Annotated in this window: 46 protein-coding genes, 1 tRNA gene and 1 pseudogene; 28 read left to right on the forward strand and 20 right to left on the reverse strand. The window is 67.1% G+C overall.

Annotated features, from left to right (window positions below; all coding sequences use genetic code 11):
• A partial coding sequence (locus tag JHD63_RS05695) for a transposase (protein WP_198969777.1) occupies positions 1 to 280 on the forward strand: 280 nt, incomplete at its 5' end.
• A gap of 54 nt (positions 281 to 334) precedes the next feature.
• Here JHD63_RS05695 and JHD63_RS05700 read toward each other — a convergent pair.
• From JHD63_RS05700 to serA, 4 genes are all read right to left on the reverse strand, one after another.
• Complete coding sequence (locus JHD63_RS05700) at positions 335 to 751, reverse strand: gamma-butyrobetaine hydroxylase-like domain-containing protein (protein ID WP_198969778.1); 417 nt, start codon at positions 749 to 751, stop codon at positions 335 to 337.
• Between the two features lie 31 nt (positions 752 to 782).
• On the reverse strand, positions 783 to 1217 hold the full coding sequence (locus JHD63_RS05705) for an HIT family protein (RefSeq protein WP_198969779.1): 435 nt from the start codon (positions 1215 to 1217) through the stop codon (positions 783 to 785).
• A complete protein-coding gene (locus JHD63_RS05710; RefSeq protein WP_198969780.1) occupies positions 1214 to 5080 on the reverse strand; it encodes a DUF3683 domain-containing protein in 3867 nt (1288 codons plus the stop codon). The genes JHD63_RS05705 and JHD63_RS05710 overlap by 4 nt, the downstream gene beginning before the upstream one ends.
• Positions 5081 to 5250: 170 nt before the next feature.
• Positions 5251 to 6480 (reverse strand): phosphoglycerate dehydrogenase, encoded by a 1230-nt coding sequence (serA, locus tag JHD63_RS05715; protein WP_198969781.1) that lies wholly within the window; start codon positions 6478 to 6480, stop codon positions 5251 to 5253.
• Positions 6481 to 6740: 260 nt separating this feature from the next.
• Between serA and ugpB the strand changes: the two genes are divergently transcribed.
• The 6 genes from ugpB to ugpQ all read left to right on the forward strand — a co-directional run bounded on the left by ugpB (position 6741) and on the right by ugpQ (position 12092).
• Positions 6741 to 8051: a sn-glycerol-3-phosphate ABC transporter substrate-binding protein UgpB gene (ugpB, locus tag JHD63_RS05720; protein WP_198969782.1), complete on the forward strand. Its 1311-nt coding sequence runs from the start codon at positions 6741 to 6743 to the stop codon at positions 8049 to 8051.
• 107 nt (positions 8052 to 8158) lie between these two features.
• Positions 8159 to 9040 carry a sn-glycerol-3-phosphate ABC transporter permease UgpA gene (gene ugpA, locus JHD63_RS05725; protein ID WP_198969783.1) on the forward strand — a complete coding sequence of 294 codons (882 nt, stop codon included), beginning with the start codon at positions 8159 to 8161 and terminating at the stop codon, positions 9038 to 9040.
• Positions 9040 to 9891 (forward strand): sn-glycerol-3-phosphate ABC transporter permease UgpE, encoded by an 852-nt coding sequence (ugpE, locus tag JHD63_RS05730; RefSeq protein ID WP_198969784.1) that lies wholly within the window; start codon positions 9040 to 9042, stop codon positions 9889 to 9891. Before ugpA ends, ugpE begins: the two co-directional genes overlap by 1 nt.
• Positions 9892 to 9973: 82 nt before the next feature.
• Entirely contained in the window at positions 9974 to 10990 is a 1017-nt protein-coding gene (locus tag JHD63_RS05735) for a sn-glycerol-3-phosphate import ATP-binding protein UgpC (RefSeq protein WP_198969785.1), read from the forward strand.
• Positions 10987 to 11346, forward strand: coding sequence for a bleomycin resistance protein (locus tag JHD63_RS05740; protein WP_198969786.1), 360 nt, complete (start codon positions 10987 to 10989; stop codon positions 11344 to 11346). Before JHD63_RS05735 ends, JHD63_RS05740 begins: the two co-directional genes overlap by 4 nt.
• Complete coding sequence (ugpQ, locus tag JHD63_RS05745; protein ID WP_198969787.1) at positions 11343 to 12092, forward strand: glycerophosphodiester phosphodiesterase; 750 nt, start codon at positions 11343 to 11345, stop codon at positions 12090 to 12092. The genes JHD63_RS05740 and ugpQ overlap by 4 nt, the downstream gene beginning before the upstream one ends.
• Before the next feature lies 1 nt (position 12093).
• Here the strand turns inward: ugpQ and JHD63_RS05750 are convergent, their stop codons facing one another.
• Positions 12094 to 12363 carry a hypothetical protein gene (locus tag JHD63_RS05750; RefSeq protein ID WP_370590403.1) on the reverse strand — a complete coding sequence of 90 codons (270 nt, stop codon included), beginning with the start codon at positions 12361 to 12363 and terminating at the stop codon, positions 12094 to 12096.
• Between the two features lie 90 nt (positions 12364 to 12453).
• Here JHD63_RS05750 and hemA point away from each other — a divergent pair, with 90 nt between their 5' ends.
• The 6 genes from hemA to JHD63_RS05780 all read left to right on the forward strand — a co-directional run bounded on the left by hemA (position 12454) and on the right by JHD63_RS05780 (position 18883).
• A complete protein-coding gene (hemA, locus tag JHD63_RS05755; protein WP_198969789.1) occupies positions 12454 to 13734 on the forward strand; it encodes a glutamyl-tRNA reductase in 1281 nt (426 codons plus the stop codon).
• Positions 13735 to 13938: 204 nt separating this feature from the next.
• Positions 13939 to 15027: a peptide chain release factor 1 gene (gene prfA, locus JHD63_RS05760; RefSeq protein ID WP_198969790.1), complete on the forward strand. Its 1089-nt coding sequence runs from the start codon at positions 13939 to 13941 to the stop codon at positions 15025 to 15027.
• A gap of 54 nt (positions 15028 to 15081) precedes the next feature.
• Positions 15082 to 15939 carry a peptide chain release factor N(5)-glutamine methyltransferase gene (gene prmC / locus JHD63_RS05765; RefSeq protein WP_198969791.1) on the forward strand — a complete coding sequence of 286 codons (858 nt, stop codon included), beginning with the start codon at positions 15082 to 15084 and terminating at the stop codon, positions 15937 to 15939.
• 55 nt (positions 15940 to 15994) lie between these two features.
• Positions 15995 to 16321 (forward strand): Grx4 family monothiol glutaredoxin, encoded by a 327-nt coding sequence (grxD, locus tag JHD63_RS05770; protein ID WP_198969792.1) that lies wholly within the window; start codon positions 15995 to 15997, stop codon positions 16319 to 16321.
• Positions 16322 to 16467: 146 nt separating this feature from the next.
• Positions 16468 to 17478, forward strand: a complete 1011-nt coding sequence (locus tag JHD63_RS05775) for an AAA family ATPase (RefSeq protein WP_198969793.1) — start codon at positions 16468 to 16470, stop codon at positions 17476 to 17478.
• A 73-nt stretch (positions 17479 to 17551) separates the two neighbouring features.
• Positions 17552 to 18883: a hemolysin family protein gene (locus JHD63_RS05780; protein ID WP_198969794.1), complete on the forward strand. Its 1332-nt coding sequence runs from the start codon at positions 17552 to 17554 to the stop codon at positions 18881 to 18883.
• Positions 18884 to 18950: 67 nt separating this feature from the next.
• On the opposite strand, the gene JHD63_RS05785 is transcribed toward JHD63_RS05780, so the two are convergent.
• Together JHD63_RS05785 and JHD63_RS05790 are read right to left on the reverse strand one after the other, a co-directional pair.
• Positions 18951 to 19931 carry an aliphatic sulfonate ABC transporter substrate-binding protein gene (locus JHD63_RS05785; RefSeq protein ID WP_198969795.1) on the reverse strand — a complete coding sequence of 327 codons (981 nt, stop codon included), beginning with the start codon at positions 19929 to 19931 and terminating at the stop codon, positions 18951 to 18953.
• Between the two features lie 82 nt (positions 19932 to 20013).
• Complete coding sequence (locus JHD63_RS05790) at positions 20014 to 21009, reverse strand: tRNA dihydrouridine synthase (RefSeq protein WP_198969796.1); 996 nt, start codon at positions 21007 to 21009, stop codon at positions 20014 to 20016.
• Positions 21010 to 21120: 111 nt separating this feature from the next.
• On the opposite strand from JHD63_RS05790, the gene JHD63_RS05795 reads away from it, so the two are divergent.
• Entirely contained in the window at positions 21121 to 21276 is a 156-nt protein-coding gene (locus tag JHD63_RS05795) for a hypothetical protein (RefSeq protein ID WP_198969797.1), read from the forward strand.
• A 4-nt stretch (positions 21277 to 21280) separates the two neighbouring features.
• Here JHD63_RS05795 and JHD63_RS23895 read toward each other — a convergent pair whose 3' ends face one another.
• The 7 genes from JHD63_RS23895 to JHD63_RS05820 form a co-directional block, all read right to left on the reverse strand.
• Complete coding sequence (locus JHD63_RS23895) at positions 21281 to 22399, reverse strand: sensor histidine kinase (RefSeq protein WP_233167680.1); 1119 nt, start codon at positions 22397 to 22399, stop codon at positions 21281 to 21283.
• Positions 22291 to 22995, reverse strand: coding sequence for a hypothetical protein (locus JHD63_RS23900; RefSeq protein WP_233167682.1), 705 nt, complete (start codon positions 22993 to 22995; stop codon positions 22291 to 22293). Before JHD63_RS23900 ends, JHD63_RS23895 begins: the two co-directional genes overlap by 109 nt.
• Before the next feature lie 108 nt (positions 22996 to 23103).
• Entirely contained in the window at positions 23104 to 23241 is a 138-nt protein-coding gene (locus JHD63_RS23905; RefSeq protein WP_233167684.1) for a hypothetical protein, read from the reverse strand.
• Between the two features lie 244 nt (positions 23242 to 23485).
• On the reverse strand, positions 23486 to 23731 hold the full coding sequence (locus JHD63_RS05805) for a GGDEF domain-containing protein (protein WP_198969799.1): 246 nt from the start codon (positions 23729 to 23731) through the stop codon (positions 23486 to 23488).
• Positions 23637 to 23996: a hypothetical protein gene (locus JHD63_RS05810; RefSeq protein ID WP_198969819.1), complete on the reverse strand. Its 360-nt coding sequence runs from the start codon at positions 23994 to 23996 to the stop codon at positions 23637 to 23639. Before JHD63_RS05810 ends, JHD63_RS05805 begins: the two co-directional genes overlap by 95 nt.
• Before the next feature lie 122 nt (positions 23997 to 24118).
• Positions 24119 to 24721 carry a lytic transglycosylase domain-containing protein gene (locus JHD63_RS05815; protein ID WP_233167686.1) on the reverse strand — a complete coding sequence of 201 codons (603 nt, stop codon included), beginning with the start codon at positions 24719 to 24721 and terminating at the stop codon, positions 24119 to 24121.
• Positions 24722 to 24759: 38 nt separating this feature from the next.
• Positions 24760 to 26505 (reverse strand): proline--tRNA ligase, encoded by a 1746-nt coding sequence (locus tag JHD63_RS05820; RefSeq protein ID WP_198969801.1) that lies wholly within the window; start codon positions 26503 to 26505, stop codon positions 24760 to 24762.
• Positions 26506 to 26651: 146 nt separating this feature from the next.
• Between JHD63_RS05820 and JHD63_RS05825 the strand changes: the two genes are divergently transcribed.
• Positions 26652 to 27302: an RNA pyrophosphohydrolase gene (locus JHD63_RS05825; protein WP_198969802.1), complete on the forward strand. Its 651-nt coding sequence runs from the start codon at positions 26652 to 26654 to the stop codon at positions 27300 to 27302.
• Positions 27289 to 27843, forward strand: coding sequence for a CNP1-like family protein (locus tag JHD63_RS05830; protein WP_198969803.1), 555 nt, complete (start codon positions 27289 to 27291; stop codon positions 27841 to 27843). The genes JHD63_RS05825 and JHD63_RS05830 overlap by 14 nt, the downstream gene beginning before the upstream one ends.
• Positions 27844 to 27855: 12 nt before the next feature.
• On the opposite strand, the gene proB is transcribed toward JHD63_RS05830, so the two are convergent.
• The 4 genes from proB to rplU form a co-directional block, all read right to left on the reverse strand.
• On the reverse strand, positions 27856 to 29007 hold the full coding sequence (proB, locus tag JHD63_RS05835; RefSeq protein WP_198969804.1) for a glutamate 5-kinase: 1152 nt from the start codon (positions 29005 to 29007) through the stop codon (positions 27856 to 27858).
• 67 nt (positions 29008 to 29074) lie between these two features.
• Positions 29075 to 30145, reverse strand: coding sequence for an Obg family GTPase CgtA (gene cgtA / locus JHD63_RS05840; protein ID WP_198969805.1), 1071 nt, complete (start codon positions 30143 to 30145; stop codon positions 29075 to 29077).
• A gap of 131 nt (positions 30146 to 30276) precedes the next feature.
• Complete coding sequence (rpmA, locus tag JHD63_RS05845) at positions 30277 to 30537, reverse strand: 50S ribosomal protein L27 (RefSeq protein ID WP_198969806.1); 261 nt, start codon at positions 30535 to 30537, stop codon at positions 30277 to 30279.
• A 12-nt stretch (positions 30538 to 30549) separates the two neighbouring features.
• Positions 30550 to 30861 carry a 50S ribosomal protein L21 gene (gene rplU, locus JHD63_RS05850; RefSeq protein WP_082448461.1) on the reverse strand — a complete coding sequence of 104 codons (312 nt, stop codon included), beginning with the start codon at positions 30859 to 30861 and terminating at the stop codon, positions 30550 to 30552.
• A 187-nt stretch (positions 30862 to 31048) separates the two neighbouring features.
• Between rplU and JHD63_RS05855 the strand changes: the two genes are divergently transcribed.
• The 12 genes from JHD63_RS05855 (at position 31049) to JHD63_RS05910 (ending at position 52741) form a co-directional block, all read left to right on the forward strand.
• The gene (locus JHD63_RS05855) at positions 31049 to 32047 is read left to right on the forward strand and encodes a polyprenyl synthetase family protein (protein ID WP_233167687.1); all 999 of its coding nucleotides are present in this window, start codon (positions 31049 to 31051) and stop codon (positions 32045 to 32047) included.
• Positions 32048 to 32075: 28 nt separating this feature from the next.
• Positions 32076 to 32152, forward strand: a tRNA-Pro gene (locus tag JHD63_RS05860).
• A 231-nt stretch (positions 32153 to 32383) separates the two neighbouring features.
• Positions 32384 to 32734: a hypothetical protein gene (locus tag JHD63_RS05865; RefSeq protein WP_198969807.1), complete on the forward strand. Its 351-nt coding sequence runs from the start codon at positions 32384 to 32386 to the stop codon at positions 32732 to 32734.
• A gap of 407 nt (positions 32735 to 33141) precedes the next feature.
• Positions 33142 to 34224, forward strand: a complete 1083-nt coding sequence (locus JHD63_RS05870; protein WP_198969808.1) for a replication protein RepA — start codon at positions 33142 to 33144, stop codon at positions 34222 to 34224.
• Positions 34221 to 35276, forward strand: a complete 1056-nt coding sequence (locus JHD63_RS05875) for an integrase (protein WP_198969809.1) — start codon at positions 34221 to 34223, stop codon at positions 35274 to 35276. Before JHD63_RS05870 ends, JHD63_RS05875 begins: the two co-directional genes overlap by 4 nt.
• A gap of 110 nt (positions 35277 to 35386) precedes the next feature.
• On the forward strand, positions 35387 to 36439 hold the full coding sequence (locus tag JHD63_RS05880) for a Fic family protein (protein ID WP_198969810.1): 1053 nt from the start codon (positions 35387 to 35389) through the stop codon (positions 36437 to 36439).
• A gap of 16 nt (positions 36440 to 36455) precedes the next feature.
• Positions 36456 to 41753 (forward strand): DEAD/DEAH box helicase, encoded by a 5298-nt coding sequence (locus JHD63_RS05885; RefSeq protein ID WP_198969811.1) that lies wholly within the window; start codon positions 36456 to 36458, stop codon positions 41751 to 41753.
• Between the two features lie 8 nt (positions 41754 to 41761).
• Positions 41762 to 44554 (forward strand): helicase-related protein, encoded by a 2793-nt coding sequence (locus JHD63_RS05890; protein WP_198969812.1) that lies wholly within the window; start codon positions 41762 to 41764, stop codon positions 44552 to 44554.
• 20 nt (positions 44555 to 44574) lie between these two features.
• The gene (locus JHD63_RS05895) at positions 44575 to 49098 is read left to right on the forward strand and encodes an Eco57I restriction-modification methylase domain-containing protein (RefSeq protein ID WP_198969813.1); all 4524 of its coding nucleotides are present in this window, start codon (positions 44575 to 44577) and stop codon (positions 49096 to 49098) included.
• 16 nt (positions 49099 to 49114) lie between these two features.
• Positions 49115 to 51109 carry a hypothetical protein gene (locus JHD63_RS05900; RefSeq protein WP_198969814.1) on the forward strand — a complete coding sequence of 665 codons (1995 nt, stop codon included), beginning with the start codon at positions 49115 to 49117 and terminating at the stop codon, positions 51107 to 51109.
• Between the two features lie 11 nt (positions 51110 to 51120).
• Positions 51121 to 51816, forward strand: a complete 696-nt coding sequence (locus JHD63_RS05905; RefSeq protein WP_198969815.1) for an HNH endonuclease — start codon at positions 51121 to 51123, stop codon at positions 51814 to 51816.
• A gap of 97 nt (positions 51817 to 51913) precedes the next feature.
• A complete protein-coding gene (locus tag JHD63_RS05910; RefSeq protein WP_198969816.1) occupies positions 51914 to 52741 on the forward strand; it encodes a GNAT family N-acetyltransferase in 828 nt (275 codons plus the stop codon).
• Positions 52742 to 53187: 446 nt separating this feature from the next.
• Here the strand turns inward: JHD63_RS05910 and istB are convergent, their stop codons facing one another.
• Together istB and JHD63_RS05920 are read right to left on the reverse strand one after the other, a co-directional pair.
• A complete protein-coding gene (gene istB, locus JHD63_RS05915) occupies positions 53188 to 53991 on the reverse strand; it encodes an IS21-like element ISThsp10 family helper ATPase IstB (protein WP_198969817.1) in 804 nt (267 codons plus the stop codon).
• Positions 53981 to 54482, reverse strand: a pseudogene (locus tag JHD63_RS05920) (IS21 family transposase); the annotation flags it as partial. The gene istB and the pseudogene JHD63_RS05920, both read right to left, overlap by 11 nt.

Consider the following 54482-nt stretch of genomic DNA (forward strand, 5'->3'; position numbering starts at 1 on the left):
AGATGTGCTGGCCCACAGCATCCGCGCGCACTGGAGCGTGGAGAACCAGTTGCACTGGAGCCTGGACGTGGCCCTGCGCGAGGATGCCGCGCAGTCCTACAAGGATCAGGGCCCGCACAACCAGTCCCTGCTGCGGCGCATGGCCCTGCAGATGCTCACGCGCGACACCTCGGTGAAGCTCGGGCTGCAGGCCAAGCGCAAGCGCGCTGGCTGGAGCCTGCCCTATCTGGAGCACCTCATGGGCATGGGAGCGGCTCTGGGGATGGGGGGCTCTGGTTAGATGCGATTGCCCTGATGTTGCAGCAGGCCCGCGGCACGCACGGCCTTGCGCCTCTCAGCCGTGGCCGCCGCAGCCGGCGCCCCCGCGCGGCGGCATGGGAGCGTCGCGGTCCACGCCGGCGGCGGCCAGGCGCGCCTCGTAGCCGGCCCAGCGCTCGGCCTGCTGCGCACCCAGTTCGTAGAGGTAGGCCCAGGTGTAGATGCCGGTCTCGTGGCCGTCGCTGAAGATCGGCCGCACCGCATAGTTGCCGACCGGCTCGAGCGCGACGATGCCGACCTCGCGCTTGCCGGTCTGCAGGGTTTCCTGCCCCGGGCCGTGGCCCTTCACCTCGGCCGAGGGCGAGAACACGCGCAGCAGCTCGAACGGCAGGCGGAAGTGCGCGCCGTCGGAGAAGCTGATTTCCAGCACCCGCGACGCGCCGTGCACGGTAATGGATTGCGGCGTGGCGCCGCCCGCAGTCAAGCCTGCCATGAAGCTGCTCCCGGGAAAGACAAGGCGCCGATCATGCCCCGGCCTGCATCGTCGCCAGGCGCGCCGCGATGGCGGCGTCGACGGCCGGCAGGCGCCGCGCCAGCGCCGCCTCGTGCGCCGTGTCGCGCGGCCGCACGGCAGCGGCCCACACCGGCGCGGGGAAGTGGCTGTCGTCCTCGAAGCGCGCGACGAGGTGCCAGTGCAAGTGCGGCACCAGGTTGCCGAGCGAGGCCAGGTTGACCTTGGCCGGGCGCAGCTCGCGCCGCAGCACCTGCTCGACCGTGGCCACCGCCTCCATGCACAGGACGCGGTCCTCTGCCGGCAGATCGGAAAATTCTCCCACGTGCGCCTGCCAGACCAGCCGGTAGAACGCCGGGAAGCCGAACTCATCGGCCCGGATCACGCGGAACTTCGGGCCGCTCCAGACCCGCTTGCCGCCATCGCCCTCGCACAGCGGACAGCTCATACCAGCACCCGTTCGATGCCGCCCTGGTTGGCCGCCGCCACGTACTGCGGCATCCATTGCTCGCCCAGGATCTGGCGCGCCATCTCGACCACGATGTAGTCGGCTTCGAGCAGGCCGTTGTTCAGGTCGTTGCCGTAGCGGGTCAGGCCCTGCAGGCAGCTCGGGCAACTGGTGAGGATCTTCACGTTGGATCCGGCCGGCAGCTCGGCCTTGATGCGCAGAGCCGCCTCGCCCTTCTTCAATTCCTCTTCCTTGCGGAAGCGGACCTGGGTGGAGATGTCGGGCCGGGTCACGCCCAGCGTGCCGGATTCGCCGCAGCAGCGCTCGCTCTTGAGCACGTTCTCGCCCACCAGGGCCTTGACCGTCTTCATCGGCTCCTGCAGCTTCATGGGCGTGTGGCAGGGGTCGTGGTAGAGGTAGGCGTCCTTGCCGGCCAGGGTGATGCCCTTCTCCAGCAGGTATTCGTGGATGTCGATGATGCGGCAGCCGGGGAAGATCTTCTCGAACTCGTAGCCCTGGAGCTGGTCGTAGCAGGTGCCGCAGCTCACCACCACGGTCTTGATGTCGAGGTAGTTGAGCGTGTTGGCCACGCGGTGGAACAGCACGCGGTTGTCGGTGATGATCTTGTCGGCCGCGTCGAACTGGCCGCTGCCCTTCTGCGGGTAGCCGCAGCACAGGTAGCCCGGCGGCAGCACGGTCTGCACGCCGGCGTGCCAGAGCATGGCCTGCGTGGCCAGGCCGACCTGGCTGAACAGGCGCTCGGAGCCGCAGCCGGGGAAGTAGAACACCGCCTCGGTTTCGGCCGTGGTGGCCCGCGGGTTGCGGATGATCGGCACGTAGTCGCGGTCCTCGATGTCGAGCAGCGCCCGCGCGGTCTTCTTGGGCAGGCCGCCGGGCATCTTCTTGTTGACGAAGTGGATCACCTGCTCTTTCAGCGGCGCCTTGCCCACGGTGGCCGGCGGGCGCGCGGTCTGCCGGCGCGCCAGGCCGCCCAGCAGCCGGTTGGCCGCGCGCTGGGCCTTGAAGCCCAAGCCCACCATCGCCCCGCGCATGAGCTTGATGGTCTCGGGGTTGGTGGCGTTGAGGAAGAACATGGCCGCGGCGTTGCCGGGGCGGAAGCTCTTCTGCCCCATCTTGCGCAGCAGGTTGCGCATGTTCATCGACACGTCGCCGAAGTCGATCTTCACCGGGCAGGGCGACAGGCACTTGTGGCAGACGGTGCAGTGGTCGGCCACGTCCTCGAACTCCTGCCAGTGCTTGATGCTCACGCCGCGCCGGGTCTGCTCTTCGTACAGGAAGGCCTCCACCAGCAGCGAGGTGGCGAGGATCTTGTTGCGCGGGCTGTAGAGCAGGTTGGCGCGCGGCACGTGGGTGGCGCACACCGGCTTGCACTTGCCGCAGCGCAGGCAGTCCTTGACCGAATCGGCGATGGCGCCGATGTCGCTCTGCCGCATGATCAGCGACTCGTGCCCCATCAGGCCGAAGCTCGGCGTGTAGGCATGGGTCAGGTCGGCATGGCGCGCACCAGGAGCGCCGGCGCGCAGCAGCTTGCCCTTGTTGAAGCGCCCTTGCGGGTCCACGCGCTGCTTGTAGTCGGTGAAGGGCTGCAGCTCCTCGTCGGTCAGGAACTCGAGCTTGGTGATGCCGATGCCGTGCTCGCCCGAGATCACCCCGTCCAGGCTGCGCGCCAGCACCATGATGCGGGCCACCGCCTCGTGCGCGGTCTGCAGCATGTCGTAGTCGTCGCTGTTGACCGGGATGTTGGTGTGCACGTTGCCGTCGCCCGCGTGCATGTGCAGCGCCACCCAGACGCGGCCCTTGAGCACGCGCTGGTGGATGGCGTTCACCTCGTCGAGCAGCGGCAGGAACTCCGCCCCGCCGAAGATCTTCTGCAGCGGCTGGCGGATCTGCGTCTTCCAGCTCGCGCGCAGGCGGTGGTCCTGCAACTGCGGGAACAGCGCCTCGACGTCCTGCAGCCAGCCGGCCCACTGCGCGCGCACCTCCTGCAGCAGCGCCACGGCCTGCGCCACGCGGTCCTCCAGCAGCTCGGCCGAGGGGATGTCGCTGGCGTCGTCGGTCTTGCCCAGGGGCAGCGCGCCGCGCGCGAGGAAGTCCTCCAGCGCATCGCACAGCTTCAGCTTGTTGCGCAGGCTCAGCTCGATGTTGATGCGCTCGATGCCGTCGGTGTACTCGGCCATGCGCGGCAGCGGGATCACCACGTCCTCGTTGATCTTGAAGGCGTTGGTGTGCTTGCTGATGGCGGCCGTGCGCTTGCGGTCGAGCCAGAACTTCTTGCGCGCCTCGGGGCTGATGGCGACGAAGCCTTCGCCGCTGCGCGAGTTGGCGATGCGCACCACCTCGGAAGTGACCCGCGCCACCGCGTCGGCGTCGTCGCCGCTGATGTCGCCGAACAGCACCATCTTGGGCAGGCCGCCGTGCTTCTTCGACTTGGTGGCGTAGCCCACCGCCTTCAGGTAACGGTCGTCCAGGTGCTCCAGCCCCGCGAGCAGCACACCCGAACGCTTCTGCTCGGCGAACATGAAGTCCTTGATCTCGACGATGCTGGGCACGGCGTCCTTGGCGTTGCCGAAGAACTCCAGGCACACGGTGCGGGTGTGCTCGGGCATGCGGTGCACCACCCAGCGGCCGCTGGTGATCAGGCCGTCGCAGCCCTCCTTCTGGATGCCGGGCAGGCCCGACAGGAACTTGTCGGTCACGTCCTTGCCCAGGCCCTCCTTGCGGAAGGTCTTGCCCGGGATGTCCAGGCGCTCGGTGCGGATCGGCGTCCTGCCGTCGGCCTCGAAGTAGCGCAGCTCGAAGCTGGCCACCTCGGCGTCATGGATCTTGCCCAGGTTGTGGCCGATGCGGGTGACTTCCAGCCACTGCGCATCGGGCGTGACCATGCGCCAGGAGGCCAGGTTGTCCAGCGCCGTGCCCCACAGCACGGCCTTCTTGCCGCCAGCGTTCATGGCGATGTTGCCGCCCACGCAGGAGGCCTCGGCCGAGGTCGGGTCCACCGCGAACACGAAGCCCGCGCGCTCGGCCGCATCGGCCACGCGCTGGGTGACCACGCCGGCCTCGGTCCAGATGGTGGGCACCGGTTGATCGAGGCCGGGCAGCGCGACCATCTCGACCTCGGTCATGGCCTCGAGCTTCTCGGTGTTGATGACCGCGCTCTTCCAGGTCAGCGGGATCGCGCCGCCGGTGTAGCCGGTGCCGCCGCCGCGCGGGATGATGGTCAGGCCCAGCTCGATGCAGCCCTTGACCAGGCCGGCCATCTCGGCCTCGGTGTCGGGGCAGAGCACGACGAAGGGGTATTCCACGCGCCAGTCGGTGGCATCGGTCACGTGGGCCACGCGCGACAGGCCGTCGAACTTGATGTTGTCTTTGGCCGTGAGCCGGCCCAGGCTGCGCTGCGCGCGGCGGCGCAGCTCGGCCACGGCCGCGAATTCCGCATCGAAGCTGCGGACCGCGCCGTCGACCAGGCCCAGCAGCTCCACCACCAGGGCATCGCGCTGCGCGTCGGCGCCCGGCGTGCGGCGCTTGGCGACCTCGGCCAGGCGGTGCCGCAGCGCCTCCACCAGCTGGCGCCGGCGCTTGGGGTTGTCCAGCAGGTCGTCCTGCAGATAGGGGTTGCGCTGCACCACCCAGATGTCGCCCAGCACCTCGTAGAGCATGCGCGCGGAGCGCCCGGTCTGCCGCTCGCCGCGCAGTTGCAGCAGCACGTCCCAGGCGCGCTCGCCCAGCAGGCGGATGACGATCTCGCGGTCGGAAAACGAGGTGTAGTTGTAGGGGATCTCGCGCAGTCGCGCAGGCCCTTCGGCCTGCGACAACAGCGCCGCCAGGGCGGTGGGAGCATTCATCGGGGGATAACCTGGGTTGGGCGGCAGGCGCCCATGGGCCTCGGGAGCGGGATTTTAGCGGTTTGGTCCGCGACGCGCAGGCGCCGCAATGCGCCCCAGCATCTCGGCCATTCATGCCGCTCGCGCGCCAACCGCAGCCGCGGGAACGCGCGCGCGAAGCCTCCGGCGCCTCAGAACAGCACGCGCGCCCTGATCGTGCCCGGCACCTGCAGCAGCTTCTCCAGCGCCAGGTCGGAGGAGGTGGCGTCGATGTCGATCACGACGTAGCCCACGTCCTCGCTGGTCTGCAGGTACTGGCCGGCGATGTTGATGTGGTTGTCGGAGAAGATCCGGTTGATCTCCGACAGCACGCCCGGCACGTTCCGGTGGATGTGCAGCAGGCGGTGCTGGCCGCCCTGCGAGGGCAGCGCCACCTCGGGCAGGTTCACCGAAGAGGTGGTAGTGCCGTTGTCGCTGTACTTGACCAGCTTCTCGGCCACTTCCGTTCCGATGTTGGCCTGCGCCTCCATGGTGGAGCCGCCGATGTGCGGGGTCAGGATCACGTTGTCCAGGCCCTGCAGCGGCGAGACGAAGGCCTCCTTGTTGCTGCCCGGCTCGGTGGGGAACACGTCGATCGCCGCGCCCAGCAGCTTCCTGGAGCGGATGGCGTCGGCCAGCGCCTCGATGCGCACCACGGTGCCGCGCGAGGCATTGATCAGGATGCCGCCCTGCTTCATGGCGGCGATCTCGGGCTCGCCCACCATCCACTGGGTGGCCGGCGTCTCGGGGACGTGCAGCGTGACGATGTCGCTGGTGGCCATCAGTTCGGTCAGCGAATGGATCTGGCGCGCATTGCCCAGCGGCAGCTTGGCGACCACGTCGTAGAACGCGACCTTCATGCCGAGCGCCTCGGCCAGCACCGAGAGCTGGGTGCCGATGGAGCCGTAGCCCACGATGCCCAGCGTCTTGCCACGGATCTCATAGGAATCGGCGGCCGACTTCAGCCAGACGCCGCGATGCGCCAATGTGCTCTTCTCGGGCACGCCGCGCAGCAGCAGGATGGCTTCGGCCAGCACCAGCTCCGCGACCGAGCGGGTATTGGAATAGGGGGCATTGAAAATCGCCACGCCGCGTTCGCGCGCGGCCCGCAGATCGACCTGGTTGGTGCCGATGCAGAAGCAGCCCGCCGCCACCAGCCTGGGCGCGTGCGCCAGCACGTCGGCCGTCAACTGGGTCTGCGAGCGGATGCCGAGGAAATGCACGTCCGCCAGCCTGGCCTTGAGTTCCTCGCCCTGCAAGGCCTTGGGCAGCGTCTCGATCTGGGAATAGCCGGCACGCCGCAGCACCTCGCTGGCGGAAGCATGGATGCCCTCGAGCAGCAGAAACTTGATCTTGCTTTTGTCCAGGGAAGTCTTGGTCATGGCGAGTGGACGACGGCCGCTTGACGGGCCGCGCGGAAGTCACGGGAAACGGGCCGGAGATGCTAGCATGGTGCAACGCAACAGAGCGTCGGCGCCAGCCCCATTTCCATCCCCGCGCCGCGGTCCATCGGCGCGGGCGGCGGAAAGGGTTTACCCGCTTACCCGCGCCTGGGTGCGTTCACAGAATGACACGCACGTGTCACAGCCGAGGCTGACGATTCGCCGCCCGCCTGTCTTGTTTGATTCAAGGAGAACCCTTCATGAAGTTCATGCGCCTGGCCTCGGTTGCCGCGCTCGCGGCCGCCATGGCCGCCCCCGCCGTTGCCCAGACCGAAATCCAGTGGTGGCATTCGATGACTGCCGTCAATGGCGAATGGGTCAATGACCTGGCAAGGCAGTTCAACGAGAGCCAGAAGGAATACAAGGTCGTGCCCACCTACAAGGGCTCGTATGACGAATCCATGACCGCCTCGATTGCCGCTTTTCGTGCCGGGAATGCGCCGCACATCCTGCAAGTGTTCGAAGTGGGCACCGCCACCATGATGGCCAGCAAGAGCGCCATCATCCCGGTTGGCCAGGTCATGAAGGACGCGGGCGAGAAATTCGACCCGAGCGGCTACATCTCCGCCGTGGCAGGCTACTACACGGCGCCCAACGGGCAGATGCTGAGCTTCCCATTCAACAGCTCGACCACGATCTTCTACTTCAACAAGGATGCCTTCAAGGCCGCCGGCCTGCCCACGGACAAGGCGCCGTCCACCTGGCCCGAAGTCGTGGTCGCGGCCGCCAAGCTCAAGGCCGCCGGCCACAAGTGCCCCTTCACCACCGCCTGGCAGGGCTGGACCCAGTTGGAGAGCTTTTCCGCCTGGCACAACGTGGAGTTCGCCAGCAAGGCCAATGGCCTGCAAGGCATGGACGCGCGCCTGAAGGTCGACTCGCCGCTGCATCTGCGCCACATCGAGAACCTCGCCAACATGGCCAAGCAGGGGCTCTTCATCTACAAGGGGCGCGGCAATGTTCCTGAAGCCAGCTTCGTCTCCGGCGAATGCGCCATGATCAACACCTCCTCGGGCTTCTACGGCAATGTGGCGAAGAACGCCAAGTTCGCCTACGGCCTGGCGCCCCTGCCCTACTACCCGGACGTGCCAGGCGCGCCGCAGAACACGGTGATCGGCGGCGCCAGCCTTTGGGTCATGTCGGGCAAGAAACCTGCCGAGTACAAGGGCGTGGCCAAGTTCTTCAGCTTCATCTCGACCCCTGAGGTGCAGTCCGCCAGCCACAAGCGCACCGGCTACCTGCCGGTCACCACGGCGGCCTACAAGCTGACCGAGGAGTCGGGCTTCTACCAGCAGAACCCTGGCACCGACGTCGCCGTGACGCAGATGATCCGCAAGGTGACCGACAAGAGCCGCGGCATCCGCCTGGGCAACTACGTGCAGATCCGCGCCATCGAGGACGAAGAACTCGAACAGGTCTGGAACGGCAAGAAGACACCCAAGGAAGCGCTCGACTCCATCGTCAAGCGCGGCAACGAGCAGCTCGAGCGCTTTCAGAAAGCCAACAAGGGCTGATCAGGCGCTTGGCCGCCGGGCTGAGCCTTCCATACCCTCCCCGTAGCACGGGGAGGGTATTTGCTTTGTCAGGCGCAATCGCACGCCGCCGGTTCACCGAAAGACCTATGGAAAAACGCGTCATATTCCGCTCCCGCTGGCTTCCGTGGGCGCTGCTGCTGCCCCAGATGGCGGTGATCCTCGTCTTCTTCTTCTGGCCGGCGAGCCAGGCTCTGGTGCAGTCGCTGCAATTGCAGGATGCCTTCGGCACCTCCACCGAATGGGTGGGCCTGGCCAACTTCCGCCAGTTGTTCGACGATCCGTCCTACGTCGAATCGTTCAAGACCACCGCCCTGTTCTCGGTGCTGGTGGCGGGGCTGGGCATCAGCCTGTCGCTGCTGCTGGCGGTGTTCGCCGACCGCATCGTGCACGGCGCTATGGTCTACAAGACGCTGCTGGTCGTGCCCTATGCCGTGGCGCCGGCGGTGGCCGCCGTGCTGTGGGTCTTCATGTTCTCCCCGTCGCTCGGCGTGGTGTCGTATGCCCTGGGCCATTTCGGCTTCGAGTGGAACCACCTGCTCAACGGCGACCATGCCATGGCGCTGATCGTCATGGCCTCGGTCTGGAAGCAGATCTCCTACAACTTCCTGTTCTTCCTGGCCGGCCTGCAGTCCATCCCCAAGTCGCTGATCGAGGCCGCCGCCATCGATGGCGCGCGCCCGTGGCGCCGCTTCTGGACGATCCAGTTCCCGCTGCTGTCGCCCACCACTTTCTTCCTGCTCGTGATCAACGTGGTCTACGCCTTCTTCGACACCTTCGCCATCGTTGACGCAGCCACCCAGGGCGGCCCGGGCAAGGAGACCGCGATCCTGGTCTACAAGGTGTACTACGACGGCTTCAAGGCCATGGACCTGGGGGGCTCGGCCGCGCAGTCGGTGGTGCTGATGCTCATCGTCGTGGTGCTCACGGTGGTGCAGTTCCGCTATGTCGAGAAAAAGGTGAATTACTGATGGTTGAACGTCGCCTGACCGCCGGCATCCTGGCCCACGTGGTGGTGCTCCTGGGCGTTGCCATCGTTGCTTTCCCCCTCTACCTGGCCTTCGTCGCCTCCACGCATACCGCGCAGGAGATCGTGCAGGCCCCCATGCCGCTGCTGCCCGGCTCCCACTTCTGGGAGACCTACAAGGCCGCGCTGTTCGGCCGCGAGGCCGGCGCCGGCTCGACCGCTCCGGTGGCGCGCATGATGTGGGTGAGCCTGGTGTCGGCCCTGGTCATCACCTTCGGCAAGATCGCCATTTCCCTGCTGTCGGCGTTCGCGGTGGTGTACTTCCGCTTCCCGTTCAAGCAGCTGTGCTTCTGGATGATCTTCATCACGCTGATGCTGCCGGTGGAAGTGCGCATCGGCCCGACCTACCAGGTGGTTTCGGACCTCGGCATGCTCAACAGCTACGCCGGCCTGACCATTCCCCTGATCGCCTCGGCCACGGCCACCTTCCTGTTCCGGCAGTTCTTCCTGACCGTGCCGGACGAGCTGGTGGAAGCCGCGCGCATGGACGGCGCCGGCCCGATGCGCTTCTTCAAGGACGTGCTGGTGCCGCTGTCCAGGACCTCCATCGCGGCGCTGTTCGTGATCCAGTTCATCTATGGCTGGAACCAGTACCTGTGGCCCCTGCTGGCCACCACGACCGAGGACATGTACCCGGTGGTGATCGGCATCAAGCGCATGATCGCCGGCGGCGACGGCCAGAACGAATGGAACATCGTGATGGCCACCGCGCTGCTGGCGATGCTGCCGCCCGCCGTGGTGGTGATCCTGATGCAGAAGTGGTTCGTCCAGGGCCTGGTGGACACTGAAAAATAGGCACCCCCAAGGCTCGCTCACTGCGCGCAGCCGCCAGCCCCTTGCAGGGGGCCACCACAACGACCAAGGAAACAGAAACGACATGGCAGCCATTTCCCTCAAGGACGTCGTCAAGCGCTACGGCACCGGCCCGAAGGTCAACCAGGTCATCCACGGCGTGAACGCCGAGGTGGCGGATGGCGAGTTCATCGTGATCGTCGGCCCCTCGGGCTGCGGCAAGTCCACCCTCCTGCGCATGGTCGCGGGATTGGAGGAGATCAGCGGCGGCACCATCTCCATCGGTGGGCGCGTGGTCAACGACCTGGAGCCGGCCGAACGCGACATCGCCATGGTGTTCCAGAACTACGCGCTGTACCCGCACATGACGGTGTTCGACAACATGGCCTACGGCCTGAAGATCGCCAAGCTGTCCAAGGACGAGATCAAGACCCGCGTCGACAAGGCCGCCAAGATCCTCGAACTGGGCCACCTGCTGGCGCGCAAGCCGCGCGAGCTGTCGGGCGGGCAGCGCCAGCGCGTGGCCATGGGCCGCGCCATCGTGCGCCAGCCGCAGGTGTTCCTGTTCGACGAGCCGCTGTCCAACCTGGACGCCAAGCTGCGCGCCCAGACCCGCCTCGAAATCCAGAAGCTGCACCGCGAACTGGGCATCACCTCGCTGTTCGTCACGCACGACCAGGTCGAGGCCATGACGCTGGCCCAGCGCATGATCGTGATGAACGGCGGCGTGATGGAGCAGTTCGGCACGCCCGAGGAGGTCTACCACCGCCCGGCCTCCACCTTCGTCGCGAGCTTCATCGGCTCGCCGCCCATGAACCTGCTCAAGCACGCGCCCGGCGTGCGCGCCGGCACCCTGCTGGGCATCCGCCCCGAGCACCTGGACATCGTCGAGGCCGGCACGCCCGGCGCCTGGGCGGCCACGGTGGACACGGTCGAGCTGCTCGGCGCCGAGCGCCTCATCTACTGCCACCTCGGCGAAGACGCGCTGATCGTCCGCGCCGAAGAGGGCCTGCACGCGCCCCAACCCGACGCCATCCTGCACGTGCGGCCCCGCGGCGAGCGCCTGCACACGTTCGACGCGGCCACCGGCAAGCGCATATGAGCGCCGGCACGTCCGCCCCGCTGCTGCATGCCGCCGTGCCGGTCCTGCCTTCGCTGGACCTGGACGAAAGCGCGGCCTTCTACGCCGAGCGCCTGGGCTTTGCGGTGCGGCTGCGTGCCGACGACTACCTGATCGTCGCGCGCGACGGCTGCGAGCTGCACTTCTGGCCCTGCGACGAACGCCACATCGCCGAGAACAGCGCCTGCTATGTGCGCGGCGACACGCGCGCGCTGCATGCCGACTTCGCCGCGCGCGGCCTCGTGCTCGAGCCGCCGGCCGAGCGCCCCTGGGGTATGCGCGAGCTGTACGTGATCGACCCGCACGGCAACCTGCTCAAGTTCGGAGAGCCCACGTGAGCCCCGCCGCCCCGCCCCCCTGGCCCTACCCGCGCTGGATCGCCCACCGCGGCGCCGGCCGGCTCGCGCCCGAGAACACGCTGGCGGCGTTTCGCCTGGGGGCGCAGCACGGCTACCGCATGTTCGAGTGCGACGTGAAGCTCAGCGCCGACGGCGTGCCCTTCCTGCTGCACGACGCCACGCTGGAGCGCACCACCGACGGCCACGGCGTCGCCGGCGAGCAGCCCTGGGCCCAACTGGCGCAGCGCGACGCCGGCGCTTGGCACTCGCGCGCCCATGCGGGCGAGCCGCTGCCCTGCTTCGGGAACATCGCCCGCTACTGCCTGCGCAACGGTTTTCAGCTCAACGCAGAGATCAAGCCCACGCCCGGGGCCGAGCGCCTGACCGGCGAGGTGGTGGCACGGCATGCCGCGCGCCTCTGGCAGGGCGCGGCGGTGCCGCCGCTGCTCACCTCGTTCCAGCCCGAGGCCCTGGCCGGCGCCCGGCACGGCGCGCCAGCCCTGCCGCGCGGACTGCTGCTCGATACCCCGCGCAAGGGCTGGCTGGAAGAGGCCCGGGCACTGGGCTGCGTGGCCGTGGTCTGCAACCATGCGCTCTGGGATGCGGCCACGGCGGCCCAGGCCCAGGGCGCCGGCCTGCGCACGCTTTCCTACACCGTGAACGACCCCTGGGCGGCCGAACGGCTGATCGCGCTCGGCACCGACGGCATCATCACCGACCGCGTCGACCTGTTCGCGCCGGCCTGAATCAGCGGCGCCAGCCCCGGCGCAGCAGCCATTCGCTGGTGGCCAGCACCAGCACCAGCGCGACCCAGGTCAGCATGCGGCCGTCGTGGCCGGTCAGCACCAGGCCAGCCAGCAGCACCCCGGCGCCGGCCGCCAGATGCAGCGCCAGCCGGCCCGGCCAGGCCATGCGGCAAGGCCCCGGCACCACGAAACGGCCCAGCAGCAGCATGCCCGGCGCCATCCAGAAGGCGGGCGCCAGGAAGTTCAGCAGGTGCTCGAGGATCTGCGGCAAGGACATGGGATTGGGGAAGACGAGCGCTCGCTTTCAGTGCGATAGGGAAGCACAATCCTGGGGCGCAGCCACAAATTTTATAATCCGCAAATGGCAGTCTGGGCCCTGGGCATCAATCACACGACCGCGCCGCTCGATCTGCGCGGCCGGTTCGCCTTTGCGCTGGACCAGATCGCGCCCACGCTGCAGGGCCTGCGCGGTTCCTTCCCGGCGCGCCACCCGGCGGTCGAAGCCGCCATCATCTCCACCTGCAACCGCACCGAGATCTACTGCGCCGGCGAGCATCCGGCCCTGGACCACACCCTGGGCTGGCTGGCCCAGACCGGCGGCGTGACGCCCTCGATGCTGCAGTCGCACGCCTACACCCTGGAAGACGGCACGGCCGCGCGCCATGCCTTTCGCGTGGCCAGCGGCCTGGACTCCATGGTGCTGGGCGAGGCCCAGATCCTCGGCCAGATGAAGAACGCGGTGCGCGCGGCCGAGAGCGCCGGCGCGCTCGGCCGCACGCTCAACCAGTTGTTCCAGCGCTCGTTCTCGGTGGCCAAGGAAGTGCGCAGCGCCACCGAGATCGGCGCGCATTCGATCAGCATGGCCGCCGCCGCGGTGCGCCTGGCCGGCCAGTTGTTCGAGGACCTGGCGCAGACCCGCGTGCTGTTCGTCGGCGCGGGCGAGATGATCGAGCTGGCCGCCACCCATTTCGCGGCCAGGAACCCCAAGGCCATCGCCGTGGCCAACCGCACGCACGAGCGCGGCGAGGCGCTGGCCGCGCGCTTCGGCGGCGAGGTCATGCGCCTGGGCGACCTGCCCGAGCGCCTGCATGAGTTCGACGCGGTGGTGAGCTGCACCGCCAGCACGCTGCCGATCATCGGCCTGGGCGCGGTCGAGCGCGCGCTCAAGCGCCGCAAGCACCGCCCCATGTTCATGGTCGACCTGGCCGTGCCGCGCGACATCGAGCCCGAAGTCAAGGCCCTGGAAGACGTCTACCTCTACACCGTGGACGACCTGGCCAGCGTGGTGCAGACCGCGCAGGCGAACCGCCAGGCCGCCGTGGCGCAGGCCGAGGCCATCATCGACGCGGGCGTGCAGAGCTTCATGCACTGGATGGACCAGCGCGATCCGGTCAAGGGCAGCGTGCCCCTGATCCGCCAGCTCCATGCCCAGGCCGATACCTGGCGTAGCGCCGAGATCGCCCGCGCCCGCAAGCTGCTGGCGCGCGGCGAGGACGTGGACGCCGTGCTGGAGGCGCTCTCGCGCGGCCTGACGCAGAAGATGCTGCACGGCGCCATCAGCGAGCTGCATGCCGGCAACGCCGAACAGCGCGAGCAGACGGCCGAGACGATTTCCCGCTTCTTCCTGCGCAACAAGTCCTGAGACGTCCTTTTCTGGGAAAAAAGTGCCTGCAGCCCAGGTATGTCCTGGGCTTATAGCTATATATTTCATAGCACACCCATTGCCCTGAGCCGCCAACGCGCGGCCATCATTCCCGCTGCGGGCGCGCCCGCGGCCGTCGCGGATAATCGCCGCTCGCCCGAACCGCCCTGCGCCGCCCTCGCGCGCGCTCCAGACTCCAGCCCCGTGAAACCCTTCCTGCGCCACCAGCTCGACCGCTACGCCGTCCGTCTCGAGGAACTCGACTTCCTGCTCTCGCGCGAGGACATCATGGCCGACATGGAGCAGTACCGCGTGCTCTCGCGCGAGCATGCCGAGGTGACCCAGATCGCCGGCCGCTACGCCCGCCTGCGGCAGCGCGAGGCCGACCTCGAAGGCGCGCGCGGCATGCTCGACGACCCCGACATGGCCGAGATGGCGCAGGAGGAAATCGCCAGCGCCGAGGCCGAGCTGCAGCAACTGGCCGACGAGCTGCAGCGCCTGCTGCTGCCCAAGGACCCGGACGACGACCGCAACGCCTTCATGGAAATCCGCGCCGGCACCGGCGGCGACGAGTCGGCCCTGTTCGCCGGCGACCTGGCGCGCATGTACACCCGCTACTGCGAGCGCGCCGGCTGGCGCTGCGAGGTGGTCAGCGCCAACGAGAGCGAACTGGGCGGCTACAAGGAAATCGTGTTCCGCATCGTCGGCGACAAGGCCTACGGCCGGCTGCGCTTCGAATCCGGCGGCCACCGGGTGCAGCGCGTGCCGGCCACCGAGACCCAGGGCCGCATCCACACCAGCGCCTGCACCGTGGCCGTGCTGCCCGAGCCGGACGAGGCCCAGGCGGTGCAGATCAACCCGGCCGACCTGCGCATCGACACCTACCGCGCCAGCGGCGCCGGCGGCCAGCACATCAACAAGACCGACTCGGCCGTGCGCATCACGCACATCCCGACCGGCATCGTGGCCGAATGCCAGGACGACCGCAGCCAGCACCGCAACAAGGCCAAGGCGCTGCAGGTGCTCTCCGCGCGCATCCAGGAGAAGGAGCGCAGCGAGCAGGCCGCCAAGGACGCCGCCATGCGCAAGGGCCTGATCGGCAGCGGCGACCGCAGCGACCGCATCCGCACCTACAACTTCCCGCAGGGGCGGCTGACCGACCACCGCATCAACCTCACGCTCTACAAGCTGCTCGCCATCATGGAGGGCGACCTGGGCGAGGTGCTGGACGCGCTGCAGCACGCGCGCGAGGCCGAGCAACTGGCCGAGCTGGAAGTCGGCGCCGCCGCCTGATTCTGAACAAAAAAGGCATGTAGCCCAGGTAGAACAAGGGCTTTTAGCTACTAAATGCATAGCAACCAAGCCCCCCCCATCAGCATCGCCCAGGCCCTGCAGGCCGCCGGCGCGCTGGGCCTGGAGCGGCTCGATGCGCAACTGCTGCTGCTGCACGCGCTGGGACGGCCCGCGCACGAGCGCGCCTGGCTGCTGGCGCACGACACCGACCTGCTGGACGCCGCCACGCAGCAGCGGCTGTGCGGCCTCTGCAGCCGCCGCGCCGCGGGCGAGCCGCTGGCCTACCTGGTCGGGGAGAAGGAATTCTTCGGCCTGCCGCTGGCGGTGGACGCCCGCGTGCTGGTGCCGCGGCCCGACACCGAAACCCTGGTCGAATGGGCGCTGGAGCGCCTGGCCGGCCAGACCGCGCCCAGCGTGCTGGACCTGGGCACCGGCAGCGGCGCCATCGCCCTGGCGCTGCGCCACGCGCGGCCGGACGCGCAGGTGAGCGCGGTGGACGCCAGCGCCGGCGCGCTGGAGGTGGCGCGCGGCAACGCCGCCCGCCTGGGCCTGCCGCTGCGCCTTCTGCAGGGCGACTGGTACGCCGCGCTGCCGGCCGGCGAGCGCTACGGCCTGATCGTCTCCAACCCGCCCTACATCGCGGCGGACGACCGGCACCTGGCGGCCCTGGCGCACGAGCCGCCATCGGCCCTGGTGGCCGGCGCCGACGGCCTGGACGAGCTGCGCCGCATCATCGCCCAGGCGCCCGGGCACCTCGCGCTGGGCGGCTGGCTGCTGCTGGAGCACGGCTGGGACCAGGCCGGCGCGGTACGCACCCTGTTGCAGGCCGCCGGCTTCGACGCGGTACAAAGCCGCCGCGACCTGGCAGGCATCGAACGCTGCTCGGGCGGGCTTCTGCCATCCCGCCGATAATTGCGGCCGCCGCGGCCGGGCGCTTCCGGCCGCCACCCCCCTGAAGGAGAGACCCATGAGTGACGCCCAACAACGCATCGACGCCCTCGTCAAATCCAACGACGTGCTGCTCTTCATGAAGGGCAGCGCCAGCTTTCCGATGTGCGGCTTCTCCGGCCGCGCGATCCAGGTGCTCAAGGCCTGCGGCGTGGACACCAAGGCCATCAAGACCGTCAACGTGCTGGAGGACGACGGCATCCGCCAGGGCATCAAGGAATACAGCCACTGGCCGACCATCCCGCAGCTCTACGTCAAGGGCGAGTTCATCGGCGGCTCGGACATCATGATGGAGATGTACGAGTCCGGCGAGCTGCAGAAGGTGCTGGCCGGCAACGCGGCCTGATCCGCCGCCCCGCCCGCGCGCGGCGCGTTCGCCCGATGAGGGCGGCCGCGCCGTTGCTTTTTGGGGCGTTCGCCGGTGGACGCCTGGCACGGCTTGTGCTCGAATGAAGGCGTTGCTTTTCTGATGAAGAAGTAAAGGAGTGCCAGATGCAATCCCATAGCCTCGTCACCCAGTCCTCATCCACTTTCCCGCTGCCGATCGCGCAGGTGCGCAGCGTGTTCGACCCGGCCGAGGTCGAGCGCCGGCTGGGCAAGCTGCAGCACGCCGGCGACGCGCGCGAGCACGAAAGCCTGCGCAGCACCTACGAGCGCATGCTCGAACGCGGCCCCGAGCGCTTCCAGGTCAAGCCCGCCGGCGTCCCCGACATGGCCGCGCTCTACGACGACCTGCCCAACTTCACCGAAGTGCTGGACGACGTGCGCCGCCACGTCGCGCTGGCGCAGGACAGCCGCGACGGCCTGGAGGTCACGCCCATGCTGCTGCTGGGGCCGCCGGGCATCGGCAAGACGCATTTCGCGCGGCAGTTGGCCGACCTGATCGGCACCGGCATGAACCTGGTGCCCATGGGTTCCATGACCGCCGGCTGGCTGCTGTCGGGCTCGGCCTCGCAATGGAAGGGCTCGCGCCCGGGCAAGGTGTTCGAGGCGCTGGTGGACGGCACCTACGCCAACCCGGTGATCGTGGTGGACGAGATCGACAAGGCCAACTGCGACGCCCAGTACGACCCGCTCGGCGCGCTCTACAGCCTGCTGGAGCACGACACTGCCAGCGCCTTCGTGGACGAGTTCGCCGAGGTCGCGATCGACGCCAGCCAGGTGCTGTGGATCACCACCGCCAACGACGCGCGCGGCATCCCCGACCCGATCCTCAACCGCATGAACGTGTTCGAGGTGGCGCCGCCCTCGCCCGAGCAGGCGCGCCACATCGCGCTGCGCCTGTACCAATCGATCCGCGCGGGCCACGACTGGGGCAGCCGCTTCGACGAGGCCCCGCAGGAGGAGGTGCTGGAGCGCCTGGCCGCGCTGGCCCCGCGCGAGATGCGCCGCGCGCTGATGGTGGCCTTCGGCAACGCGCGGCTGGACGGCCGCGCCGAGCTGCTCGGCGACGACCTGCCCCGCCCCGGGGACCGGCGCAGCCGCATCGGGTTCATGCAATAGGGCCGGGGGCCGCGCCGCCACGCCCGGCCCCTACACTCTGGCGAATAGCCCCCGTGGCGCTGCCTTCGCCTTCATGACCCTGACCACCAGCCTGCTCCTCATTGCCGCGCTCATCGCCGCCAGCGCCTTCTTTTCCATCGCCGAGATCTCGCTGGCCGCCTCGCGCCGGCTGCGCCTGCGCCAGATGGCCGACGAGGGCGAAGCGCGCGCCGAACGCGTGATGCGCATCCAGGAGCAGCCCGGGCCCTACTTCACCGTGGCGCAGATCGGCCAGAACGCCATCGCCATCCTGGGCGGCATCGTCGGCGAAGGCGCGCTGAGCCCGGCCTTCACCGCGCTGTTCTCGCTCGGCCTGGGCCAGGCCGCGGCGGAGACGGCGGGCTTCCTGGCCTCGTTCGCCATCGTCACCTCCTTCTTCATCCTGTTCGCCGACCTGTTCCCCAAGCGGCTGGCCATGACCGCGCCCGAGCGCCTGGCGGTGCGCACCGCGCGCCCCATGCAACTGTTGCAGTCGCTGCTGCGCCCGCTCACCTGGGTCTACAGCAAGGGCGCGGACGGGCTGTTCGGCCTGTTCGGGCTGCCGCTGCAGCGCGACGACCGGATCACCTCCGAAGACATTCTGGCCATGACCGAGGCCGGCGCGCTGGCCGGCGTGCTGGCCGCGCGCGAGCAGCAGGTGATCGCCAACGTGTTCGAGCTGGACACCCGCACCGTCGCCAGCGCCATGTCGCCGCGCGACCGCATCGCCTACTTCCTGCGCGACGACCCGGACGCGGTGATCCGCGCGCGCATCGCGGCCGAGCCCTTCTCCACCTACCCGGTGTGCGAGGGCGACATCGACCACGTGGTGGGCTACGTGGACGCCAAGGACCTGTTCCAGCGCGTGCTCAACAACCAGCCGATCTCGCTCGACGACAACGCGCTGGTGCGCAAGGTGCTGATCGTGCCCGACAGCCTGACCCTGGCCGAGGTGCTGGACCAGTTCCGCCTGGTGGGCGAGGACTTCGCCGTCATCGTCAACGAGTACAGCCTGGTGGTGGGCGTGGTCACCCTCAACGACGTCATGAGCACCGTCATGGGCGACCTGATATCGCCGCTGGACGAGGAGCAGATCGTGCGGCGCGACGAGAACTCCTGGCTGATCGACGGCGTCACCCCGATCCAGGACGTGCTGCGCGCGCTGGACCTGGAATCCCTGCCGCACGAGGGCGACTACGAAACCCTGGCCGGCTTCCTCATGGTCATGCTGCGCCGCGTGCCGCGCCGCACCGACAGCGTGACCTGGGGCGGCTACAAGTTCGAGGTGCTGGACGTGGACAGCTACCGCATCGACCAGGTGATGGTGGCGCGGGTGGGCACGGCAGCGGCGTCAAAAAAACTCACCGATCCAGACCACCCGGCATGAGGAAGCCCCAGGTGGAAAGCCGGCCTCCGGCATTCCACCCGCCATCATCATTGAGCTTTTTGCAAGCTCACCCCCGATTCCAGCGCCAGACCGCCGCCGCCACGTCGATCTTCTTCGGGATCAGCCCCTGCGCATGGAAGGTGTCGGCCACCTTCTGCTGCACCGCCACCAGCGCATCGGACAGCGGCTGCACGCCGTAGGTGGTGCGGCGCTGCCAGGTCTCCACCACCTCCACCGGCAGGCCCAGTTGCGGCGCCAGCAACTCGGCCACGGCGCGCGGGTTGGCGCTGGCCCAGGCGCCGGCCTTGGCGAGGACTTCGAGCACGGCGGCCACCGTCCGGGGATGGGCGTCGACGAAGGCGCGCGAGGCTTCGTAGAAGGCGTTGGGGCGCAGCAGGCCGGTGTAGTCGGCCAGCACGCGCGCCCGGGCGGCCTGCTGGATCGCGGCCAGATACGGGTCCCAGATGGCCCAGGCATCGACCCGGCGCGACTCGAAGGCGGCGCGCGCGTCGGCCGGCGGCAGGTAGATCGGCTGGACGTCGGAGAGCTTCAGCCCGGCCTTCTCCAGCGCGGCCACCAGCAGGAAGTTGGCGCTGGAGCCCTTCTGCACCGCCACGCGCTTGCCGCGCAGGTCGGCGGCGTCGCGCAGGGGCGCGTCGGGCAGCGCGACGATGCCTTCGACGGACGGGCCCGAAGGCTCGGCGCCGATGTAGACCAGGGCAATGCCCGCGGCCTGGGCAAAGATCGGCGGCGGCGCGCCGGTGTAGCCGACGTCCACGCTGCCGCCGTTGAGCGCCTCCAGCAACTGCGGGCCGGCCGGGAACTCGTGCCAGGTCACGGCCCAGCCCTGCGGCGCCAGCGCCTTCTCCAGCGTGCCCTGCGCCTTGAGCACGCCCAGCAGCCCACCGCCCTTCTGGAAGCCCACGCGCAGCGTCCGCCGGGCCCCCGTCTGGGCGAAGGCGCCGGCGCCGGCCGCCAGCGCAAGGGCGGCACTGCCGGCCTGCAGCAGGCGGCGGCGTTGGGAGAAAGTCGGTCGGTGCGTGGGCATGGCTCGGTCCTGCGTCATGAAGGGAAAGAACGCGACGGTAGCCAACGCCGACCATGCGGCCAACGAATGAATGCGCCGCTGCTTATGCGGCCAGCGAGCAAGGCGTGGCGAACGCTGCGCCGCAGGCCTGCGCGATCCAGCGGCTGATGGCCGCATCGTCCAGCGTGCGCAGTTCCTGGAAGGCCTGCTGCGCCTCGGGGTGGCGGCGGCGCAGCAGGTTGAGCCACTGCTTCAGGCGCCCGGCACGCTGGCGCGCCGGCAGGCGGGTGCAGACTAGGTCCCAGAAGGCGGCGATCTGCGGCAGCAGCGCCGCCCAGGGCACGGCGGCGGGCGCGGCGGCCTCGCCATCGGCCGCGCGGATGGCCCAGGCCAGGCCCGGGTCGGCGACCATGCCGCGGCCCAGCATCAAGGCGCTGCCGCCGGAGCGTTCGCGGCAGCACAGGGCGTCGGCCACGGTCCAGATCTCGCCGTTGGCGACGACCGGGACGGACACCGCCGCGCGGATCGCCGGGATGCACTCCCAGTAGGCGGGCGGACGGTAGCCGTCGGCCTTGGTGCGCGCATGCACCACCAGCTCGTTGGCGCCGGCCTCGGCCAGGGCGCGGGCGCATTCCTCGGCGCGCCGGCCGTCGCGCACGCCCAGGCGCATCTTGGCCGACACCGGCAGCGCGGCCGGCACCGCGCGCCGCACGGCAGAGACGATGGCGTAGAGCTGCTCGGGCGTATCCAGCAGCATGGCGCCGCCGCCGTGGCGGTTGACCACCTTGGCCGGACAGCCGAAGTTCAGGTCTATGCCCTCCGGCCCCAGCCGCGCCAGCGCGGCCGCGTTGTCGGCCAGGCAGGACGGGTCGGAGCCCAGCAATTGCGGACGCACCGGCACGCCGGCCGGCGTGCGGCTGCCGTGGCGCAGCTCGGGCACGTAGCGCAGGAAGACCCGGTCCGGCAGCACGGTGCTGGTGATGCGGATGAACTCCGACACGCAGCGCTCCACCCCGCCCACGCGCGTGAGGATGTCGCGCAGCACGAAGTCGAGAAGCCCCTCCATGGGGGCCAGCAGCAGGGGAGCGGTGCGGTGCATGGGGCCGCTATTGTGCCTTGCGGATTGCTATTTATTTAATAGCAAATAACCCATATGGTACCTGGGCTACAGGCATTTTTCTTCATGAATACGAAGAAAAGGGACGCATCCATGGTGCCACCGGCTCACCGGCAGGCGGCCTGGAAGAAGTCGGCAGACCTGGGCGCCGAAGCCGACACCCGAACGGCGGCGCAGTTCGATGCCTACACGCGCGACGAGGCCAGCCGCTACGCCGGGGTGGTCAAGGCTGCGGGCCTGGCGCCGTGAGCGCTCAGGCGCGCAGCTGCGCCTGCCGCGGCAGGCGCAGCACAAACACCGCGCCGCCCTCCGGCGCGTTCTCTGCGCGCAGCGTGCCGCCCAGCAGTTCGGTGACGGTCTGGTGCACGATGTGCAGCCCCAGCCCGGTGCCGCCCGCATGCCGGCGCGTGGTGAAGAAGGGATCGAGGATGTGCGGCAACTGCGCCGGGGGTACGCCATTGCCATCGTCCGCGAAGCGCACCAGCACGTGCGCCGGTCCGTCCGCCCGGGTCTGCAGCGTGATGCATCCGCGCGCACGTCCGTCGAACGCGTGCGTGAGCGCGTTCTCCAGCAGGTTGGAGACGACCTGCTCCAGCGGGCCGGCATAGCTGTCCATCTGCAGGTCCGGCGCGAGGTGCAGCCGCAGCGCGATGGGGCCTTCGGGCGGCAAGTGCCGCAGGCGCGGGTCGGCGTCGCGGACGATCTCGGCCCGATCGAACACGCGCAGCTGCATGCTGGCGCGGTCCACCGCCACCTGCTTGAAACGCTGCACCAGTGCCGCGGCGCGGCGCAGCGCCTCGTGCACCGTTTCCAGGCCGGCGCCGCCGGCGCGCAGGTACTGCTCCGGGTCGGACCGGCGCAGGCCCTGCCGCAGCCGCTGCGCCAGCGTGTCCAGTTCCTGCTGCGCGGTGCCGAGCCCGAGCGTGGCGCTGCCTAGCGGCGTGTTCAGTTCATGGGCCACCCCTGCCACCATGAGGCCGAGCGAAGAGAGGCGCTCGGCGCGCGCCAGGTCGGCCTGCACGCTGCGCAGGTTGTCGTTGGCCTCGGTCAGCGCCTGGTTGGCCGCGCGCAGCTGGCGCGTCCGGCGCAGCTCGACGCTTCGGCTGCGTACCAGTTGCAGCGCCAGCAGCAGGGCCACGCCCAGCGCCGCGGCCATGCCGACGGCGAGCGGCTGCTTCCAGCGCCGGGCGGCCTCGGATTCGGCCGCGGGATCGACGCGGGCCAGCAGGCGCAGCTTGAGATCGTCCTTCGGCCCCGACTGGTTTAGCGGCACGCCCGGGGCGCGCAGCACGTCCGGCCGGCGATAGGCCCAGTCGCTGCCCTCTGCCTGCAACTGCCCGTCGGCGTGCTGCTGCAGGGCCCGCCACGGCAAGGGCGCGGTGTCGGCGAGCCGGGCGTGCCAGTCGAGCCGGGCAGACTCTGCAACAGGGCGTTCGCCCGCAGTTCCAGCACGAGCACGCCGCGCAGCGTGTTTTTCTCGTAGATCGGCGTGGCCGCGCGCAGCAAGGGCTGCGGCGGCAGCAGCGCGGCGCCGTCGGCCTGGGGCAGATCGAACCCCGAGAATTGCACGTCGCCCGCCGACAGGTGGCGGGCGTGCTCGTACTGCGTGTCGGTGACGGCGCCGCGCAAGGCCTGCACCGGCGCCAGCCGGGGGTTGGCGTCGGCGCCGTGCTCGACGCGCATGCTCTCCGCGCCGTCGGCGCCGATCCCGTAGATCCGCTCGTAGGCGGGAGCGCTGCGGGCAAAGACCAGCAACAGGCGCTGACTGTCGGCGCCGGGGCGCCGGGCAACGTCGACGAGGTCGGCCGCCGTCAGTTCCGCCAGAAAGCGTGCGTCGCGGCGCAGGCCGTCGGCCGCGCGCGCCAGGGCGTCCGCGGCGTCGTCCAGGGCGTCGCCGCGGGCACGCCGCAGAGGCCCCTGGAACACTTCGTCCATGTGGTTCCACAGCAGCGGAAAGCCGATGCCCAAGGCCAGCATCCAGGGCAGCAGCAGCGTGAGCCGGTGGTAGTGCCACCACCGCCGGCGCGGGAGTGGCGCAGCCGTTCGTGCGCCCGCGGCCGCTGCGCCCGGCATGGGCTAGGACGCCCGCAGGCGCTCGATGAAGGCCGGCAGCGGCTCCAGCCGGGAGAAGAAATAGCCCTGGGCCAGGCCGCAGCCGCTCTCGCGCAGCCGCGTCCAGCGCGCCAGCGCGCCAGCGCGCCAGCGCCTCGGCACCGACGATAGCGCCGGTATTGAAGTCGATCTGCGGCTGCAGTTCGATGGACAACTGGCCATCCTGCAGTGCCTGGTGCAACTGGCGCGAGAGGGTGAAGTGCTCGTCGGTCTCGCGCTCCATGCCGGGCCAGTAGTCCACCAGTTGCCGCAGGCCGAGTGCGCGCGCACGGCGCAGCAGCAGCATGCCGACGGCCATGGCGCCGCGCGCACTGCCCTGGTAGCTGTCGAGGTTCATGCGCGCGGCTTAGACGCCGATGAAGGGCGGCAGCCGGCCGCTCTCCGGGTCGCCCGACTCCAGCGACTCGATGCGGGCCTCGTCCACCATGCCCGCCGGCCCGACGATGCCGAAGGTGTCGTCGTGCAGCCGCGCCACCACGCAAGGCGGCGCAAACACGCTACTCAGGCGCCGCGCCATGCGCCGCAGCATCAGTTCGCCCTGCTCGATGCCCAGCGACAGGCAGCCCTGGGAGTACCAGGCGCAGGCCGGCATCGTCCGTCTCCATCACCACGTCGAGGACCAGCACCGCCACGTCCGGCTGCTCCGCCAGTACGCGCTGCGCCTCGACGGCCGACTGCGCACCCTGCAGGCGCACCGGTTGGTCCTGGTAGCGGAAACCCTTCAGCGCCCGGTGCAGGGCCTGCTGAAACTGCAGATCGTCATCGACCGTGAGGATGGTCAGACGGTCCGGCGGACCGGGGGCAGCGCCATCCGTGCCCTGCCCTTGCCCTTGCCCTTGCCCTTGCAGAGCAAACATGAAGTCGTCTTATGCCTGGCCCATGCGGCATCCTTGTGTGCTGCGGAATGCGGCCGCGTTGCATCCTGATGCGACTCCGCGTGGGAAGTAAAGCGGGCTTCAGGCCGTTGCAGATCCGGGGTTCAGGGCGCGAAGTCGGCAAACTTCCACCGGGACTGGGCGGCGAACACCGCGTCCGGGTACGGCGCACGCCCCCGGCTGCCGTTGTAGCGGCCGAGCGCCATGAACAGGTCGCCGCGCTCGCGGTCCAGATAGTGGCGCAGGATGACGCAGCCAAAACGCAGGTTGGTCTGCATGTGGAACAGCACCCCCGCGTCGCCGTTGCCGATGGTGCGGGTCCAGAACGGCATCACCTGCATGTAGCCGCGCGCGCCCACGCTGCTGACGGCGAACTTGCGGAAATTGCTCTCGACCTGCACCAGGCCCAGCACCAGCGACGCGTCGAGCCCGGCGCGGCGGGTCTCATACCAGATGGTGCGCAGGAACTCGATGCGCGAGTCGCGGTCCGGCATCTTGGGCTGCAGGCGCTGCGCCATGGTGGCCAGCCAGCGCAGATAGGCCATGTGCGAGGCGGTGTCGGAAAACTCCGGCACCGGCGGCGCCTGCTGGGCGATGGCCGAGCTGAGCGCGGTGCGCACCGAGTCCGCCAGCGGCTCCTCCAGTTGCGATCCGGCCCGTGACTGCTCCGATAACGATAGCGCAATGCCCGCGACTGGCATCGACATCAGCCATTTCCGGCGCGAAATCCCGACCGGCCGCAGCATCATGCCGTCAGCCGGCCCTTCAGGTGGGCCAGGATGTCGGACACGGCCAGCCTGGTGGCCTCGGTGTCGCGGCGGTGCTGGTACTCGACCTGGCCCTCCTTCAGGCCACGCTCGGACAGCACCACGCGGTGCGGCACGCCGATCAGCTCCCAGTCGGCAAACATGGCGCCCGGGCGCTCGCCGCGGTCGTCCAGCAGCACGTCGACGCCGGCGGCCAGCAGTTCTTCATAGAGCTTCTCGGCCGCGGCCTTGACCTCGGCGCTGCGGTCCATGCCGATCGGACACAGCACCACGGTGAACGGCGCCAGCGCATCGGGCCAGACGATGCCGCGCTCGTCGTGGTTCTGCTCGACGGCCGCAGCCGGCAGCCGCGTGATGCCGATGCCGTAGCAGCCCATCTCGAAATGGCGCGGCTTGCCGGCCTCGTCCAGGAAGGTGGCGTCCATCGGCTTGCTGTACTTGGTACCCAGGTAGAACACGTGGCCGACCTCGATGCCGCGCTCGATCGCCAGCACGCCCTTGCCGTCGGGCGACGGGTCGCCGGCCAGCACGTTGCGGATATCGGCCACCAGATCGGGCTCGGGCAGGTCGCGGCCCCAGTTGACGCCGGTCATGTGGAAGTCGGGCTGGTTGGCGCCGCAGATCCAGTCGGCCATCAGCGCCACCTCGCGGTCGGCCACGATCCTGACCGGCCGCAGCAGCTTGAGCGGACCGAGGTAGCCGGGCTTGCAGCCGAAGTGCGCTTCGATCTCGGCCGCCGTGGCAAAGCGGAAGCCCTCCTCCATGCCCGGCAGCTTGCCGGCCTTGACCTCGTTCAGGTCGTGGTCGCCGCGCAGCAGCAGCAGCCAGACCTGGGACTTGACGATGGCGCCGGACGCATCGGTCCGGTCCGTGGCCAGCACCAGCGACTTCACCGTCCGCGTGAGCGGCACGCCCAGCAGTTCGGCCACGTCGGCGCAGGTGCTCTTGCCCGGCGTTGGCGTCCTGGCCAGCGGCTGGGCAGCGGCGGGGCGCGGTCCTGCCGGCGCCAGGGCCTCGGCCTTTTCCATGTTGGCGGCGTAGTCGCTGTCCGGGCAGTAGACGATGGCGTCTTCGCCGGTGGCGGCGATCACCTGGAACTCCTGGCTCAGGTCGCCGCCGATGGCGCCGCTGTCGGCCGCCACGGCGCGGTAGCGCAGGCCGAAGCGGTCGAAGATGCGACGGTAGGCGTCCTTCATGACCTCGTAGCTCGCCTGCGCCGCCTCGGGGCTGCGGTCGAAGCTGTAGGCGTCCTTCATGGTGAACTCACGGCCGCGCATCAGGCCGAAGCGCGGGCGGCGCTCGTCGCGGAACTTGGTCTGGATCTGGTAGAGGTTCTTCGGCAACTGCTTGTAGCTGCGCAGTTCCTGGCGCGCGATGTCGGTCACCACCTCTTCGCTGGTGGGCTGGATCACGAAGTCGCGCTGATGGCGGTCGCGGATGCGCAGCAACTCGGCGCCCATCTTCTCGAAACGCCCGGTCTCCTGCCACAGCTCGGCCGGCTGCACCACCGGCATTGCGCACTCCACGGCGCCGGCGCGGTTCATCTCCTCGCGCACGATCGCCTCGACCTTGCGGATCACCCGCAGCCCCATGGGCATATAGGTATAGATGCCGGCCCCCAGCTTCTTGATCATGCCGGCGCGCATCATCAGGCGGTGGCTGGCCACCTCGGCGTCGGCAGGGGCTTCCTTGAGCGTGGAAACGAAGAATCGGGAGGCTTTCATCGGGCAGGGCAGCAGGCGTTGGAGGCAGAGGAGGAATCCGAGGCAGGAGCGGATTCGCGGGGGAACCCTAGCATCGGCGCCGAGTCCCTTGTTGCGCGCGAGGCCGCGTGCATAATGGACTCAGTTTAAAAATTTGGGGTTCGATTATGCTCGACAGGGACGGGTTCAGGCCCAACGTCGGCATCATCCTGCTCAACCAGAGGAACCAGGTGTTCTGGGGCAAGCGCATCCGGACCCATAGCTGGCAGTTCCCTCAGGGCGGCATCGATCGGGGCGAAACGCCCGAACAGGCGATGTTCCGCGAACTGCACGAGGAAGTGGGGCTGCGTCCGGAGCATGTGCGCATCATGGCCCGTACCCGCGACTGGTTGCGCTACGAGGTGCCGGACCGGTACATCCGCCGCGACGCGCGCGGCCACTACAAGGGCCAGAAGCAGATCTGGTTCCTGCTGCAACTCATAGGCCACGACTGGGACTTGAACCTGCGTGCCACCAACCACCCGGAGTTCGACGCCTGGCGCTGGAACGACTACTGGGTGCCGCTGGACGTGGTGGTCGAATTCAAGCGCGGCGTCTACGAGATGGCGCTCACCGAGCTGTCCCGCTTCCTCCCGCGCCACGAGCAACGCAACCGCTACCTGCGCAGCGGCATGCGCGCGCCGCGCGAGGGCGAGCTCGAACTGCCGGGCGCCGCCCCCTTCGAACTGCCTCCGGGCGCGACTTTCGAGCCCGATCCGAACGTCGGCATGGCCGAACTGCAGAAGAACTCCAAGAATGTGCCCCATGCGCCGCGCTGAATCCGCTCCATCCACCTCCAGCGCGGGGCTGCGTCTGCGCGCTGCCGCCCTCGCCTGCATCGCGGCCCTGCTGTTGCCGGCAGGTCCGGCCGCGGCCGGGCTGCTGATGGACGACGAACAGCTCCCGCCCGAGGATGCGGCACCGGCGGCGCCTGAATTCAGCACCCGCGAGCTCATCGCGATCCCCATGCCGCCCGGCATGGGCATCCGCATCGGCGTCGACCCGGCCACGATCCAGGTCGGCAAGGACGGCATCGTGCGCTATGTCGCGGTGGCCACCAATGCCGCGGGCGAGGCGACCTCGGCCATGTACGAGGGCATCCGCTGCAGCAACGCCCAGGTCAAGCTCTACGCACGGCACTACGCGGATGGCGGCTGGCGGCCGGTGGCGGAACCGGCCTGGGTCTCCCTGTACGAGACCCGGGTGCGCTATTCGCTGGCGATCGCCAAGGCCGGCGTCTGCCAGGATGCCTCGGCCAATGGCAGCGCGTCGAAGATCATCCGGGACCTGCGCGGCAGCCCGCTGTATCCGACGCCGTAAGGCCCCTGCCCGTCACCGCACGACGATCAGGTTGTCGCGGTGCACCATCTCGGGCTCGGCCGCGTAGCCGAGCAGCTTCTCGATCTCGCCCGACGCCTTGCGGCACAGCAGCCGCGCCTCGGCGCTGGCGTAGTTGGCCAGGCCGCGCGCCACCTCGTGGCCGGCCGCATCGCGCACCGCGATCACGTCGCCGCGCGAGAACTCGCCCTCCACCGCCACCATGCCGATCGGCAGCAGGCTCTTGCCCTCGTCGCGCAGCTTGGCGACGGCGCCGGTATCGACCGTGACCGCGCCGCGCAGTTGCAGGTGATCGGCGATCCACTGCTTGCGCGCCTGCTGCTTCTGCGTCTGCGCCACCAGCAGGGTGCCGATGGCCTCGCCCGCCACCAAGCGCAGCAGGGCGTCGGGCTCGCGCCCCCAGGCAATGACGGTGGAAGCGCCGGAGCCGGCGGCGCGCTTGGCCGCCAGGATCTTGGTCAGCATGCCGCCGCGGCCGATGGCGCTGCCGGCGCCGCCGGCCATGGCCTCCAGCGCCGCGTCGCCGGCGCGCGCCTCGTGCACGAACTGCGCCGCCGGGTCCTTGCGCGGATCGGCCGTGTAGAGGCCCTTCTGGTCGGTGAGGATCACCAGCACGTCGGCCTCGACCAGGTTGGCGACCAGCGCGCCCAGGGTGTCGTTGTCGCCGAACTTGATCTCGTCGTTGACGACCGTGTCGTTCTCGTTGATGACCGGCACCACGCCCAGGCGCAGCAGGGTGAGCAGCGTGGAGCGCGCGTTCAGGTAGCGCTCGCGGTCGGCCAGGTCGCCGTGCGTCAGCAGCACCTGGGCGCTGCCGACGCCGTTCTCGCGCAGCTTGGTCTCGTACATCTGGGCCAGACCCATCTGGCCGACGGCCGCCGCCGCCTGCAGCTCATGGATGGCGCGCGGCCGCGTGGCCCAGCCCAGGCGCTTCATGCCCTCGGCGATGGCGCCGCTGGACACCATGACGACTTCGCGCCGCGGCGAACCGTCGCGGCCGCCGATCAGGGCCGCCAGTTGCCGGCACCATTCGCCGATGGCAGCCTCGTCCAGGCCGCGCCCCTCATTGGTCACCAGGCTGGAGCCGACCTTCACCACGATGCGGCGCGCATGGCGCAGGGGGCTGGAAGCGTTTTCTAGTGTCATTTTGGCCTGAAGCCCAGTTAGCATCTTGGCTTTTAGCTACAAATAATATAGCAGATGGTGGACCGCGTCAGACGGCCGCATCGCCGGCGAAGCGCGGATCGACTTCCGCCGGCGGCTGGCCGGCGATCTGCTCGGCCTGCACATGGCGGAAGACGGCCTGCACCAGCGGCTCGCAGCCTTCGCGGGTCAGCGCCGAGATCTCGAACACCGGCCCCTTCCACTTGAAGCGCTTGACGAAGTCCTTGACCCGCGCCGCGCGCTCGTCCTGCGGCACCATGTCCAGCTTGTTGAGCACCAGCCAGCGCGGCTTCTCGTGCAGCGCGGCATCGTACTTCTTCAGCTCGCCGACGATGGCCTTGGCCTGCGCGACCGGGTCCACGCTGTCGTCGAACGGCGCCAGGTCCACCACGTGCAGCAGCAGCCGGGTGCGCTGCAGATGGCGCAGGAACAGATGGCCCAGGCCGGCGCCCTCGGAGGCGCCTTCGATCAGGCCCGGAATGTCGGCGATCACGAAGCTCTGCTCGGGGCCCACGCGCACCACGCCCAGGTTGGGGTGCAGCGTGGTGAAGGGGTAGTCGGCGATCTTCGGCCGCGCGTTGGACACGGCGGCGATCAGGGTGGACTTGCCGGCATTCGGCATGCCCAGCAGGCCGACGTCGGCCAGCACCTTGAGTTCGAGCTTGAGGCTCTTCTTCTCGCCCGGCCAGCCGGGCGTCTTCTGCCGCGGCGCGCGGTTGATCGCGCTCTTGAAGCGCAGGTTGCCGAAGCCGCCGTCGCCGCCCTTGGCAATGGTGATCAGCTCGCCGGGCGTGAGCAGCTCATACAGCACCTCGCCGGTTTCGGCGTCGGAGATGATGGTGCCCACGGGCATCTTCAGCGTGATGTCGGAGCCGGCCGCGCCGAACATGTCCGAGCCCATGCCGTGCTCGCCGCGCTTGGCCTCGTGCCGGCGCGAGTAACGGAAGTCGACCAGCGTGTTGAGGTTGGGATCGGCCACCGCGAACACGTGGCCGCCGCGTCCGCCGTCGCCGCCATTGGGGCCGCCGAACTCCTTGTACTTCTCGTGCCGGAACGACACGCAGCCATTGCCTCCGTCGCCGGCGGCCACGTCGATATAGGCTTCGTCAACGAATTTCATGGATGCTCCAGTCTACAAAGGATGCGGCGAGCCGGCGCCGCGCCAGAAAGCGCGGATCCCCGACAAAGCGGGACCGCACAAAACAAGAAGCCCCGACCATGCGGGGCTTCGTGAGGTCTGAGGCGACGGGCTCAGGCAGCCGGCGTCACGCTGACCGTGTGCTTGCTCATCGCCCCCTTGAGGCCGAACGACACGTGGCCGTCGACCAGCGCAAACAGGGTGTGGTCCTTGCCCACACCGACGTTGGTGCCGGGGTGGAACTTGGTACCGCGCTGGCGCACGATGATGGAGCCGGCAGAGATCAGCTCGCCGCCGAAAGCCTTCACGCCGAGCATCTTGGGCTTGGAATCGCGCCCGTTTCGCGTAGAGCCGCCGCCTTTTTTCTGTGCCATGACCTGTGCTCCTTAACCGGCGATCGCGCCGATTTGCAGCTCGGTGAACTGCTGGCGATGGCCTTGACGTTTCTGGTAGTGCTTGCGACGGCGCATCTTGAAGATGCGAACCTTGTCGTGCTTGCCGTGCGACAGTACGGTGACTGTCACGGTTGCACCGGACACCAGGGGCGTGCCCACCTTCAGTTCAGCGCCGTTTCCGACGGCCAGAACCTGGTCGATCACGATTTCCTGGCCTACGTCCGCAGCAATCTGTTCTACTTTGATTTTCTCGCCGGAAGCAACGCGATACTGCTTGCCACCGGTTTTTATGACCGCGTACATGTAAACCTCTTGGTACTCTTTGGGGGAGTTGAGTTCCGCAGACGGATTTCTGCAGAGCCGGCGATTATAGCATTGCGCTCGCAACCTGCCTGTCTCGCAGGCACGCCCGCGCCCGCACGGGCCCGCACGCGCAGGGGGCCTTCCTATAATCGCGCGAGCTGTCCCGCCCGCCTCTGCACCTTCTGCCTTGACCGCCCTCGCCTCCCCATCCGCCGCCGCGACCACCGCCGACACGCTCGCCCTCATTGCCGAAGACCTGCGCGAAGTCGATGCCGTCATCGCCCGCCGGCTCGACTCGGGCGTGCCGCTGGTCGGTGAAGTGTCCCGCTACATCATTGCCGCCGGCGGCAAGCGGCTGCGCCCGGCGCTGCTGCTGCTGGTCTGCGGCGCGCTGCAGTGCCGCGACGCCCAGCGCTTCAACCTCGCGGCCGTGGTGGAGTTCATCCACACCGCGACCCTGCTGCACGACGACGTGGTGGACGAGTCCACCCTGCGCCGCGGCCGCGCCACCGCCAACGAGGTCTTCGGCAACCCGGCCAGCGTGCTGGTGGGAGACTTCCTCTACTCGCGCGCCTTCCAGATGATGGTCGACGCCGGCGAGATGCGCATCATGCAGACCCTCGCCGACGCCACCAACGTCATCGCCGAGGGCGAGGTGCTGCAGCTCATGAACATGCACGACCCCGACCTGAACCAGGAGGGCTACCTGCGCGTGATCCGCTCCAAGACCGCCAAGCTGTTCGAGGCCAGCGCGCGCCTGGGCGCCATCGTCGCGCGCGCCCCCGCCGAGATGGAAGAAGCATGCGCCACCTACGGCCAGGCGCTGGGCACGGCCTTCCAGGTGATCGACGACGTGCTCGACTACGACGGCGACACCAGCGTGATGGGCAAGAACCTGGGCGACGACCTGCGAGAAGGCAAGACCACGCTGCCCCTGATCATCGCCATGCAGCGCGGCACGCCGGCACAGGCTGCGGCCGTGCGCTCGGCCATCGAATCCAGCGGCGAGGGCGACCTGGGGGCCATCGCCGCCATCGTCCGGAATACCGGCGCCCTCGCCGCCACCCGCGAAGCCGCCGCCGCCGAGGCGCAGCGCGCGATCGACGCCATTGCCGACCTGCCCCGGAATCCGCACACAAAAGGTTTGCTACAATTAGCGGCTCAACTCCTGACGCGCCAGGCTTGAATCCAGGCACGCGTCAGGCAGCAAGACACGGGGTGTAGCTTAGCCTGGTAGAGCGCTACGTTCGGGACGTAGAGGCCGGAGGTTCGAATCCTCTCACCCCGACCAGACAAAAAACGGAAAAGCCCAAGTGAATCAAGCACTTGGGCTTTTTTGCTTTTGATCGGCATTCATGTCGTTTTAGAGCAAATTCTCGTGATCACTGTCCCAAATTTGTCCCATTGCTCTGCACTGCCGTGAATGCACGGAGCGCGAGCGCGCCGGCTTAGCCTTTGACACCCGACCATCGAGAAGATAGGGTGTGCGTGCAGCCATGAACAACGGTTCAGTACAGCGCCCGTGACCAGCATCAATGACCTCAAGCAAGTCCGCCGCACGGCGATGCTTGTCGCCGCTGTCGCTTGCGCGCTCGGTTTCGTCGGCAGCTTGGGCGGCATGCTTGGCGACCAACTCCAAGCTGCATCGTGGCTTCGCCCGTTCTCGATTTCACTGGCTTGGGCGAGCTTGATCTGCATCGTCACTGTCCTGGCCACGATGTTTCTCGTCTGGATGCCCGTCCACGACCAGATCGTTGCCTCCCTGAGCGCGACCTACGACACCCAGCGTGGTCGGTTCGTAGGCCTGTCCGAAGGCTTCCGCTCCGCGCCTCAACGTCGCTCAACGCCCCCTCCTCGCCGTCACCCTCGCTGACCCTGCGGTGCAGCGCGCCTCCGCGCTGCCATAGCGACTCTGTCGCTCAACGCCACAGCGATGGTGAAGGACATGCCCAAGCATTTGGCCGCTCAGGTGAGCGGCGCACCCCGAATTTTGTTCATCGAGGAACTGTCTGCCCTGATCGGCAAGACAGCCACGACGATCCGTACCTGCGCGACGAACGCAAAGTATCAGCACCTGATTCCCACCCCCTTCAAGCTCCCGCATAGCAGGCGCCTTTGCTGGTATGAGCATGACGTGCTTCGGTGGATCGAGTCGAACCGGCCTGCGGAGCCACCGCCAGCACGACGCCCGCGCGGGCGGCCAACCAAGGTGGAGCAACTCGCTCGTGCCAGGGGGGCGCAGACCTCGGCGGCCCGGAGTGATGCGAAAGGAGGTGCGCAATGAGCGCCTCCCTGCCGCATCGAGGCAACCCTGAGGAAGAACAGCGCGCGGCCTACCTCACCTCATTGGTGGCGCGTGGCGTGCCAGCGGCAGACGCTGAAGCCACCGCCGTCAGGACGCGGTTCCGAAAAACCGTGGCGTCCAGCCCCGTGCCGCCAACAGACAGCGATACCGAGCTTCTCCTACCAAACAAGGCGGACGCCCGGCTGATCGAAGCCAGTACAGCCATCAGCCTCGACGCCCCGTCAGGCGATGACTTGCTGTTCTACCACTCCATCCTGAGCCAGATTGGGCTACCGCGCAGCCGTGTGGACGGCCGGGAGTTCCAGCGCAGCTTCGGGGCAGCTTGGCTGAACGTTCAAGCGGGCTGGCTAGACGAAGGGCACGGCCCCGTACTACAGCCCGTGCCATATGGCGCCATGCCACGCCTGGCACTGACCTGGATTTCAACATTGGCCCTTCGGCACAGAACGCGAGAGATCGACATCGGGCGCAGCGCAGCCGAGTTCCTGACGCTGCTGGGCTTGGATCGTCAAGGCCACCGTTACCGGACGCTGCGCCGTCAGATGCACGCACTGGCCTCGTGCCGCCTGCAAATGGGCTTTCACGGCCGCACGTTCAACAGCGTCGCGGTGGAACAGTTCGACGCCTGGCTTCCACGCGAATGCGGTGAGGCATCGCGCTGGCCGGGCCTGCTGGTTCTGACCGAAGGCTTCTACGCCGAGTTGCTCAACCACGGCGTACCGCTGGACGGCCGCGCCTTGACGGCGCTGAAGGGGTCGGCACTCGCCATCGACATCTACACCTGGCTGGCCTATCGGCTGCACCGGATCGAGGGCGGCCCGGTCGTGATTCCCTGGCCCACACTGATGCAGCAGTTCGCCCACGAGCATGCTGGCGTCCACGCACTGGGCAGCTTCCGAAAGAGCTTTCTGCACGGTCTGCACAAGGTGCAGATGGTGTACCCGAGGGCCAGGGTGGAGCCCCTTCGCGGAGGCTTGGTCATGCATTCGTCCCCACCCCCGGTTGCTCGGCGGCAGGTGGCGATGACGAACCGGGGCGTTCAGCGGGGGAATCCATGAACCCGCTGGAAGACCAACTGAAGCTCATGCTGATTCGCTGCGATCAGCAATTTCGACAGCTTGCGCCCAGCGACCGTCATCGGAGCGGCCGATCCGCCAACACCGAGCACGACTACCTGCTGCTTGGGCAGTCCCTGCTGATGCGTGCACGGTATTCGGAGTCCGGCCTGGTGGGCGTGGTCGCGAGCACCGGCCGCACCACCACCTTCTTCAAGCGGCTTGCTGCCCTGCGGTACACCCTGCAAATGCGCCAGCTGGAGATTCTGAACAGCATCGTCGAGCCGTTGAGCTTGCTTCAGGCGCGCGAGTTGCTAAGGGCGCTCACCGAGCAGCACGGGCATCTGGCCGCGCTCGTGACGCTGAAGAGCCACGGCCTCACCGGGCCGCGCACCCAACGCAAGGGGAAACGCCGAGCGCTGACTGGTCTGCCGAGGGATTGGCGCGAGGCGCTTTGCCAGCGTGGCGCCGCCGGGAAGTACGGGATCGCTTTGTTGGTTGCAGCGCTGACAGGGTGCCGCCCTGCCGAGTTGCAACACGGCGTGAAGGTCTGGCGAGACTATGACGCCAAGCACAAACGATCCCTGATCCATTTCGAGATCGTCGGCTCCAAGGTCAAGGCGCGGCAAGGCCAGCCCGTCCGGCACATGGCGTATGCAGAGGAGGACGGGCACCCGCTGGTGGTGATGCTCAACTCATCGCTGTCGGCCACTGAAGATGCCTCCCTGGTCGTCAAGATCGAAAAGGCCTTGAACTTCACCGTCGAGGTGCGCAGGCTGGCGGCGAGCCTTTGGCCCAATCATCGTCATGCTGTCACGCCCTACTGCTTCCGCCACCAGTGGGCTGCCGATGCCAAGCGGGCGGGCACGGCCGATGCCGTCAGTCGAGGTCTGGGGCACCAGTCCGATAGGACCCTGCGGCGGTACGGCACAGCGTCGCAGGCGAGCCATGGGCGTGTTCTGCGGCCAGTGGAAGTAGAAGCCGAGCGCGCCATCAGGAGGGCGGCGCCACGGCTTCCAGCGATCCGGCCAGACGAGGCCGAGCCCACAGGTTGAAGGCAAGGCTTCAGAATGGGGTATTCGTCGATTTATTGGGGTAACAAAGCGCGTTAAATGCCCCTATTGCAGTAGCATTACCCCATTCCCCGCCGTTTGGATGCTGCTGCATGCACTCACTCTCGCCCGACTACCTTGCGAAGCTGCGCTTCGATGCACAGCAATTGGCGACGCTGCGCGCCTTGGGCGAGTACCTGGGCAAGCAGCAGCTCTACGTGGCCCAATCGCCCGAGGTCTTAAGCGACCTGCGTCAGGCGGCAGTCGTGGAGTCCACCGAGTCGTCCAATCGCCTGGAAGGCGTAGTGGTGGCCGCGCACCGGCTCAAATCCCTGGTGCTGAACAACGCAGAGCCCAAGAGCCGATCCGAGCAGGAGGTGGCAGGCTACCGCGACGCGCTGAACCTGATCCACGAAAGCCGCGAGCAGATGCCGTTTTCTGAAGGCATCATCCAGCAGCTTCATGGCATCCTGTACCGCTACATGCCGCAGCCCGGCGGGCAGTGGAAGGCCACCAACAACGACATCATCGAGCGTCACCCTGACGGCAGCTCACGCATCCGTTTTCGCCCGGTGGCTGCGCACCTCACGCCCATCGCGATGGCCGACATGATTTCGCGCTACCGCACAGCGCTCGATCAGCATCTGGCCGACCCCCTGGTGCTGGTGCCTCTGGTCGTTCTGGACTTCCTCTGCATCCACCCCTTCCCGGATGGAAATGGCCGCATGGCGCGGCTGCTGACGCTGCAACTGCTCTACCACTTCGACTATGCGGTGGGCCGCTTCATCAGCCTGGAGCGCATCTTCGAGGAATCGAAGGAGAGCTACTACGAAACGCTCGAAGCCAGCTCACAGGGCTGGCATGAAGCCGCCCACAACATCGCCCCGTGGCTCGACTACTTCTGGGGCGCACTGCTGCGTGCCTACAAAGAGTTCGAGGAACGCGTTGGCACCATCGAGCGAGGGCGCGGCGCCAAGGGCGACCGGGTGCGATCAGAAATCCTCAAACGCCAATTGCCGTTCTCCATCTCGGAGATCGAGGAGGCTTGCCCTGGCATCAGCCGTGACATGGTGCGGGTCATCCTGCGCGCCATGAAGGCAGAAGGGCTGATTGAACCGACGGGCAAAGGCCGCGCAGCCAAGTGGCAGCACACACAGAACAAGTAAGGGAAGGGTCGCAACCGTGGATGACGTGTTTCAGTTCCGCAGCCAGCTCGTCGAGCGGTACAGCCAGTTCTCACGCAGCTTCGTCGAGATCGCGGCCACCGACCTCAGGGACGAGGTCGAGCGCCAATACAAAGATGGCCGCTATTGGCCAGAACCGCTGGTTCAGATCAATCCCAATTACCAGCGCAAGGGGACGGTTCAATCGCTCGCGCGGGACGGCGTTCTGCATCCGGTCTGCGCGGACGTTTTTCAGGTGGCCAAGCCGGAGGGGAACCCTCAACCGCTGCACCTTTACGCCCACCAGCTCCAAGCGTTAGCCAAAGGGCAGTCTGGGCAGAGCTATATCGTGACCACCGGCACTGGCTCCGGCAAGTCCCTGTCGTTCTTCATACCGGTCATTGATCGCATCCTCAAGGCCAAGGCTTCTGGCGGGAAGGCTCGCACTCGCGCCATCGTCATCTACCCGATGAACGCCCTGGCGAACAGCCAACTGGAAGAACTTGAAAAGTTCCTGCATGGCTACGCGCCAGATGCGCGGCCATTCATCGTGGGTCGGTACACGGGGCAGGAAAGCAAGGCCGAGCGCGAAGCCATGGCGGACAACCCGCCTGACATCCTGCTGACCAATTTCATGATGCTGGAGTACATCCTCACGCGCTTTGACGACGATGAGCGCAAGGTGGTGGATCACTGCGAAGGCCTTGAGTTCCTGGTGCTGGATGAGCTTCACACGTACCGGGGGCGTCAGGGTGCAGACGTGGCGCTGCTTGTGCGCCGACTGCGCGAGCGGCTCAAGGCAGACAGCCTGGTCTGCATCGGCACATCGGCCACGATGTCCAGTGCCGACAAGCAGGCAGATCGAAACCGCACCGTCGCGGAAGTGGCATCCAAGCTATTCGGCACTGCCATCACCGAAAACGATGTGATCGGCGAGACGCTGGAGCGCGTCACCGATCCACTCAAGGATGTCGCTGCCATCGCCGCTGAGCTGCCCTCAGCCATCCAGCGGGATTCACACCAGTGGGTTGACTTCGATGCGTTTCGGCGCGACCCCTTGGCCGTCTGGGTCGAACTCAATCTGGGCATCGAGTTGCCCGAAAACGAACCGCCACGCCGCGCCAGGCCGATCACCCTTCAACACGCGAGCGAAAAACTCGCAACGGATGCTCGCTGCGAGGTCAGCGTTGCTCGCATCGCCCTTCAGCGATTTTTGGTGGCTGCCCACGAAATTCGCACCCCACAAGGGCGCGCGCCCTTTGCGTTCAAGCTGCACCAGTTCATCAGCGGCCCGGGCAAGGTGCTCACCACGCTCGAAGCCGAGGGCAAGCGCCATGTCACCCTTGACGCTCAACGCTTCGCTCCGGGCCGTCAAGCCGAGGGCGTCCATCTCTACCCCGCCCACTTCTGTCGAGACTGTGGCCAGGAATACCTGCCGGTCTGGAAATCAGGGAAGAGCCCGGTCAACTTCTTGCCGCGAGAAATCGACGATGTCAGCGCTGACGACAGTGAGGACGCGAACTACGGCTTTCTGTGCCCGGTCAACCCGAAGCAGCAGTACAGCGGGCTGATCGAAGACTTGCCGGAAACCTGGCTGGACTTGAGCCGCGACGAGCCCAAGATCAAACCCGCCTACAAGGCGGCACGCCCGTATCACGTCGCCGTTGACCTGCAAGGCCGCGACGGCTCAGGCGAGCCCTATTGGTTCATTCCAGGCAAGTTCCGCTTTTGCCTATCATGCAGCACCGTTCATGAGGCTCATGGCAAGGACGCCAACCGGCTGTCCAGCCTCTCCGGTGAAGGCCGTTCCTCAGCGACCACCATGATCGCGCTGAGCGCCTTGCAGCAGCTCTTCGCCTTGCCAGACCCGGCGGCCGGGCAGCCCGATCCGCGCAAACTGCTGGGCTTCACTGACAACCGACAAGACGCTGCGCTTCAGGCTGGTCACTTCAACGACTTCATCTTCCTCCTCACTCTGCGCGCCGGGCTGATTGGCGCCTTACAGGACAACGCCGGTGTGCTCAACGAAGAGCAGCTGGCTGATGCCGTGTTCAAGGCGCTCGGCTTTCAGCAGTTGGATGAAAGCACGCTGGTGGAGTACCTGAGGACACCCAAGCTCATGGGCCTGGCGCGGCAGGAAGCCCAGCGCACCTTGCGATTCATCATTGCCTATCGCCTGCTGCGTGACCTGCGCCGTGGCTGGCGCTACAACAACCCGAACCTGGATCAGCTAGACCTGCTGGCTGTCCGCTATCGAGCACTCAGCGAGTTCTGCGCAAACGCCACTGCGTTCAAGGACAGCAGCGTTCTGTCCGCCCTCACCTCGGCACAGCGTGCAAGTCTGTACGAGCTTCTGTTCGACACCTTGCGCAGAAACCTATGCCTTGAAACCCGCTACCTGGACCCCGTCGAACAAGACAAGGCACGCACCAGTGGCCACGCCTACCTCACCGAGCGCTGGGCCTTTGCTCCAGACGAAAAGCTCGAAACCGGCCGCTATCTCATCTTCAGCAAGCGCCCTGAATTCCGGGGCAGGCCACGTACCGATCTCGTCACCGGCGGCGCCCGCTCGCGCCTGCTGCGCAACATCAAGGCGGCCGAGCTATGGCGCAACTCCGCCTGTGTAGATCAGGTCAAGCGCTGGAAAGAAGCCGAATGGGTTGAGTTGATTGAGGACTTGCTGCGCGCAGCCAGCAACTATGGCTACGTGCAGAAGCACGCAATCGATGCCCACCTGGCCGGCTGGCGCCTCAACGCCGCCGCAATGGATTGGTGCCTGACCACCGACAAGGCTCCGGAAGCAGACAGCCGAGTCAACGTCTTCTTCCGCGAGCTGTACCTCAGCGTTGCCAACCTGCTGCGGCTGCCGTCTCATCCGCTGTTCGAGTTCGAAGCACAAGAGCACACCGCGCAGGTCGATGCGCCGCGCCGGCAGTTGCTGGAGCAACGGTTTCGCTACACCGACAAGGACCGCAACGACTGGGCACAGAACCCGGCGCACGAAGCCCCGCTGGAGCGTCTCCCGGTCATGTTCTGCTCGCCCACGATGGAGCTGGGTGTGGATATCTCGGCCCTCAATACCGTGTACCTGCGCAACATGCCGCCCACGCCGGCCAACTACGCGCAGCGCAGCGGGCGCGCCGGGCGCTCTGGCCAGCAGGCACTGGTCATCACTTACTGTGCAGCACTCAGCCCGCACGACCAATGGTTCTTCCACCATGCCAACGACATGGTGCATGGTGTGGTTCGAGCGCCCACACTCGACCTCGCCAACCGCGATCTGGTGGACAGCCACCTTCAGGCCGTCTGGCTCGCCAGCACCCAGGTGAAGCTCGACCCCAGCATCGCGCCCATGCTCGACCTGGACCAGCCCAGCAAGCCGTTGAAGAAGCAATACCTCGACGCGCTCAGTGCCCCAGAAGCGCGACAGCGGGCGCTTGCCAGCACGCAACGCGTCGTTGACCAGCTCCAGACTGAACTCGACGGTAGCCATTGGTTCACCGAGCAGTACGTGCAGCAGGTGATCGACCGAGCCCCTGCGCAGTTCTCAGAGGCCCTGGAGCGCTGGCGCAAGCTCTTCGAGGCAACCCGGCGGCAGATGGACATGGCCGACCAGATCGTCAAGAGCCACACCGCCTCACATGCTGAGCGCCAGAACGCGCAGCGCCGCTACGGCGATGCGGCCCGGCAATACGCCGTGCTGCTCAAGTCGGGCAACAGCCAGAACACCGACTTCTACACCTACCGCTATCTGGCTAGCCAAGGCTTCTTGCCCGGCTACAACTTCCCCCGCCTGCCACTCATGGCATGGATTCCTGCGCGCGGCGGTCAATCCGGCACAGGCAAGGAAGACGAGGGAAGCATGGTCAGCCGGCCGCGCTTTCTTGCGCTGTCTGAGTTCGGCCCGCGTAGCCTCATTTACCACCAGGGGCGCATGTACCGGGTCGTGCGCGCCAAACTCAATGTGGGCAACGCCGACCATGTGTCGAGCAACAGCCAGCTCTCAACCATCTCCTCGCTGGTGTGCAGCCAATGTGGCTATGGCCACCTGGCTGAGGCTGGTGAGGTGCAACCGCTGGTCAACCGCTGCGAGAACTGCGACGCCCTGCTAACCGAGAGCGACTGGGTGCGCGAGCTGTACCGGATCGAGACCGTCGAGACCGTGCCGGTTGAGCGCATCTCGATCAACGACGAAGACCGCCAAAGGCAGGGCTTCGAGTTGCAGACCACCTACCGCTTTTTGCCCGGGCCTGACGGTCGCATCCAGCAGCAAAAAGCCGATGTCTTGCAGGGTGCAGACAGCCTGGCCGAACTGACCTATGCCCCCGCCGCGCGCATCTGGCGCATCAACCGGGGCTGGCGTCGTCGCAAGGACAAGGAACAACTCGGCTTCTACATCAACCCCATCACCGGCACCTGGAGCAAGCAGGACGCTCCTGACGGTGGAGACGACGCCGGCAACGATGACAACCTCATGGACGCGGTGCCCAACCAGCGCATCGTCCCGTTCGTTGAAGACCACCGCAATCTGCTGATCCTCGCGCCCCTTCACCCCCTGCCACTGGAAGCCATGGCCACTTTGCAGGCTTCGCTTAAACGAGGCATCGAGATGACCTTCCAGATCGAGGAGTCCGAGTTGGTGGCAGAGCCCCTGCCCAAGCTCGACGAGCGCCGCGCCCTGCTGTTCTACGAAGCTGCCGAGGGCGGCGCTGGCGTGCTGACCCGCCTGGCCAACGACCCCGCCAGCCTGGCCATGGTGGCCAGCAACGCCTTGCAGGTCATTCACCACCGTGTGCCTGAGGACGGCATCTGGCGCCTGCAAGACCTGCCCGCTCTGGAAGACACCGATGACCACGGCAACCGCCGTTGCGAAGCCGGCTGCTACCAATGCCTGCTGTCCTACTTCAACCAGCCCGATCACGAGCACATCAACCGCCGCAACCCCGAGGTACTCAAGTTGCTAGTGGCCATGGCCAATGCGCAAGTGCAAGCCAGGCCCAGCATGGTCGCATCAGTCGCGCCAGACTCTGCCCCCCAGACCATGCTCGACGACACTCCGCTAACTCGCTGGTTGACCGCATTGCAGCAAGCGGGGTTCCCCACACCGGATGCGGTGAATGTCACCGTCAATCAAGGGGCTGCAACGGCCGCCGCCCAGTACAAAGCTGCTCGCGCCCTAGTGTTCCTCGCGCCGGTGGACGCTGCAACCTCAGCGACGCTGCACGACAAGGGCTGGCAGGTGCTCGACTTCTCTGACCCCAACAGCTGGCAGGCCAGCTTTGCCAAACACGCGACGGTGTTTGGCTCCGCACGCTGACTCGCTCCATGACCGCACTTCAACACGACTTCCTCCCTGGCAACCTCGTTCGCGCCCGGGGCCGCGAATGGGTGGTTCAAGCCGACTCCCGACGCGACTGGCTACGGCTGCGCCCCCTCGGGGGCGCGCAAGACGAAACGACTGCCTTAATCCCCGAGCTGGAGTTGCAGCCCGTCGAGCCCGCCACTTTTGCCCCGCCAGAACCATCGCGGCCGGGTAACCACGCCGCTGCCGTCTTGCTGCGTGACGCCCTGCGCCTCACCTTGCGGTCGGGAGCCGGCCCCTTCCGTTCCTTCGGCAACATCGCCGTGGAACCGCGCGGCTACCAACTCGTGCCGCTGCTGATGGCCCTGCGCCTGTCCACCGTGCGCCTGCTGATCGCAGATGACGTGGGCGTCGGCAAGACTGTCGAGGCTGGGCTGATCGCCCGCGAGCTGATGGATCGAGGCGAGATCACGCGCCTGGCCGTGCTCTGTCCGCCACACTTGGTGGAGCAGTGGCAATCCGAGCTGGAAGAGCGCTTCAACCTTCAGGCCATCGCGCTCACCGCATCCTCCGCTGCTCGCGTCGAACGTGAGTTGCCCCACGGCTTGAGCCTGTTCGATCACCACCCGGTGGTCGTCGTGAGCCTCGACTACATCAAGAGCGAACGGAACCGCGAGCAGTTCATCGCCACCGCTCCCGAGTGCATCGTGGTGGACGAGGCCCACACCTGCGTCAGCAGCGGCACCGGCAAGCAGTTGCGCTTCGAGCTGCTGCAGCGCCTGGCCAAAGACGCGCAACGCCACCTCATCCTGCTCACCGCGACCCCGCACTCGGGCGACGAAGCAGCGTTCTACAACCTGCTCTCCCTGCTCGATCCGCGCTTTCTGGATCTGCAGGGGCGCATGTCCGCCAATGACCCGCTGCGTCAGGAGCTGGCACGCCACTTCGTACAGCGCCGCCGCAAAGACATCGCCGAGTGGCAGGCCGAAACCCAAGACGGCCGGGGCTTTGCCCGCCGCATGAAGACCGAGCTGACCTACCAACTCAGCGGCGCATGGGGCCAGTTTTTTGACACTGTGCAGGACTACTGCCGTGAGCTGGCCGAAAGCGCCGAGCGGGCTGGCACCGCTGGCGGCGCCGGGCTGATGTGGTACGCCACCCTGGCCCTGCTGCGTTGCGTGGCGTCATCACCAGCTGCTGCCGCCAAAGCACTTACCACCCGGCTTGAAGGCACGCCATCAGCCGAAGACCTGCTGGCCGATGAGCGCCTGCACGACGGCGAGGCCGACGATCTTTCCGCCAGCGACCTGGAGCCCCCCGGCCAGGTTCAAGACACCTCGCGCCTGCAAGCCCTCATCGTCAGCGCCCAGCGCCTCTCCGGCCAAGAGGGCGACCCCAAGCTCGCCGCACTCATCGAGCATATTGACCAACTGCTCCGCGAGGGCTTCCACCCCGTCGTGTTCTGCCGCTACATCGCCACGGCGCACTACGTTGCAGGCAACCTCAAGGCGCATTTCCCATCGGCCACCATCGAGGCGATCACTGGCGAACTCACGCCCGAGGAACGGCGCGAGCGGGTGGAAGAGATGGCCGAGGCTGAAAGCCGCATCCTCGTCGCCACCGACTGCCTGTCCGAGGGCATCAACCTCCAGCACCTGTTCACCGCCGTCGTCCACTACGACCTGGCCTGGAACCCCACCCGCCACGAACAACGCGAAGGCCGCGTGGATCGCTTCGGTCAGCAGGCACCTGAAGTGCGTTGCACCATGCTTTACGGGCAAGACAACCCTATCGACGGCTTTGTGCTCCAGGTCATCCTGCGCAAGGGCGAGGCCATCCAGAAGGAATTGGGCGTGATGGTGCCGCTGCCGGAGGACGATGCCCGCATCAACCAAGCCCTGGTCAAGGCCGCCCTGATGCGCCGTGAACACCGCGCGCAGGCCCCCTCACTGCAAACCGCCTTCGACTTCGGTGAACCGGAGCGCCTGCTCGCCCCTCTGCAGGCCCGCTGGCAAGACGCGCTGGACAAAGCCAAGGCCAACCGCACCGTCTTCGCCCAGCGCCGCATCCGCCCCGATGAAGTGCTGCCCGAATGGCACAAGCAGCAGCAGGCACTGGGCGCGCAGGCCGACGTGCAGCGCTTCCTGCACAGCGCCTGCGTTCGGCTGGGCTCACCGTTGGAGAACACCCGCCGCCCCCACCAAGCGCGATTCACGCCCCAACACCTGCCCGAGCCCCTGCGTCTGCGCTTGGCTGACGAAGGCATCGCGTCGCCCCAGTTGATTGACCTGAACGAGCTGCACCGCAGTCATCCGCTGGTGAGCCTACTGGCCCAGCACCTGCTGGAAGACGCCCTCAGCGGCGAGAGCCCCCTTGCGGCCCGCTGCGCCGTCACCCTCACCAACGATGTCGAGGTGGCCACCACCCTCTACCTGCTGCGCCTGCGCCACCAGCTCAGCTACGTGCGCCGCCGCGAGCCCTTCCAGATGATGGCCGAGGAGACGGTGGCCCTGGCCGTGCGTGGTCGCACCCAGCCTGAGTGGCTGGTCGATGACCAAGCCGCCCGCCTCATCGAATGCACGCCCAGCGGCAACTTGCCACCCGAGGCGGTGCAGCGCGAACTGCGCCTGGCGCTGGACTTTCTGGCCGCCAACCCCGAGCCCATGCAGCAACTCACCCAGCAGCGCGCCAAGACCCTGCTGGCCGACCACCAGCGCGTCCGAGAAGCTGCACGCGATGTCGGTCAGCACCACGTCAAGCCCTGTCTGCCGGTGGATGTGATCGGCGTGTACGTGCTGCTGCCCGACTCGCTGTAAGCGGCGGCACCGAGAACAACATGAAACGCATCCGCAACAGCCCGCGCCGCGCCACACTCGACCTGCCCACGCTCAAGCTCGAAGGCAACCTATTCCTGCCCGACCAGTTGGAGAAAGCCGCCCAAGGCCGCGCCCAAGACCAGACCGAGGCCGACTTCGGCGTGCCCAAGGGCGTCAAGCTCAAGGACGAGTACAGCCGGGCCTTCCAGATCGCCTGCGCGCAGTGGCAGCACTTTGCTGCCCAGCACAACCGCGCCGACCTGAATGCCCACCGGCTCACCGAAGGCTTCGTGACCGAGCTGTTGCGCGATGCCCTGGGCTACACGCCGGTGCAGCCCGCCACCGCCGTGTCGGCCCAAGGCCTGAGCTATCCGGTCAGCCTGATGGCCGGCCCCGCTGGCAGCGTACCCGTGCTGATCGCCCCGCACGACCTCGGCCTGGACGATGCCGACCCGCGCTTCGCCGTGTCCGGCAGTGGCAGCCGAAAAAAATCTGCCTTTCAGGCCATGCAGGAGCTGCTCAATGCCAGCCCCGACCACACCTGGGGCCTCATCAGCAACGGCCTGCAACTACGCCTGCTGCGCGACGCCGCCTCGCTCACCCGCCCCACCTATCTGGAGGTGGACTTGGCCGACCTGCTCGGCGGCAGCCGCTACGCCGAGTTCGCCAATGTGTGGCGCCTGCTGCATGGCAGCCGCGCCCCGCAGCAAGCGGGCACAGCCTGCAAAACCTGCATATGGGAGCGCTGGCGCGAGGCCGGCCAGGTAGAAGGCACCCGCGTGCGCGAGGGCCTGCGCAACGGCGTGGAGCAAGCCCTGCTCACCCTAGGTGAAGGCTTCTTGCAACACCCCGCCAACGAGGCACTACGCACCGCGCTTCATGACGGCAGCCTCAGCAAAGACGCCTACTTCCAGCAACTGCTGCGCCTCATCTATCGGCTGATCTTCGTATTCACCGTCGAAGAGCGCGGCGTGCTGCACACCCCAGACGACAGCGCGGAATCCATCGCCGCCCGCCGCGCCTATGCCGAGGGCTACGCGCTCGCCCGCCTGCGCGAGGTCTGCCTCAAGCGCCGAGCCCGCAACCGGCACGACGACCACTGGCAGGCCATACGCATCGTCTTCAAGGGCCTGGCCGACGGCCAGCCGCGCCTGGCCCTGCCTGCGCTGGGCGGACTGTTCGCGCCTGACCAATGCCCGCAGCTCGACGCCGCTGGTCTCAGTAACACCCACCTGCTCGCCGCCATCGGCCACCTGCGCTGGGCTCGGGTCACCCAAGGCCGGGCCAGCAGCCTCAGCCCCGTGGACTACCGCAACATGGGGCCAGAGGAGCTGGGCAGCGTGTACGAAAGCCTGCTGGAGCTGGTGCCCACCATCGACCTGCCCGCGCGCCGCTTCGGCTTCGTCGGTATCACCGAAGAAGGCAGCACCGCCGGCAACGCCCGCAAGACCTCGGGCAGCTACTACACGCCAGACAGCCTGGTGCAGGAGCTGATCAAGAGCGCGCTCGACCCCATCATCGAGCAGCGCTTGGCCGCCAACCCGGCCCAGCCCACCGAGGCCCTGCTCGCCATCCGCGTCATTGACCCGGCCTGCGGCAGCGGCCACTTCCTGCTGGCAGCCGCCCGCCGCCTGGCCGAGAAGCTGGCTCAACTGCGCAGTCTGCAAGGTGGGCAGGAAGGCGCCGTCAAGCCGCAGGACTACCGTCACGCCCTACGCGACGTGGTGGCCCGCTGCATCTACGGCGTGGACCGCAACCCCATGGCCATCGAGCTGGCCCGCACCGCCCTGTGGCTGGAGGGCTTTGAGGAAGGCCGACCGCTGGGCTTCCTCGACCACCATCTGCAAGTGGGCGACGCGCTGCTGGGCCTGACTGACCTCAAGGCGCTGGAACTCGGCATCGCCAAAGACGCATTCAAGCCCCTGAGCGGCGACGACAAAGAGGTGTGCAAGCAGCTCGCCAAAGCCAACGCCGCCGCGCTGAAAGATCTGGCGAAGAAGCGCGAGGCCCGCGCCTTTGGCCAGATGGACGTGCCCAGCCAATCCGGCAGCGGCCTAGCCGAGCTGCAAGCCCTGGAGGCCCTGCCGGAGGACAGCTCCGAACAAATCACCGCCAAGGCAGCAGCCTACGGCGCCTACTTGCGCCAAGCCCGGAGCAGCCACCTGGCGCAAGCCGCTCACCTGCTGCTGGGCGCCTACCTGTTGCCGAAGCGGGTCGATACCGCCGGCGGCATCCCCACCACCGCCACCCTCTACCTCACCCTGCAAGGCGTGCCCCTCCCGGCCGACCAGCACGGCGCCCTGGCTGCGGCGCAAGCCGCTTGCAGCGAGGCCCGCGTGTTTCATTGGCCGCTGGCCTTTCCGCAGGTGTTTGCGCAGGGTGGCTTCGACTGTGTGCTGGGCAACCCGCCGTGGGAGCGCATCAAGCTGCAAGAGGAAGAGTTCTTCGCCACCCGCCATCGCGATGTGGCCCTGGCCAAGAACAAGGCCGAGCGCGCCCAGCGCATCCAGTGGCTGAGCGAGGGCCGGCTGGCCCAGCAGCTCTTCCCGCAGCACGAGCACCCGCCGCATGAGTGCGAAGCCGAGCAGCGGCTTCACGGCGAATTCATCAGCGCGCGCCGCACGGCGGAGGCCGCCAGCCTGTATGCGCACGTGAAGGGAGAGGACGGCGGGCGCTATCCGCTGACCGGCAGGGGAGACTTGAACACTTACGCGCTGTTCTCGGAGAGCATCAACCAGATCACTCACGCAGCCGGACGCGCTGGCTTCATAGTGCCAACAGGTATTGCCACTGATGACGGCACCAAGGCGTACTTCGGGCACCTCGCTCAGCAGGGACGCTTGGTGAGTCTGCTCGGATTCTGGGAAATCCGACGACTCTTCCCCGGGACAGACAGCCGAGATGCCTTTTGTCTTCTCACGATCGGCACAGCGTCGAAAGCCGACTTCATCTTCCATGCGAAAGAACTGGCTGACCTCGGGGACGAAAGACGCCTTTTCAGCCTGACACCGGCCGAGTTCCGCCTGATCAATCCGAACACACTCACGTGCCCCGTCTTTCGCAGCAAGCACGATGCCGAGCTGACCAAAAAGATCTACCGCACTGCGCCCGTGCTCATCGACGAAAAGCGGCCAGACGGCAATCCGTGGGGCATCAACTTCTCAGTGATGTTGCACATGTCCGGCGATAGCCATTTGTTCGCTGACGCGCCGGCTGCGGGCCTGCTGCCACTCTACGAAGCCAAGCTGATCCATCAGTTCGACCACCGTTGGGCCACCTACGAAGCGGACGGCGACAACCGCGACATGACCGATGAAGAAAGGGTAGACCCAAGCCGCACGACGACGACGCGCTACTGGGTGAGCCAAGCTGAGGTCGAGAAACGCCTGCAAGACAAAGGTTGGACGCGGGGTTGGCTGATGGGCTGGCGAGACATCTGCCGCGCGACTGACGAGCGAACGGTGATTGCCAGCGTGATGCCGCGTGTGGGCGTGAACCACAAAACCCCGCTCTTCTTTGCCGGCCCAGGTCTGTCGGTCAAACAAAGTGCTGCCTTGCTCGCCAACTTCGATGCGCTGGCGCTCGATTACGTGGCTCGTCAAAAGGTCGGCGGGACTTCGCTCGCCTACTTCTATTTGAAGCAGCTCCCGTTCCTACCGCCGGAACGGTACACGGACACAGACCTCGCTTTCATTGTCCCGCGCGTACTGGAACTCACCTACACCGCTCACGACCTGCAAGCCTGGGCACAAGACCTGGGCTTTGAGGGCCCGCCCTTCACCTTCGACCCCGACCGCCGCGCCGAAATTCGTGGCGAGCTGGACGCCTACTACGCCCGCCTCTATGACTTGCACGAGGACGAGCTTCGCTACATCCTCGACCCCGCCGACGTGATGGGCGCAGACTACCCGAGCGAGACCTTTCGGGTGTTGAAGAACCGAGAGATGAAGGAGTTCGGCGAGTACCGCACCCAGCGGCTGGTGCTTCGCGAGTTTCGACGCATGGCCCTCGCGGATGAACACGGCCAGCCCTACGCCAGCTTGCTGAGCCCGCCCCCGGGCGTGCAGGCGCCGCCCAGCTATTCAGACCATGGCGTGATCCAGGACGAGACTGATGCCCACCTCGCCGGCTTGCTGCTCACCCTGATCGAGCAGGGGCAGCGATTGCCTCGGCGAGAGCTGAACGACGTGTTCGTGCTGGCGGGGCAGACCGAGCTGCACGAGCGCTTGCTCGATGTCCAAGGTCTTGCCCTTGTGCGCAACTTCATGCAGTCGCACGTCGGCGTTTTTGAGGCTGCGCGCGTGGCGGGCGACCGTCTCCACCAGTGGCTTCGCCACTTCGAGGCCCGAGGGGTGATCCGCATGATTTCGGCTGGCGACTTGGTCGAGCGCATTGCAAACGTGCCCTTGCCCGCTGAAGTGCGCGTGAGCGCCCAGACCGCGCCCGTGGCGATCTTGCTGGCCAGAGCCGCCAAGCAAGCCTTTGCGGCGCTGACATCGGCCGACGAAACCCCGGCGGCAACGCCGTCAAAGAAACAAGCCTGACGAAGAGGGCCGCACCGTGGAGCCACTGACCCAGCACCTGCCCACCGACCGAAGCGCCCCCCGTTTGTGGTTCGAGCGGTTGGCGATCTTCAGCGAACCGGGCGACGAGCACGTCTTCCGCTCGGTGCCGCTGCGGCGCGGCCTGAACATCATCTGGGCCAAGGAGCCGGCTGCGGGCAGCGCGAAAGGCAGCCGCGCCGCTGGGCACGGTGTGGGCAAGACCTCGCTATGCCTGTTGCTGCGCCTATGCCTGGGCGATACGTCCAAAGCCGTAGCGGAGCTGCGCGAAGAGCTGTTCAGCGAGTTCGCACAGGGTGGCGTCATCGGTGTGCTGCATGTGGACGGCAACGCCTTCACGGTGTGCCGCTACTTCAACCCGCACAAGGTCGGTGTGGCGACCCCGGGCACGGACATCACGGCGATCTGGACTCGTGAGACTGAAATCAACGACCGCGATTTCGTGAAGCAGCTCGGCGACACCATGATGAGCCGGGTCTCGCCCCGCAACATCCCAGAGACCGGCCAGGCCATTGAGTGGCGGCACTTGCTGGCCTGGGTCAGCCGCGACCAAGGCGCGCGCTTCAAGGCCTTCTACGACTGGCGCGACGGCGAAGGCAACATGCTGCAACGCCAGCGCCAAGACCCACCCATCGTGATGCGTGCCGTGCTTGGACTGCTGGATCAAGGTGAGACCGCGCTGCTGAGCGAGACGGCCAAGCTGGAGGAATCGCTCAAAGCAGCGAAGGAGAAGGTCGAGGAACTGCTCAAGGAGCCGGCGCTGATCCGGCGCCGCATTGAGAGCAGCCTGCGGGCACAAGGGCAACTGCCGGAGGATTTGCCGATCCGTACCGACGACTTCTTTGTTGACTCCGTGGCGAGCCGTATCGACATGGCGGGAAAACAAGCCGAGGCTCGACTACAAAAGTTGCAAGCCGAACAGGACAAGGCCGACGAAGCGCTTGCTGATCTGCGCGCCGACCTGAAGCGGAAACAGGCCGAGTACGCCGAGGCCGACCTGATGTGCCAATTGGCGGACAAGGCCCGCCAAGGCGACGAGCAGGCTTACTCGGCGCTTGGCGCGCAGCTTATGGCGCTTCAGCAACTGGCCGGCCATTGCAAGCACGGTAATGTTGCTTTCGGTGAGTGCCAGCATGTACAGGCCGAGATCAACCAGCTAAAGCAGTTCAGCTTTCGTGATACCCGGGACCGGCCCAACCTCAAGCTTGCGATGGAGGCGTCCATTTCGCGTGCCGGCGCCGCCCTATTACGCAAGAACGACTTGCATCGTTTGGTCACGACCATGCAGGACAACGAGAAGACCCTGGTTGCTTCCCAGAGCAAGGCCCGGCTCGCAACACGGACGGCCCAAATGGAGGCCAACAAATGGCCCGCCTTGCTGGAGGAGCTGAGCCGCTGGGATGGCGCTGCGGGGTCGGCAAAGGCACAGGCTGACATCGACGCAGCGCGTGCCCACAGCGTGCAGGTCGCGCAGGAGCTGGGACGCGCGCAAACCCAACTCGCGGTCGCAAAGCTGAACAAGTCTGACCGTGAGAAGATTTTGGCCGCAATCATCGACGGGCTGACGCAGCAGTTGCTCCCCGACGGCGCCTTCGGCAGTTTCGACCCGCATGACGAGCAGCGGCCGTTCCGCATTTCGCTCCGAGGCGGCGAAGCCTTTCGGGTGTTGGAGGTATTGCTCGGGGACATGGCCTGCATGCTGGACAGCCCCCGGAAGGACGGAGCCCTCCCAGGGCTCTTCATCCACGACTGCCCCCGGGAAGCGGACATGAGCACGGGGCTCTACGAGAACTTCTTGTCGCTGATGAGTGAACTTCACAGCGAGCACTTCCCGCATGGGGAATTGCCCTTTCAGTACATCGTCACGACCACCACGCCACCGCCAGGCGACCTGCAAGGGGACGCGGTGCGCCTGACACTCGACCCCAGCACTGACGATGGGCTGCTGTTCTGCAAGCGCTTCAACGGCGAGCGGCAACAGGCTTTGCAGTAGGTCACTGGCACATGAACCCGTTGCAGCGAGCGCTGATCGAGAAACTGGGCCACGATCACGGCTTTGAGCATGCGCTTCCAGGCGACCCGCACACGGTAGCGCTGGCTTCCGCACGACATAGCGCGCGGGCTGAAGTGACTCTGCTCCCTGGTGTGGAAGGTCTGCTTCTGACGGTGGAAGCGGCCACGCCGGCACTGCTGCCGGAGATGCGACAGACTTTCCCCAGTCTGTGCGCCGCCGCCGGCTTCGCCGCATCAACCGAAGCCGAACTGGCGGCTCTGCTGCGCCGTGCCGCCAGCTTGGCGAGGGCCTTGCCAAGCCAAGCGGCGAAAGACTTCGAGAGTGAGGTTTCGCGCCAGCTGGGCGAGCTTACCAACGGCCTTGGCGACACCGAGGTGGAACGCTTGGTGCGACAGCGTGTAGGGCAGCAAAAGTACCGCAGCGCCATGCTCGACTACTGGGGCGGCGCATGCGCCGTGACGGGTTTGGCCTTGCCTGAACTGCTGCGCGCCAGCCACGCCAAGCCCTGGGCCGAGTGCAGCAGCGATGCCGAACGCCTTGATGTGTTCAACGGCTTCCTGCTGGTGGCCAACCTGGACGCGTTGTTCGACGGCTTCCTGGTCAGCTTCGACGATGCCGGCGTAATGCTGTGTCACCACGCCTGTCAGCCGACGACCAGAACCGCCTCGGCCTGCAGCCGGGCATGACGCTCCGATGGCTGAGCGATGCGCATCGCAGCTATTTGGCATGGCACCGCGAACGGTTGATCGCTGTTGCACGGCGATCAGCCAAGGAGCTGGGCCGATGACACTACCTGCATTTGACGACGCCTGGCGCGGCAAGCAGCGAATCAAACCTCCAGTCTTCATCCTGGAAGTTCGTGACCGGCGCATTCCGAATGGCGAGCCAATTGCCATGCTTTTCGTCCAGCGTGAGGAAAGCTACCGGCGCGACGACAGGGACGGGCAGATGTACGAGGCTTCGATCCGCCTGTCCTACCAAACCATCGAGGCCAAACACTCGTTCCGATCCCGGGTCAGTGGGACATTTGACGGTAGCTATTCACGAGGCTTCCGCGACGGTGAAGCGTCGGTCTCGTTGGTGGGAGGAGCGCTCTTCCTTGATCCGGCCGAGCTACGCGGCCAGCGGATAGGCACCTACCTAATGAACGAAATCGTGACCTGGGCGCAGCAGTGGCCAGAGGCAACCGTCAGGCCGATCAAGCTGCTGTCTGGCCAGGCTGAAGAGGAAAACCGCACAAGGCGCAACCGCTTCTACGAACGCTTCGGCCTGAAGTTCGCGTACAGCGACCCTGAGCATCGGGAAGGCGTTTCCAAGCAAATGCCAGTGAAAGAGCTGACCCCAGTCACGTCCTGGGAGGCGAACATCCGCGAACGCGACCCGCGCGAGTACCTGGCCGAGCTGCTCTTCGAGCGCGAACGTATGGCGATAGAAGCGTCACGGCACGATACGGTCATCAAGCGCCAGTCCGCACAACTGGAAGACGCCAGACGCCACCCCGTTCGCTGGGCTGCACGGCACTTGTGGTGGCGGTTGCAGCCCGTACTCATGCAAGCCGCGCTGCTGCTTGCGGTCGGCGTGCTTGCATGGCTTGGGCTACGGTTGCGGTGAGCCGTTGATCCAGCGCCAGCGCTCAGATGCCACATTGCCTGGCTGGTTGTTCGCACCGTTAGCAGAGGGGTGTCGGCACAGTTGGCGGCATGTTCTCATCGCCATGGTTGGCACATAGTCGCACAGTGGGTGCCACGTTGCTCGCACATTGAAGGCCGTGGTGTTGACGCATTCCACGCTGGACGCAGCCTGATTTGACGCCGTCCCCAGCCGATTCGCACATTCTTTGTGCCGGCCCGCCCGAGCACAAAGAATGTGGCCGCTGGCCCGGATTTCGGCAGAAATTTGGGCTGGCGGCCAATGGGGACAGCGTCACAGCGCATGCGTCCAACGTCTCTCAGGTTGAAACCGGGTTGCGGCCATGTGCCGCGTTTGTTGATTTCCATGCAACCGCAACCCACCATTTCCATCTCGATCTGACCCACCCTGGTTCGTGAACTTCACGCTCACGTTGTGGATAAGTTCTTGGTCGCCTTCTCCTTCTTGGTGGTCTGTGGTGGTTGCTGTGCGGAGCTGTTCTTGAACCGATAGCTGTCGTTGCCGGTTTCCAGAATATGGCAGTGATGCGTGAGCCGGTCCAGCAGCGCCGTGGTCATCTTGGCATCGCCGAACACATTGGCCCACTCGCTAAAGCTCAGGTTGGTGGTGATCACGACGCTCGTGCGCTCGTACAGCTTGGACAGCAGGTGAAACAGCAAGGCTCCTCCTGACGTGCTGAACGGCAGGTAGCCCAGTTCATCCAGGATCACCAGATCGGCATAGGCCAACCGGTGGGCCAACTGTCCAGGCTTGCCGTTGGCCTTCTCCTCTTCCAGTGCATTGACCAGCTCCACCGTGGAGAAGAACCGCACCCTGCGGTGATGGTGCTCGATGGCTTGCACCCCGAGGGCTGTGGCGATGTGGGTCTTGCCGGTACCCGGGCCACCCACCAGCACCACGTTGTTGGCGTTCTCCAAGAATTCGCAGCGGTGCAGTTGGCGCACCAGTGCCTCGTTCACCTCGCTATGGCTGAAGTCAAAGCCCGCCATGTCCCGGTACGCAGGGAACTTGGCCACCTTCAATTGGTAGGCCACAGAGCGCACTTCGCGCTCGGCGGTCTCGGCCTTGAGCAGTTGGGACAGGATGGGCTTTGCTGCATCGAAGGCCGGCGCGCCTTGCTCGGCCAGTTCCGCAACAGCCTGGGCCATGCCGTGCATCTTGAGCTCGCGCAACATGATCACGATGGAAGCGATGGCAGGGTCATGACGCATAGCGCACCTCCCTCAATTGGTCGTAGCGAAGCACATTGGCCTGGGGTTCCACCGCCAGCTTGAGGGCCTGCGGCGATGTGACCGGTGCTGGAGCGGGCTTGCCGTCCAGCAGGCGGTGCAGCACGTTCAGGATGTGGGTCTTGCTGGCAGCCCCTGACTCCAGTGCCAACTCCACTGCAGCGAGCACAGCCTGTTCATCGTGGTGCAGCACCAGTGCCAGTACCTCCACCATCTCCCGGTCGCCGCCGGGTTGCTTGAGCAAGGTGGCCTGCAGTCGCTTGAAGGCCGCTGGCAGTTCCAGGAACGGAGCACCGTTGCGCAAGGCTCCAGGTTTGCGCTGCAGCACCGCCAGGTAGTGGCGCCAGTCGTAGACGGTCTGTCCCGCACCATGGTGGTTGCGTTCGATCAGGCGCTGATGCTCGCACACGATCTGGCCTTCGGCCGCGACCACCAGGCGATCTGCGTAGACCCGCAGGCTCACCGGCCGGTTG

This window comes from Xylophilus sp. ASV27 (assembly GCF_016428875.1).
In the GTDB taxonomy this organism is placed as follows: Bacteria; Pseudomonadota; Gammaproteobacteria; order Burkholderiales; family Burkholderiaceae_C; genus Xylophilus.

Bases quoted from the DNA above. Each gene is read 5' to 3' on its own strand.
- proB (WP_198969804.1), bottom strand. From the start codon at position 29,007: ATGACACTAGAAAACGCTTCCAGCCCCCTGCGCCATGCGCGCCGCATC.
- JHD63_RS05735 (WP_198969785.1), top strand. From the start codon at position 9,974: ATGGCAGCCATTTCCCTCAAGGACGTCGTCAAGCGCTACGGCACCGGC.
- ugpE (WP_198969784.1), top strand. From the start codon at position 9,040: ATGGTTGAACGTCGCCTGACCGCCGGCATCCTGGCCCACGTGGTGGTG.
- grxD (WP_198969792.1), top strand. From the start codon at position 15,995: ATGAGTGACGCCCAACAACGCATCGACGCCCTCGTCAAATCCAACGAC.
- JHD63_RS05880 (WP_198969810.1), top strand. From the start codon at position 35,387: ATGCACTCACTCTCGCCCGACTACCTTGCGAAGCTGCGCTTCGATGCA.
- JHD63_RS05805 (WP_198969799.1), bottom strand. From the start codon at position 23,731: ATGCCGGCCTGCGCCTGGTACTCCCAGGGCTGCCTGTCGCTGGGCATC.
- JHD63_RS05740 (WP_198969786.1), top strand. From the start codon at position 10,987: ATGAGCGCCGGCACGTCCGCCCCGCTGCTGCATGCCGCCGTGCCGGTC.
- ugpB (WP_198969782.1), top strand. From the start codon at position 6,741: ATGAAGTTCATGCGCCTGGCCTCGGTTGCCGCGCTCGCGGCCGCCATG.
- ugpA (WP_198969783.1), top strand. From the start codon at position 8,159: ATGGAAAAACGCGTCATATTCCGCTCCCGCTGGCTTCCGTGGGCGCTG.
- cgtA (WP_198969805.1), bottom strand. From the start codon at position 30,145: ATGAAATTCGTTGACGAAGCCTATATCGACGTGGCCGCCGGCGACGGA.
- JHD63_RS05780 (WP_198969794.1), top strand. From the start codon at position 17,552: ATGACCCTGACCACCAGCCTGCTCCTCATTGCCGCGCTCATCGCCGCC.
- JHD63_RS05710 (WP_198969780.1), bottom strand. From the start codon at position 5,080: ATGAATGCTCCCACCGCCCTGGCGGCGCTGTTGTCGCAGGCCGAAGGG.
- JHD63_RS05905 (WP_198969815.1), top strand. From the start codon at position 51,121: ATGAACCCGTTGCAGCGAGCGCTGATCGAGAAACTGGGCCACGATCAC.
- JHD63_RS05700 (WP_198969778.1), bottom strand. From the start codon at position 751: ATGGCAGGCTTGACTGCGGGCGGCGCCACGCCGCAATCCATTACCGTG.
- serA (WP_198969781.1), bottom strand. From the start codon at position 6,480: ATGACCAAGACTTCCCTGGACAAAAGCAAGATCAAGTTTCTGCTGCTC.
- rpmA (WP_198969806.1), bottom strand. From the start codon at position 30,537: ATGGCACAGAAAAAAGGCGGCGGCTCTACGCGAAACGGGCGCGATTCC.
- JHD63_RS05820 (WP_198969801.1), bottom strand. From the start codon at position 26,505: ATGAAAGCCTCCCGATTCTTCGTTTCCACGCTCAAGGAAGCCCCTGCC.
- JHD63_RS05890 (WP_198969812.1), top strand. From the start codon at position 41,762: ATGACCGCACTTCAACACGACTTCCTCCCTGGCAACCTCGTTCGCGCC.
- JHD63_RS05810 (WP_198969819.1), bottom strand. From the start codon at position 23,996: ATGTTTGCTCTGCAAGGGCAAGGGCAAGGGCAAGGGCAGGGCACGGAT.
- JHD63_RS05825 (WP_198969802.1), top strand. From the start codon at position 26,652: ATGCTCGACAGGGACGGGTTCAGGCCCAACGTCGGCATCATCCTGCTC.
- prmC (WP_198969791.1), top strand. From the start codon at position 15,082: ATGCATAGCAACCAAGCCCCCCCCATCAGCATCGCCCAGGCCCTGCAG.
- JHD63_RS05790 (WP_198969796.1), bottom strand. From the start codon at position 21,009: ATGCACCGCACCGCTCCCCTGCTGCTGGCCCCCATGGAGGGGCTTCTC.
- hemA (WP_198969789.1), top strand. From the start codon at position 12,454: ATGGCAGTCTGGGCCCTGGGCATCAATCACACGACCGCGCCGCTCGAT.
- istB (WP_198969817.1), bottom strand. From the start codon at position 53,991: ATGCGTCATGACCCTGCCATCGCTTCCATCGTGATCATGTTGCGCGAG.
- JHD63_RS05815 (WP_233167686.1), bottom strand. From the start codon at position 24,721: ATGTCGATGCCAGTCGCGGGCATTGCGCTATCGTTATCGGAGCAGTCA.
- JHD63_RS05895 (WP_198969813.1), top strand. From the start codon at position 44,575: ATGAAACGCATCCGCAACAGCCCGCGCCGCGCCACACTCGACCTGCCC.
- JHD63_RS05830 (WP_198969803.1), top strand. From the start codon at position 27,289: ATGCGCCGCGCTGAATCCGCTCCATCCACCTCCAGCGCGGGGCTGCGT.
- JHD63_RS05910 (WP_198969816.1), top strand. From the start codon at position 51,914: ATGACACTACCTGCATTTGACGACGCCTGGCGCGGCAAGCAGCGAATC.
- JHD63_RS05785 (WP_198969795.1), bottom strand. From the start codon at position 19,931: ATGCCCACGCACCGACCGACTTTCTCCCAACGCCGCCGCCTGCTGCAG.
- JHD63_RS05705 (WP_198969779.1), bottom strand. From the start codon at position 1,217: ATGAGCTGTCCGCTGTGCGAGGGCGATGGCGGCAAGCGGGTCTGGAGC.
- JHD63_RS05875 (WP_198969809.1), top strand. From the start codon at position 34,221: ATGAACCCGCTGGAAGACCAACTGAAGCTCATGCTGATTCGCTGCGAT.
- JHD63_RS05775 (WP_198969793.1), top strand. From the start codon at position 16,468: ATGCAATCCCATAGCCTCGTCACCCAGTCCTCATCCACTTTCCCGCTG.
- JHD63_RS05795 (WP_198969797.1), top strand. From the start codon at position 21,121: ATGGTGCCACCGGCTCACCGGCAGGCGGCCTGGAAGAAGTCGGCAGAC.
- JHD63_RS05870 (WP_198969808.1), top strand. From the start codon at position 33,142: ATGAGCGCCTCCCTGCCGCATCGAGGCAACCCTGAGGAAGAACAGCGC.
- rplU (WP_082448461.1), bottom strand. From the start codon at position 30,861: ATGTACGCGGTCATAAAAACCGGTGGCAAGCAGTATCGCGTTGCTTCC.